This is a genomic window from Ewingella sp. CoE-038-23 (genome assembly GCF_040419245.1).
Taxonomy (GTDB): Bacteria; Pseudomonadota; Gammaproteobacteria; order Enterobacterales; family Enterobacteriaceae; genus Ewingella; species Ewingella allii.
On sequence record NZ_JAZHOH010000001.1, the window covers coordinates 2299935 to 2357605 of the forward strand.

The 57671-nt window shown below is 50.7% G+C and carries 51 protein-coding genes and 2 tRNA genes (2 of these 53 cut by a window edge); 38 read left to right on the plus strand and 15 right to left on the minus strand.

Features of this window, described 5'->3' with window-relative positions:
• From V2154_RS10800 to V2154_RS10815, 4 genes are all read right to left on the minus strand, one after another.
• Positions 1-380 carry the 5' portion of a TorD/DmsD family molecular chaperone gene (locus V2154_RS10800; RefSeq protein WP_353502248.1) on the minus strand. It extends 205 nt beyond the left edge of the window, so 380 of the gene's 585 nt are visible here — the first part of the coding sequence; the start codon lies at positions 378-380; its stop codon lies off the left edge, out of view.
• Between the two features lie 57 nt (positions 381-437).
• Positions 438-1178, minus strand: coding sequence for a phosphatase (locus tag V2154_RS10805; protein WP_353502249.1), 741 nt, complete (start codon positions 1176-1178; stop codon positions 438-440).
• A gap of 92 nt (positions 1179-1270) precedes the next feature.
• A complete protein-coding gene (gene ghrA / locus V2154_RS10810; RefSeq protein WP_353503978.1) occupies positions 1271-2212 on the minus strand; it encodes a glyoxylate/hydroxypyruvate reductase GhrA in 942 nt (313 codons plus the stop codon).
• A 132-nt stretch (positions 2213-2344) separates the two neighbouring features.
• Positions 2345-3826 (minus strand): peptide MFS transporter, encoded by a 1482-nt coding sequence (locus V2154_RS10815; protein ID WP_353502250.1) that lies wholly within the window; start codon positions 3824-3826, stop codon positions 2345-2347.
• Positions 3827-4229: 403 nt separating this feature from the next.
• On the opposite strand from V2154_RS10815, the gene V2154_RS10820 reads away from it, so the two are divergent.
• Positions 4230-4319: transfer RNA gene (locus tag V2154_RS10820), tRNA-Ser, on the plus strand.
• Between the two features lie 439 nt (positions 4320-4758).
• A tRNA-Ser gene (locus V2154_RS10825) sits at positions 4759-4848 on the plus strand.
• Positions 4849-5164: 316 nt separating this feature from the next.
• Here the strand turns inward: V2154_RS10825 and V2154_RS10830 are convergent.
• Positions 5165-6259, minus strand: a complete 1095-nt coding sequence (locus V2154_RS10830) for a GGDEF domain-containing protein (protein WP_353502251.1) — start codon at positions 6257-6259, stop codon at positions 5165-5167.
• Between the two features lie 273 nt (positions 6260-6532).
• Between V2154_RS10830 and dauA the strand changes: the two genes are divergently transcribed.
• Positions 6533-8224, plus strand: coding sequence for a C4-dicarboxylic acid transporter DauA (dauA, locus tag V2154_RS10835; protein WP_353502252.1), 1692 nt, complete (start codon positions 6533-6535; stop codon positions 8222-8224).
• A 94-nt stretch (positions 8225-8318) separates the two neighbouring features.
• On the opposite strand, the gene kdsA is transcribed toward dauA, so the two are convergent.
• From kdsA to hemA, 6 genes are all read right to left on the minus strand, one after another.
• Entirely contained in the window at positions 8319-9173 is an 855-nt protein-coding gene (gene kdsA, locus V2154_RS10840; protein WP_034790806.1) for a 3-deoxy-8-phosphooctulonate synthase, read from the minus strand.
• 92 nt (positions 9174-9265) lie between these two features.
• The gene (sirB1, locus tag V2154_RS10845; protein WP_353502253.1) at positions 9266-10075 is read right to left on the minus strand and encodes an invasion regulator SirB1; all 810 of its coding nucleotides are present in this window, start codon (positions 10073-10075) and stop codon (positions 9266-9268) included.
• Between the two features lie 2 nt (positions 10076-10077).
• Positions 10078-10470: a SirB2 family protein gene (locus V2154_RS10850; protein WP_353502254.1), complete on the minus strand. Its 393-nt coding sequence runs from the start codon at positions 10468-10470 to the stop codon at positions 10078-10080.
• Between the two features lie 54 nt (positions 10471-10524).
• Entirely contained in the window at positions 10525-11361 is an 837-nt protein-coding gene (gene prmC, locus V2154_RS10855; RefSeq protein WP_353502255.1) for a peptide chain release factor N(5)-glutamine methyltransferase, read from the minus strand.
• Positions 11361-12443, minus strand: coding sequence for a peptide chain release factor 1 (gene prfA, locus V2154_RS10860; protein ID WP_353502256.1), 1083 nt, complete (start codon positions 12441-12443; stop codon positions 11361-11363). Before prfA ends, prmC begins: the two co-directional genes overlap by 1 nt.
• 31 nt (positions 12444-12474) lie before the next feature.
• The gene (hemA, locus tag V2154_RS10865; protein ID WP_353502257.1) at positions 12475-13737 is read right to left on the minus strand and encodes a glutamyl-tRNA reductase; all 1263 of its coding nucleotides are present in this window, start codon (positions 13735-13737) and stop codon (positions 12475-12477) included.
• A 330-nt stretch (positions 13738-14067) separates the two neighbouring features.
• On the opposite strand from hemA, the gene lolB reads away from it, so the two are divergent.
• The 3 genes from lolB to prs all read left to right on the plus strand — a co-directional run bounded on the left by lolB (position 14068) and on the right by prs (position 16696).
• Positions 14068-14691 (plus strand): lipoprotein insertase outer membrane protein LolB, encoded by a 624-nt coding sequence (gene lolB, locus V2154_RS10870; protein ID WP_353502258.1) that lies wholly within the window; start codon positions 14068-14070, stop codon positions 14689-14691.
• Position 14692: 1 nt separating this feature from the next.
• Positions 14693-15553: a 4-(cytidine 5'-diphospho)-2-C-methyl-D-erythritol kinase gene (gene ispE / locus V2154_RS10875; protein ID WP_353502259.1), complete on the plus strand. Its 861-nt coding sequence runs from the start codon at positions 14693-14695 to the stop codon at positions 15551-15553.
• A gap of 195 nt (positions 15554-15748) precedes the next feature.
• Entirely contained in the window at positions 15749-16696 is a 948-nt protein-coding gene (gene prs, locus V2154_RS10880) for a ribose-phosphate diphosphokinase (protein ID WP_034790822.1), read from the plus strand.
• A 122-nt stretch (positions 16697-16818) separates the two neighbouring features.
• On the opposite strand, the gene ychH is transcribed toward prs, so the two are convergent.
• Positions 16819-17091, minus strand: coding sequence for a stress-induced protein YchH (gene ychH, locus V2154_RS10885; RefSeq protein ID WP_353502260.1), 273 nt, complete (start codon positions 17089-17091; stop codon positions 16819-16821).
• 290 nt (positions 17092-17381) lie between these two features.
• On the opposite strand from ychH, the gene pth reads away from it, so the two are divergent.
• Positions 17382-17972, plus strand: a complete 591-nt coding sequence (pth, locus tag V2154_RS10890) for an aminoacyl-tRNA hydrolase (RefSeq protein ID WP_353502261.1) — start codon at positions 17382-17384, stop codon at positions 17970-17972.
• A 74-nt stretch (positions 17973-18046) separates the two neighbouring features.
• On the opposite strand, the gene V2154_RS10895 is transcribed toward pth, so the two are convergent.
• Complete coding sequence (locus V2154_RS10895) at positions 18047-19528, minus strand: SulP family inorganic anion transporter (RefSeq protein ID WP_353502262.1); 1482 nt, start codon at positions 19526-19528, stop codon at positions 18047-18049.
• Positions 19529-19921: 393 nt separating this feature from the next.
• On the opposite strand from V2154_RS10895, the gene ychF reads away from it, so the two are divergent.
• Positions 19922-21013, plus strand: a complete 1092-nt coding sequence (gene ychF, locus V2154_RS10900) for a redox-regulated ATPase YchF (RefSeq protein WP_353502263.1) — start codon at positions 19922-19924, stop codon at positions 21011-21013.
• 157 nt (positions 21014-21170) lie between these two features.
• Positions 21171-21518: an HNH nuclease YajD gene (gene yajD / locus V2154_RS10905; protein ID WP_353502264.1), complete on the plus strand. Its 348-nt coding sequence runs from the start codon at positions 21171-21173 to the stop codon at positions 21516-21518.
• 56 nt (positions 21519-21574) lie between these two features.
• On the opposite strand, the gene V2154_RS10910 is transcribed toward yajD, so the two are convergent.
• Together V2154_RS10910 and V2154_RS10915 are read right to left on the minus strand one after the other, a co-directional pair.
• Entirely contained in the window at positions 21575-22162 is a 588-nt protein-coding gene (locus V2154_RS10910) for a hypothetical protein (protein WP_353502265.1), read from the minus strand.
• Between the two features lie 97 nt (positions 22163-22259).
• Positions 22260-23069: a DeoR family transcriptional regulator gene (locus V2154_RS10915; RefSeq protein ID WP_353503979.1), complete on the minus strand. Its 810-nt coding sequence runs from the start codon at positions 23067-23069 to the stop codon at positions 22260-22262.
• A 250-nt stretch (positions 23070-23319) separates the two neighbouring features.
• On the opposite strand from V2154_RS10915, the gene kbaZ reads away from it, so the two are divergent.
• The 29 genes from kbaZ to V2154_RS11060 form a co-directional block, all read left to right on the plus strand.
• On the plus strand, positions 23320-24612 hold the full coding sequence (gene kbaZ / locus V2154_RS10920; RefSeq protein ID WP_353502266.1) for a tagatose-bisphosphate aldolase subunit KbaZ: 1293 nt from the start codon (positions 23320-23322) through the stop codon (positions 24610-24612).
• Positions 24613-24636: 24 nt separating this feature from the next.
• The gene (gene agaV, locus V2154_RS10925) at positions 24637-25110 is read left to right on the plus strand and encodes a PTS N-acetylgalactosamine transporter subunit IIB (RefSeq protein ID WP_353502267.1); all 474 of its coding nucleotides are present in this window, start codon (positions 24637-24639) and stop codon (positions 25108-25110) included.
• 10 nt (positions 25111-25120) lie between these two features.
• Positions 25121-25903, plus strand: coding sequence for a PTS N-acetylgalactosamine transporter subunit IIC (gene agaW / locus V2154_RS10930; protein WP_353502268.1), 783 nt, complete (start codon positions 25121-25123; stop codon positions 25901-25903).
• On the plus strand, positions 25893-26768 hold the full coding sequence (gene agaE, locus V2154_RS10935) for a PTS N-acetylgalactosamine transporter subunit IID (RefSeq protein WP_353502269.1): 876 nt from the start codon (positions 25893-25895) through the stop codon (positions 26766-26768). The genes agaW and agaE overlap by 11 nt, the downstream gene beginning before the upstream one ends.
• Positions 26769-26783: 15 nt before the next feature.
• Positions 26784-27218: a PTS galactosamine/N-acetylgalactosamine transporter subunit IIA gene (gene agaF, locus V2154_RS10940; RefSeq protein WP_353502270.1), complete on the plus strand. Its 435-nt coding sequence runs from the start codon at positions 26784-26786 to the stop codon at positions 27216-27218.
• The gene (gene nagA / locus V2154_RS10945; RefSeq protein ID WP_353502271.1) at positions 27215-28348 is read left to right on the plus strand and encodes an N-acetylglucosamine-6-phosphate deacetylase; all 1134 of its coding nucleotides are present in this window, start codon (positions 27215-27217) and stop codon (positions 28346-28348) included. Before agaF ends, nagA begins: the two co-directional genes overlap by 4 nt.
• A 300-nt stretch (positions 28349-28648) precedes the next feature.
• Entirely contained in the window at positions 28649-29803 is a 1155-nt protein-coding gene (locus V2154_RS10950; RefSeq protein ID WP_353502272.1) for an SIS domain-containing protein, read from the plus strand.
• 12 nt (positions 29804-29815) lie between these two features.
• A complete protein-coding gene (gene kbaY / locus V2154_RS10955) occupies positions 29816-30694 on the plus strand; it encodes a tagatose-bisphosphate aldolase subunit KbaY (protein ID WP_353502273.1) in 879 nt (292 codons plus the stop codon).
• 91 nt (positions 30695-30785) lie between these two features.
• Positions 30786-32678, plus strand: coding sequence for an alpha-amylase family protein (locus V2154_RS10960; protein WP_353502274.1), 1893 nt, complete (start codon positions 30786-30788; stop codon positions 32676-32678).
• 673 nt (positions 32679-33351) lie between these two features.
• Positions 33352-33849, plus strand: coding sequence for a type VI secretion system contractile sheath small subunit (tssB, locus tag V2154_RS10965; protein ID WP_353502275.1), 498 nt, complete (start codon positions 33352-33354; stop codon positions 33847-33849).
• Between the two features lie 29 nt (positions 33850-33878).
• Positions 33879-35426 (plus strand): type VI secretion system contractile sheath large subunit, encoded by a 1548-nt coding sequence (gene tssC, locus V2154_RS10970; RefSeq protein WP_353502276.1) that lies wholly within the window; start codon positions 33879-33881, stop codon positions 35424-35426.
• Between the two features lie 14 nt (positions 35427-35440).
• On the plus strand, positions 35441-36793 hold the full coding sequence (gene tssK, locus V2154_RS10975; protein ID WP_353502277.1) for a type VI secretion system baseplate subunit TssK: 1353 nt from the start codon (positions 35441-35443) through the stop codon (positions 36791-36793).
• A complete protein-coding gene (tssL, locus tag V2154_RS10980; RefSeq protein ID WP_353502278.1) occupies positions 36790-37479 on the plus strand; it encodes a type VI secretion system protein TssL, short form in 690 nt (229 codons plus the stop codon). Before tssK ends, tssL begins: the two co-directional genes overlap by 4 nt.
• Positions 37476-39194, plus strand: a complete 1719-nt coding sequence (locus tag V2154_RS10985; RefSeq protein WP_353502279.1) for an OmpA family protein — start codon at positions 37476-37478, stop codon at positions 39192-39194. Before tssL ends, V2154_RS10985 begins: the two co-directional genes overlap by 4 nt.
• A 2-nt stretch (positions 39195-39196) precedes the next feature.
• On the plus strand, positions 39197-39688 hold the full coding sequence (locus V2154_RS10990) for an Hcp family type VI secretion system effector (RefSeq protein WP_034790858.1): 492 nt from the start codon (positions 39197-39199) through the stop codon (positions 39686-39688).
• A gap of 298 nt (positions 39689-39986) precedes the next feature.
• Positions 39987-42638 (plus strand): type VI secretion system ATPase TssH, encoded by a 2652-nt coding sequence (gene tssH, locus V2154_RS10995; protein ID WP_353502280.1) that lies wholly within the window; start codon positions 39987-39989, stop codon positions 42636-42638.
• Positions 42635-45142 (plus strand): type VI secretion system Vgr family protein, encoded by a 2508-nt coding sequence (locus V2154_RS11000; RefSeq protein WP_353502281.1) that lies wholly within the window; start codon positions 42635-42637, stop codon positions 45140-45142. The genes tssH and V2154_RS11000 overlap by 4 nt, the downstream gene beginning before the upstream one ends.
• Before the next feature lie 13 nt (positions 45143-45155).
• The gene (locus V2154_RS11005) at positions 45156-46364 is read left to right on the plus strand and encodes a hypothetical protein (protein WP_353502282.1); all 1209 of its coding nucleotides are present in this window, start codon (positions 45156-45158) and stop codon (positions 46362-46364) included.
• Position 46365: 1 nt separating this feature from the next.
• Entirely contained in the window at positions 46366-46755 is a 390-nt protein-coding gene (locus V2154_RS11010; protein WP_353502283.1) for a hypothetical protein, read from the plus strand.
• Between the two features lie 444 nt (positions 46756-47199).
• Positions 47200-48087, plus strand: a complete 888-nt coding sequence (locus tag V2154_RS11015) for a type VI secretion protein ImpA (protein ID WP_353502284.1) — start codon at positions 47200-47202, stop codon at positions 48085-48087.
• 356 nt (positions 48088-48443) lie between these two features.
• A complete protein-coding gene (locus V2154_RS11020; protein ID WP_353502285.1) occupies positions 48444-49055 on the plus strand; it encodes a hypothetical protein in 612 nt (203 codons plus the stop codon).
• 180 nt (positions 49056-49235) lie between these two features.
• On the plus strand, positions 49236-49811 hold the full coding sequence (locus V2154_RS11025; protein WP_353502286.1) for a hypothetical protein: 576 nt from the start codon (positions 49236-49238) through the stop codon (positions 49809-49811).
• Positions 49812-49879: 68 nt separating this feature from the next.
• The gene (locus tag V2154_RS11030; RefSeq protein ID WP_353502287.1) at positions 49880-52297 is read left to right on the plus strand and encodes a type VI secretion system Vgr family protein; all 2418 of its coding nucleotides are present in this window, start codon (positions 49880-49882) and stop codon (positions 52295-52297) included.
• Complete coding sequence (locus tag V2154_RS11035) at positions 52290-53963, plus strand: LysM peptidoglycan-binding domain-containing protein (RefSeq protein ID WP_353502288.1); 1674 nt, start codon at positions 52290-52292, stop codon at positions 53961-53963. Before V2154_RS11030 ends, V2154_RS11035 begins: the two co-directional genes overlap by 8 nt.
• A 6-nt stretch (positions 53964-53969) precedes the next feature.
• On the plus strand, positions 53970-54497 hold the full coding sequence (locus V2154_RS11040) for a hypothetical protein (protein WP_353502289.1): 528 nt from the start codon (positions 53970-53972) through the stop codon (positions 54495-54497).
• An 83-nt stretch (positions 54498-54580) separates the two neighbouring features.
• Entirely contained in the window at positions 54581-54925 is a 345-nt protein-coding gene (locus V2154_RS11045; protein ID WP_353502290.1) for a hypothetical protein, read from the plus strand.
• Complete coding sequence (locus tag V2154_RS11050; RefSeq protein WP_353502291.1) at positions 54912-55745, plus strand: hypothetical protein; 834 nt, start codon at positions 54912-54914, stop codon at positions 55743-55745. Before V2154_RS11045 ends, V2154_RS11050 begins: the two co-directional genes overlap by 14 nt.
• Positions 55746-55879: 134 nt before the next feature.
• Positions 55880-56362, plus strand: a complete 483-nt coding sequence (locus tag V2154_RS11055) for a hypothetical protein (RefSeq protein ID WP_353502292.1) — start codon at positions 55880-55882, stop codon at positions 56360-56362.
• Between the two features lie 794 nt (positions 56363-57156).
• Positions 57157-57671, plus strand: the 5' portion of a protein-coding gene (locus V2154_RS11060; protein WP_353502293.1) for a hypothetical protein. The gene runs 124 nt beyond the window's last position; 515 of the gene's 639 nt are visible here — the first part of the coding sequence; the start codon lies at positions 57157-57159; its stop codon lies off the right edge, out of view.

The window sequence follows — 57671 nt, forward strand, 5'->3', positions numbered from 1 at the left end:
TCCTCGGCAGACTGGTCTTCCAGCCAAGACGCGGCCAGCAGCATAGAGCCGAAGCTGTCTGCCGGGTTCTCGCCCAAAGGCATGCCGCGCTGTTGTAGGAAAGCACGCACGTCCTGCTCGGTCGCGCCATCAACATAGTCGCTGCGATAAGGCGACACCGCGCGGTTTTCACCGACAAAAAGGTGGTCGTACTCGGCGGCCAGCGCCTGTGGATCCGCGCTTTCATGCAGACGGGCCAGCAAGGCATCCTGCTCCAGCGGCCAGTGCTCTTGCAGCTTGCCCTTTTGAATCAAATCAAACAGCGGAGCCAGCACCGGGTCTTGCGGCGAGCGGTTAAACAACGAGCCGAGTACGCGGCAAACAATCGAAAATTCATTCATAGCGGCAACCTGTTAAGCCAAAGGAAAAAATGAAAGCGAGCAAAGGGCGTGACAATGTCACAGATCCTTTAATTCAGCAATGGGCTGACGACCGCGCGCTTCGAGAAAATCGAGGAAACGGCGCGGGCTGACATTAAGGATACGATCTTCTGGGAAATCCACCTCACGCAGAATTCGCTCACACTGTTCAAAGCCGCCCAGCGAGTAGGCAATGTGCGAGTCTGAACCCAGCGCCAGCCAGCCGCCCGCCTCTTTCACCGCCTGCGCGATGGCGCGACAGTTTGGCTCGCTGCCTGCCCGCGAGTGGGTAAAGGAGGAGTTATTCAGCTCCAGCGCCACATTGTATTTCGCGGCGGCGGCGGCAATCGCCGGGATGTCCACCGGATAGCGCGGATTGCCCGGATGGCTAATGATGTGCACTTCGCCACCCGCCATGGCGGCAATCATCGCCGCCGTGTGAGTCTCTTTGTCAGAAGGCGGCATCACCGGCTCGTGGAAACCGGCGATGATGACGTCAATGGCGGTCAGCATCGGGCCGGTGCAGTCGATGTCACCCTCAATATTTTTAATGTTGGATTCAATGCCGCGCAGAATGCCGACGCCGTTCACCAGTCGCGGCCACACATGCATATTCATAAAGTGCCAGTAGTGCGGCGCATCGGCCATGTCCGGGCCGTGGTCGGTGATCGCAAACAGCTTGATGCCCTTTTCTGTGGCTTCATCAATATAGTCATGCAGGGTGCTGTAAGCATGGGTGCTGGCAACGGTATGCATGTGTAAATCAACGGGATACGGCATGTAAACTCCTCACAATGAACCATCAGGGCGGCGATGTTCGCCATGATGGTGTAACAGGTAGCGGGCGGTTTGAGTCGGATGCGCGACGGCCATCAGTATCCGCGCTGCAAATCCACCAGCCCGGTCGGCGTTCGCCCTTCCTCAAGCGCCAATATATTGGCCACGATATTGTCCATCGCCTGTTCGGGTAAGGTGTTGGCGGCGATGTGAGGCGTGATGCTAACACGCGGATGTGACCAAAATGGGTGCATGCCCGGCAACGGCTCCTCGACAAACACGTCGAGGGTGGCGGCGGCAATTTGGCCGGCGTCGAGGGCGCGCAGCAGATCACCTTCTACCAGATGCATTCCGCGAGCAATATTAATCAAATATGCCTGCGGGCGTAACGTGGCAAACAGGTTTTTATTCAAGATGCCGACGGTCTGTGGCGTGTTCGGCAGCAGGTTGATCAACAGTTTGCAGCCGGTGGTGAATTCATCCAGCTGGTCATCCCCCGCGAAGCTCTGCACTCCGACGATGTTTTTCGGGCTGCGGCTCCAGCTGCGCACTTGGAAGTTCATCTCTACCAGCTTCTCGGCCACGCTTTGGCCCAACACCCCCGCGCCCAGAATACCGATAGTGAAGTTCTGATGCTCATGGGGAGCCAGCGGACGCCACTGCTTTTGCTGCTGGAACAGCTGGTATTCGTCCATTCGGCGGAAATAGCGCAGCACGGCGGCCAGCGTGTACTCCTGCATTTGCAGCGACATGCCGGTATCTTCCAAACGCAGCAGCGGCACGCCCGCAGGCAGTGTGCCCGGATTACGCTGCTCTTGCATCAGTATGGCATCCACACCGGCACCGAGGGCAAAAATGCCTTTTAGCTGGGTGCGCGGAGCCAGCATTTCATGAGGGGGTTGCCAGACCAGGGCGTAGTCTGCGGGTTGGTCGTCACCACGGTGCCAGGCGCGAACCTTAGCTTGTGGCAGTCTGTTACTTATTCCGTCAATCCATTGTTTCGAATCAAATGTAGGGTGGTAAAAAATTATATTCATCATGGTTGCCTCCTAAGCCCTGATAGATTTCCCCGAATATCATCAGGATGCAACCCATAGAGACAAAAAAGAACAGGCCCCGATATTCGGAGCCTGTTGGCATCAATTGATTTGATGAATAACTACTGCAAATTACGCCGGAACGCGTTGGATCAGGCGGCGTAGCAGTGGGATCAGCACGATGAGCACCACGCCGGTGGCGACAGAGCCCCAACCCAGCACGCTAAACACCGAGCTGTAACCCGGGTTGGTCAGCGCCGCCGTGCTGCCGGTGTTTTCAGGCATTAGCCCAGAGACGTAACTTGCCAGCACCGAGGCCACGCCGGTCACCATCATCCAGCAGCCCATCATCACGCCCTGATAGCGCGCCGGAGCCAGTTTGCCAATCATCGCGTAGCCGATTGGCGAGATAAGCAGCTCGCCGATACTTTGCAGAACGTAGCTAATCACAATCCATTTAAAGGCCACCAGGCCGTCACCGCCCGCCAGACTAATTCCCCACGGCAGAACCAGCATCCCCAGACCGATACAGAACAGAGAAGCGGAGAATTGCAGCGGAATGTCGAGGTTCCAGCCGCGCTGGCGCAGCTTTTTGAACCACAGCGCCATCAATGGGCCGCCGACCACAATCACCACGGTATTGATGTCTTGGATCCACTGAGGTGCGACTTGGAAACCATACACATTCAGGTTGATATTGTTCTCAGAGAACAGCATCAGGCCCATAGGCGCCAGTTGGTAAAGCGTCCAGAACACCAGCGAGCCGAGAGCCAGAATCAGGTAAGCCTTCATGCGGCGGCGTTCATCATGTTCGCGATGACGGAAAGTCAGCAAGGCCATGGCGGCAAAGATGATAATGCCCAGCACCACCACGAAGTAGCTGCTGAACTCGGCATGAGTCAGCAACACGCGGATAATCGGCACCAGCACCACCAGCACGGCCAAGCCAATCACCATGCGGCGCATAAACACGCTGCGGCTCGCTTCGCGCAGCGGCGTGCTGATGTCGGCCAGAATTCGCCAGTAATAAAGCGTGACGATAATCGCCAGCACGTTGCCCAAGGTGGCGAACAGGAACAGCGACTTATAGTTTTCAGTCAGCTGGTAGTAACCCGCCACGGCGAAACCAATGAAGAAGCCAAGGTTCATCCCGGCGTAGTTCCACAGGAAGGCGGATTCACGGCGGTCATCTTCTGGCGCAAAGCGCTGAGTCAGCATCATGTTCAGGCAGGTAACGTTCAGCCCGCTGCCGGTGAGGAACATGGCCAGCCCCCAATACAGCCCTTCTACCCCTTCCATGGCGATAAGGCCACAGCCGAAGACTTGCAGCACCATGCCCAGCACGAACAGGTTACGGTTACTCAGGTAGCGCCCGCCGAGGTAGCCGCCAAACATGTGCAGACCATAGTTAAATGCGCCGAACACGCCCATGATGGCGTTGGCATTGCCTTCGCTAAAGCCAAGGCGTTTTGTGGCGTACAGCACCAGCGTGGAATACAGCACGGCAAAGCCGAGTGTGGCAAAGGTCTGGATGAAGAATAAAGCCCCTGAGCCTGCCGGTATCTTCGACCGGTGCGGCTGCTGCGGCGACGCCGCGTGTTCGAACTGACTCAAATTTGACCCCGTCTTACAAAAAATGTACTGAATGTACTGATAGAAGTTAGATCTGCCAGAACCCTCATACAGCTGGTTTTTATATGGCAATAACCCGATAGGGCCGTTGTTATACTCCCGTCACCGCGTTTTTTCCCAACATAATTTTGTTATTTACTTGGTGTTAAAATCGTTTGCCTGATAATTGTTCTGCTACGAAGCATAGCTAATGACCCATCGCGCATCATAAGCAAGATTAATAATTGGGCTTTTGCGGCCGCTTAAGGGTACTTTTGCTCTGTAAATCAGCAAATTGCTCTAACTTTGAGTAAACGATCGCTTTCCTGCAAAAGAGTGTTGACGCTGAGGGTGCTTTTCCCTACATTAGCGCCGGTCAGCAGCGCTACGGCGTGGAATGACTTACGGTGAGGTGTCTGAGTGGCTGAAGGAGCACGCCTGGAAAGTGTGTATACGCTAACGCGTATCGAGGGTTCGAACCCCTCTCTCACCGCCAAATAAAAGCAAAAGGGGCTTGGATGAAAATCCAAGCCCCTTTTGCTTTTATTCGTTGGGAGCGGCCCGGTGAGAACCCTATGTTCGACAAATTGGCAGGATAGCCAATTTGCACAGCCGCAGGCTGCCCGCAGGGCGAGGGCCATGGACGGCCCGAGTGCACCCCTGAGCACCGATCTTACAGCGTACTCTCCCCTCCGTTTGGCAGGATAGCCAATTTGCACAGCCGCAGGCTGCCCGTAGGGCGAGGGCCATGGACGGCCCGAGTGCACCCCTGAGCACCGATCATCTAGCGTACTCTCCCCCTCTTTTGCCTTTGCACCGCCCACATTGCCCACGTCTTAACCATCCAAACCTAATCCGGCAAATTATGCTTGACCCTTTGACCTGCTCTCCCTATAGTAGCGCCCCGTTGCACCGCACAGCGATGTAACGACTACGGTGAGGTGTCTGAGTGGCTGAAGGAGCACGCCTGGAAAGTGTGTATACGCTAACGCGTATCGAGGGTTCGAACCCCTCTCTCACCGCCAAATAAATGAAAAAGGGCCCTGATGAAAATCAGGGCCCTTTTTCATTTATTCAGCTGAGGGCGGCTCGGTGAAAACCCTTCGGTTCGACAAACTGGCAGGATAGCCAGTTTGCACAGCCGAAGGCTGCCCGCAGGGCGAGGGCCATGGACGGCCCGAGTGCACCCCTTAGCACCGAGCTTTCAGCGTACTCTCCCCTGCAGTTTTGCTGCACAGCCAATTTGCACAGCCGAAGGCTGCCCGCAGGGCGAGGGCCATGGACGGCCCGAGTGCACCCCTGATCACCTTGGCTATAGCGTAATCACCCGCCGTTTGCTTTTCAAACCTCCCTATCCCCCAATTGCGCCAACTGCAAAATAGAGCTGGCGACCACCTGATTCTTCCCCTGATGCTTGGCTTTATACAGGGCTTCATCCGCCAGTTTTATGGCTTTGCGAATTTGCATCCCCGGCAGATACAGTGACACGCCGAGCGAGGCGGTGACCTTCAGCGGACTGCCATCTTCCAGCATCATCAGATTAAGCTCGATTTCCTGACGTAGCCGCTCGGCGATTGCCAGTACCGCCTCGGGCTGATAGGCGGCGGTGATCACCAAAAACTCTTCGCCACCGTAGCGTCCGGCAAAATCTTTGCTGCGGGTGACATTGCGCAGCACGCGCCCGACTTCACTCAGCACCCGGTCGCCAATCAAATGACCATGGGTATCATTCACCCGCTTAAAATTATCAATATCAATGATGATCAGCCCACAGCTTTGGCGACGGCTCTGTTGAACCGAGAGCCGATAATCCAGACTGGCGCGGTTGCTGATTTGTGTCAGAGGGTCGGTGGCGGCCTTCACCCGAATGGCGAACACCTTTTTCATGTAGATTTCTTTAAAATTCAGGGCGTGATAGCACAGGATCATGCAGCTCGCGGTGACCAGTTGATAAAGCACCAGCGTCGCCCACGGCACCACCGAACCATAAAGGCTCGATACCAACGCAATTCGTCCCAGCCCCACCAGCAGCAAAGTGATATAAAACACCCGATGCTGGCGCTTGCGCCATACGCGGAATAAAAACAGTCCGAGCATAATGCAGCCAATCAGCAGATTATTGAGCGAATAGCCGCCGTTAAGCGCAAACAGCAAGAGATAGCACGACAGCCCGCTGAGCCAGCCACCAAAAAAGGTCACCAAAATCATCGGCAGCATTTCGAAGCTGTAATAGACATTATCGTTGAGGATCAGCCGATCCTGGGAAAGAAATAGCGCCGCGACGCCGGCCATCAGGCCAAAAACGATGCGTTTCCAGATGTCGCCGTAGGAAGTGAAAGGCTCACTGCGGCTGAGGATAAAATAGCCGACGGATAGCGTGGCGTAAGTGACGCAAACGTCAGCATATAATTTCCCTAAGGAGGTAAAATCGGGCATTGGGAATCACGCTTCCTGAATAATAAACCCAGAGAAATAAGGACTTATCTTGAATATAGATGAACTCTTAGTTTGCTGATATCCCCGTACCGAAATTATGTCGATAGCGGCACTTTTCTCACAAAAATCGGCGGATACTATCCAGCTTGTCACCCGTCTTGTCCTTGATTTGCATCTATAACTGTTACAGAAAAAGAGCGTATCTTTACTGCTTAGCCGATGACGGGGTTGTTTCCCGCCTTAATATCCTCATCGCCATGGACGCCCGCTGTTATGCATACTTCTGCCAATCGCCCTCTTCGCCTGTTTAGCGCCTTAAAAGACGCCTGCGTTAACGAGAAATACACTGCCCAGCGTCTGCTCAAGGATGCTATTGCCGGGGTCACCGTCGGCATCATCGCCATCCCGCTGGCTATGGCGCTGGCTATCGGCAGCGGCGTACCGCCGCAAAACGGCCTTTATACCGCCGCCGTCGCCGGGATCATCATTGCCATCTGCGGCGGCTCGCGGTTTAGCGTCTCGGGGCCGACGGCGGCCTTCGTGGTGATCCTCTACCCGGTTTCCCAACAATATGGCTTATCCGGCCTGCTGCTGGCGACATTAATGTCCGGGCTGATGCTGGTGCTAATGGGCGTGTTACGCCTTGGGCGGCTGATAGAATATATTCCGCTGCCGGTGACGCTCGGATTTACTTCAGGGATTGGTATCACCATCGCCACCATGCAGATTAAGGACTTTTTCGGTTTGAGCGTGGATGCCATGCCGGAACACTATCTCAGCAAGCTGCTGGTGCTGGTTCAGGCCTTACCAAGCTTTGATATAGGCGACGCCGCGATTGGCGTCGTGACGCTGGCGGTACTGATTTTCTGGCCGAAGCTTGGCTTGAAGTTGCCCGGCCATCTCCCGGCCCTGCTGGCGGGCTGCGCCGTGATGGCGATATTTATGCAAACCGGCCATTCAGTGGCGACCATCGGCTCGCGCTTCCACTACCTGCTTCCCGACGGCTCGCAGGGCAGCGGCATTCCGGCAATTTTGCCGCAATTTACCCTGCCTTGGGCAGCCACCGGCGGCGGCTCAGGTTTTAGCCTCGACTTAGTACAGGCACTTCTGCCCGCCGCGTTTTCTATGGCGATGCTGGGGGCAATTGAATCCCTGCTGTGCGCGGTAGTGCTCGACGGCATGACCGGCAAAAAGCATCATTCCAACAATGAGCTGATCGGTCAGGGGATTGGCAACATCGTGACGCCGTTTTTTGGCGGCATTACCGCCACGGCGGCGATTGCCCGCTCCGCCGCCAACGTGCGCGCCGGAGCGACCTCTCCGGTGTCTGCCGTCATTCACTCGCTGTTGGTGCTTCTGGCGCTACTGATGCTCGCTCCGCTGCTCTCATGGCTGCCGCTGGCGGCCATGGCGGCGCTGCTGCTAATGGTGGCGTGGAACATGAGCGAAGCCCATAAAGTGGTCAACCTGCTGCGTCGCGCGCCCAAAGACGACATTCTGGTGATGCTGACCTGCATGAGCCTCACCGTGCTGTTCGACATGGTGATCGCCATTACAGCGGGGATTGTGCTGGCATCGCTGCTGTTTATGCGCCGCATCGCCAAGATGACCCGCCTGAGCGAAGTGGCCGGAGATTTCGCCGCCGATGAGGCCGTCTGGCGAGTCAACGGCCCGCTGTTCTTTGCCGCCGCCGAGCGAGTGTTTGGCGAGCTTTCAGCCCGCACCTCGCAGGCCAAACGCATTATTCTGGTATGGGACCGCGTGGCAATCCTCGACGCGGGCGGGCTGAGCGCCCTGCAACACTTCATTGACGAGTTGCCGGAGAACGTCGAGCTGGTGATAACCGATATTCCCTTCCAGCCTTTGAAAACGCTGGCGCGCGCGGGCGTCAAACCTATCGAGCAGCGTTTAAGTTTCTACAGCACGCTGGCCGATGCTCAGGCCGCGAGCCAGCCAGATATTTAGAATGCATCAAGGCTGAAAAGCAAAAAGGCGCCCTGTTTGCAGAGGCGCCTTTTTTATCTGGTGTCTGGCAATAAGCTCGCCGTACTACAGAATCTTACTTGCTGGTATCCAGAGCCGGGAAGCTTTTCACCAGATCATCAATGGCTTTCATCTGAACTAGGAACGGCTCCAATTTAGCCAATGGCAGCGCAGACGGGCCGTCACACTTGGCGTTAGCCGGATCTTCATGAGCTTCAATGAACAGACCGGCCAGACCTACTGCCATGCCAGCACGCGCCAGTTCTGCTACCTGAGCACGACGGCCGCCAGAGGCTGCGCCGAACGGGTCGCGAGTTTGCAGGGCGTGAGTCACGTCGAAAATCACCGGATGGCCGCCAGTGGCGTTGATCATCACGTTGATACCCAGCATGTCGACCACCAAGTTGTCATAACCAAAGTTACTGCCGCGGTCGCACAGAATCACCTGATCGTTGCCGCCTTCTTTGAACTTCTCAACGATATTGCCCATCTGGCCCGGGCTGACGAACTGTGGCTTTTTCACGTTAATCACGGCGCCGGTCTTCGCCATAGCTTCAACCAGGTCAGTTTGGCGAGCCAAGAAGGCTGGCAGTTGGATCACGTCAACCACTTCAGAAACCGGCTGTGCCTGCCAGCTTTCGTGGACGTCGGTGATGATTTTCACGCCGAAGGCTTGCTTCAGGTCTTGGAAAATCTTCATCCCTTCGTCCAGACCTGGGCCACGGTAAGAATGAATAGATGAGCGGTTGGCTTTATCAAAAGAGGCTTTGAACACGTAAGGGATGCCCAGTTTCTGGGTCACGGTCACGTAGTGTTCGCAGACGCGCATCGCCATATCGCGGGATTCCAGCACGTTCATACCGCCGAACAGTACAAATGGCAGGTCATTGGCGACGTTGATATCTTTAATGCTAACCACTTTTTGTTTCATGCTTTGGCCTTATTGATTGTCTATCAGGGGCAGTTGTACAGGTAATGCACTGTATTTAAATGCCTATTTAATTTTCTGCGGCTAATTCTAACTCAGTGCAAGGTAACTTGCTTGTGCTCAATCGCGTGGATTTGCACTTTAATCACTTCGGAAATCGGGTCTTCAGGACACTGCTCGACGAAGTAATTCAAATCAGAGAGCGCGACATGATTGCAATCCAAATGGGCGTAGATCAAACCGCGGTCACGAATTTCGTAAGGATCATCTGGATCGAACTCCAGCAGGGTTTCGCTGGCGCGCAGGGCCATCTCCATCTGCTTCTCTTCCATCAGCGCGGCTTTTAGCGTGTCGAGCATTCTTCGGACGATGACGTTATTTTCCGCCTCTTCCAAATCATCATCTTCAATCTCGGCGGTGACGCCCAGATTGCCCTTCAGCCAGACATGCAGAATATGTTCGCTCAGCGTGTCGCCGTTAATCGGGTTAATCAGCCACATCTCTTCGTCGAGCCAGTCGGCACGCATAATCAGCTGAGTCGGGAAAATCACCGGCATCAGCGGCAAGTCCAACTGGTGGGCGATGTGCAGGAAAATAACCCCGAGCGAAACTGGCGTGCCCTGGCGCGAAGCTAGTACTTTGTCGAGCCAGATGGCGTCTGACAGGCGATAGATGCCCCCCGCGCCGCCAAAGCCCCAGGTGCGATAAAACAACTCAATTAACACTTCAAGCTGCTGATCCTGATTGAGATCTTCCGGGATAGCCCGGCGAGCCTCCTCAACCAGCGACTGTAACTGGCGACTGACGTCATCCGCGTTGAAATCATAGCGGATGGCCTGAGTGACCAGAATGACACCGGCGCTGAGCGGCGCGGCGTTAAATTCGAAATCAGCAATGGTACTCATAGTTATCCCAATAGCAGCGGTATTTGTGTCAAGGCGAGCTTAACGATCAAGGCTAAGCATCCTATTGCCAGAATAAACGCAATCCACCGAGTGGTTTGCCGACGTGGCCGTTTACTGAGTGCAACAAACCCCAATGCGATATAGATGATAACGCCAAAAAGCTTTTCAGTCAGCCAAGGAGTCTGCGGGCTGAATGGATAAAGTCGGGCAATGATCAGCAGCGCAATGCCGCTCACCAGCAAAAGCGTATCCACCGCGTGAGGCGTGATTTTCACCCAACGCTGTTGCAGCATAGCAGAACCTGTCGATTTCCAAAAAAAGCGCAATACAAACAGAAAAATACTCACTATGACGGTGGCAATATGCAGGTATTTAAAAGCCATAAAAGCAGACATTTTACTTCCTTGTGTATTAAGGGTTACGGGCAGGCAATGAAGCAGCAAGAGCCATTACGCTCCCTGCCACTGCCCGAGACTGACGCGGTCATTGCCGCCGTAATCTTTCACCGTGGCGACCTGATGGTAGCCCGCCTGACGAAACAGCTGTTGGACGTCTTTCGCCTGCTGCCAGCCGTGCTCCAATAATAGCCAGCCGCCGGCTAATAAATGCTGCGGCGCTTGCTCAATGAGAGTCTGTAAGTCGGCAAGTCCGGCGTTGTCCGCCACCAGCGCACTGGCAGGTTCGAAGCGCACATCGCCTTCAGCCAGGTGTGGGTCGGCAGAATCAATATAAGGAGGGTTACTGACGATGACGGCAAACTGCTGGCCCGCGACGGGAGCAAACCAGCTGCCCTGCACGAAATTGGCATTGGCGAGCGCCAGCTTTTGCGCATTATGCTGGGCCAACTTGACGGCTTCGGGCTGTAAATCAACGCCGATGAGCTGGCAATCCGGGCGTTCGCTGGCAATCGCCAAGGCCACGGCTCCGGTGCCGGTTCCCAAATCCAACACCTTTTGCGGCGAAGGCGGCAAACGCAGCAATGCCTGTTCAACCAGACATTCAGTATCGGGGCGGGGGATGAGCGTGGCGGGTGAAACAGAGAGAGGCAAAGACCAAAACTCACGCTCGCCGACCAGATAGGCCACCGGCTCGCCCTGCTCACGTCGCGCCAGCAGAGCCTCTAACTGTTCAAGTTCGCTGGCCGTCAGCGGCGTTTCGCCAAAGGCCATAATAAAAGTACGCGACCGGCCGGTGACGAACCCGAGCAGAATTTCTGCATCGCGCTTGGGGCTTTCACCCGCCGACAGGCGACGGGTGGCGTCATGCAACCAATGTTGAAAATCCATTATTCCTGCTCGGACAACGCAGCAAGCTGGTCTGCCTGATACTCCTGCACAATCGGCTGGATCAGCGCGTCCAGCTTGCCTTCCATCACTTCATCCAGACGGTAAATCGTCAGGTTGATGCGGTGGTCGGTCACGCGGCCCTGCGGGAAGTTATAGGTGCGGTTACGATCGGAGCGGTCGCCGCTGCCCAGCAGGTTGCGGCGGGTTGACGCCTCTTCTGCGTGGCGTTTAGCCATTTCAGCCGCGCGAATACGCGCGCCCAGCACCGACATCGCCTTGGCTTTGTTCTTATGCTGTGAACGCTCATCCTGACACTCAACCACGATGCCAGTTGGCAAGTGGGTGATACGAATGGCCGAGTCGGTGGTGTTAACGTGCTGACCACCCGCGCCCGAGGAGCGGAAGGTATCAATTTTCAAATCACCGGCGTTAATTTCTGGCAATTCGGCCTCTGGAATTTCTGGCATCACGGCGACGGTACAGGCCGAGGTGTGAATACGCCCCTGCGACTCGGTTTCCGGCACGCGCTGCACGCGGTGGCCGCCAGACTCAAACTTCAGCTGGCCGTAGGCACCCTCGCCTGACACCTTGGCGATCACTTCTTTGAAGCCGCCGTGCTCACCTTCGTTAGCGCTGACGATTTCAACGCGCCAGCGGCGAGTTTCGGCGTAACGGCTGTACATGCGGAACAGATCACCGGCGAAAATTGCCGCCTCGTCGCCGCCGGTTCCGGCGCGAATTTCAAGGAAGCAGCTGCGTTCGTCATCGGGATCTTTTGGCAGCAGCAGCAATTGCAGCTTCTGCTCTAACTCTTCCAGCGTGGCTTTGCAGGTTTTGATTTCATCCTGCGCCATTTCGCGCATCTCTGGGTCATCGAGCATCTCTTCGGCCGCGGCCAAATCTTCCTGCGCCTGACGCCAGGTCAGAAAACAGGCAGAGACATCGCTCAACTGAGCATATTCGCGGGAGAGGTTGCGGAATTTTTCTTGGTCGGCAATAACAGTAGCGTCGCCGAGCATCGCCTGCACTTCTTCATGGCGCTCTTGTAACACTTCCAGTTTGGCAACAATAGAAGGCTTCATGCGTGGTGTTTAACCCTGTAATAAATAGGAACTATTGCTGATCCAGCCCGAGGCTGTCGCGTAAAATTTGCAAGCGCTCGACATCGCCATCGCTGGCGGCCTGCTGCAGGGAACGGGTGGGTGCGTGAATAAGACGGTTAGTCAGTTTGTGTGCTAATTCGTGAATAACGGCAGAAACATCTGCTCCCTGAGCAATGGCAGCCAGCGCTTTGGCTTCTGCTTCGGCACGGACGAGATCCGCACGGGAACGGTAATCACGAATAATTTCCACCGCGCCCTGCGATCGCAGCCACGCCATGAAATTAGAACTTTCTTGCTCAACGATAGATTCCGCCTGCACGGCGGCGGCCTTACGTTGAGCCATATTGTTTTGAATAATGCTGTGCAGATCATCAACGCTATAAAGGTAGGCGTTGGCGAGTTTGCCCACTTCAGGCTCGATATCACGCGGCACGGCGATATCTACCATCAGCATCGGCTGGTTGCGGCGAGCTTTCAGCGCGCGTTCCACCATGCCTTTACCGATGATCGGCAGCGGGCTGGCGGTGGAGCTGATAATAATGTCGGCATCGGCCAGACGCGCGTCAATATCTTGCAGCGTGATCACTTCAGCGCCCACTTCGCTTGCCAGCACCTGTGCCCGTTCGCGGGTACGGTTAGCAATCATCATGTGGCGAACTTTGTGCTCACGCAGATGGCGCGCCACCAGCTCGATAGTTTCCCCCGCGCCCACCAGCAATACGCTGACGTCAGACAAGGATTCGAAAATCTGCCGAGCCAGAGTACAAGCTGCGAAAGCCACGGAAACCGCGCTGGCACCTATATCGGTTTCAGTGCGTACGCGCTTGGCGACGGAGAAGGATTTTTGGAACAGGCGCTCAAGTTCACCCGAAACCGCCTGCCCGTGTTGGGACTCGGCGAAGGCTTTTTTCACCTGACCGAGAATTTGCGGCTCGCCGACGACCAGCGAATCAAGGCCGCTGGCCACGCGCATAAGATGACTGACGGCGGCGTTATCCTGATGCCAATAAAGGCTTTTACGCACTTCATCGGCACTGAGATGGTGATAATCACATAACCATTTAACCAACTGTTCCTGAAGATTTTCCTGCTGTTCCACGCTGAGATAAAGCTCAGTTCGGTTACAGGTGGACAACACGACACCGCCCTGCACCAGGGGTTGCTGGAGCAGACTAGAGAGCGCCTGTTCAATGGTCTCGGGAGAAAAAGTTACCCGTTCACGCAAAGAAACCGGTGCGGTTTTGTGATTGATACCTAATGCAAGCAGGGTCATAAGGAAGCGTTTTTCGAGTAATACTTATGTTGGTATGGGTTTACGTCTGTGGCGCATTCTACAAGATGAGCCGGATCAATAAAAGCAAAGCAGCATTATCCGTTAAAGTTGTTGAAGCAACAGACGATTTCGATGACTTCGAGCTTACTGGATCTCCTCACTGCGTACTTCAATATCAATGATAGCCATGATCTATCAAGGGCTACTCTTTTTTCTTGAAACAATTGCGGCCTTTCTCAGTGGCTAACGTGCTCGACGTCAGTATGCTAAACTGACCATCGCCGAATTTGCCCAGGCATTTTGCCTCAGCACCCAAGGATTTAATCTGTTATGCCAATGCGTAAAGCTCATTTAGTTCGTCTTCTTCCTCTTGCAAGCCTGGTGCTTGCCGCCTGTTCCATCAATGCTCCTAAGGGTCCGGCGACCAGTCCGACTTCCCCTCAGTGGCGTGAGCATGAGGCGCAAATCAAGCAATTAGAGCACTATCAAACGCGTGGCTCCTTCGCCTATATCTCGGATAAACAAAAAGTTTATGCCCGCTTCTTCTGGCAGCAATACACGCGTGACAACTACCGCCTGTTGTTGACCAACCCACTTGGCAGCACCGAGATGGAGCTGAAAGTCCAAAGCGGCGTCGCCCAGTTGACTAATAATGAAGGCAAGAAGTACACCAGTAATAATCCTGATGAGATGATTCAGAAGCTGACCGGCATGTCGATTCCGCTGGCTAACCTGCGTCTGTGGATGCTGGGCCTGCCGGGCGATGAGAGTGATTTCACCCTCGACAGCCAGTACCGCCTGTCCAAAGTTAACTACAGCCAACACGGCCAGCAAGGCACCGTGGTGTATCAGAGCTACAGCGACGATATGATCCCATCATTGCCGAATCGCCTGGAACTGACCGAAGGCGACCAGCGCATCAAATTGAAAATGGACAGCTGGACCTTAAACTGAGATGACGCAATTGTGGCCTTCTCCGGCTAAACTCAATTTATTCCTTTATATCACCGGCCAGCGCGCCAACGGTTATCACGAACTGCAAACCCTGTTTCAGTTTGTCGATTATGGCGACAGCCTCTCTTTCGTGCCGCGCAACGACGGGCGAATTGTCCTCACTACCCCCGTCGAGGGCGTCGCGGACGAAGATAATTTGGTGGTTCGCGCCGCGCGTTTGTTACAACGTCACGCAAACTGCTCGCTTGGCGCGGACATTTCGCTCATCAAACGCATCCCGATGGGCGGCGGACTGGGCGGGGGTTCCTCTAATGCCGCGACGGTATTGGTAGCACTGAATGCCCTGTGGGAGTGCGGCCTGTCAGATGAACAACTGGCCGCGTTAGGCGTCACCTTAGGCGCAGATGTTCCGGTGTTCGTGATGGGCCATGCCGCCTTTGCCGAAGGCATTGGCGAGATACTGCAACCCGTCGCGCCTGAGGAAAAATGGTATTTAGTGGCCCACCCGGGCGTGCATATCCCGACCCCGATGATTTTTGGCGATCCTGAGTTAACCCGCGACACGCCAAAACGGCCGATAAATGTGCTTTTAAGCACAGCGTGGACAAATGATTGCCAACCGATTGCGATAAAACGTTTTTGCGAGGTTGAACAGCTTGTTTCTTGGCTGTTAGAATACGCGCCGTCACGTATGACGGGCACGGGTGCTTGCGTTTTCGCCGAATTTGCGACCGAGCATGAAGCCCGTCAGGTTTTGAATCAGATTCCATCGTCGGTCACCGGGTTTGTAGCTAAGGGCGTCAACGTCTCTCCCCTGCACCGTTTCCGCGAAGAATGGCTGAGAGCAGCAGGCAAAGCGTAGAGCGTCACGGTCCCGTTTCCCGTGTCTGTTCTTTGCCAGCCTCTCACTCTGTAACAGAGCCAAGATTTCCGTAGTATTGGTTGTAAAGATGTACCGAAGTATTTTTTCTCGTAAGCATAATGCTGTGGCATCGCTCACCGCCCGGTGGTGCCATAAGCCAATGTCTTCCCTGGACGCAAGCCTGAGGTTCTTCTCGTGCCTGATATGAAGCTTTTTGCTGGTAACGCCACCCCGGAACTAGCACAACGTATTGCCAACCGTTTATACACCAGCCTTGGTGACGCCGCCGTCAGTCGTTTTAGCGACGGTGAAGTAAGTGTGCAAATCAACGAAAATGTACGTGGCGGAGATATTTTCATTATCCAGTCCACCTGCGCACCTACTAACGATAACCTGATGGAACTGGTCGTGATGGTTGATGCCTTACGCCGCGCTTCCGCCGGCCGTATCACTGCGGTCATCCCTTATTTTGGTTATGCACGTCAAGATCGCCGGGTGCGTTCAGCCCGTGTGCCAATCACCGCCAAAGTGGTTGCAGACTTCCTTTCTAGCGTCGGTGTTGACCGCGTTCTTACCGTAGATTTACACGCCGAACAGATCCAGGGCTTCTTCGACGTACCGGTTGATAACGTGTTCGGTAGCCCGATTCTGCTGGAAGATATGCTGCAACAGAATCTGGAAAACCCAATCGTGGTTTCCCCAGATATTGGTGGTGTTGTCCGTGCTCGCGCCGTGGCAAAACTGCTCAACGACACTGACATGGCTATCATCGACAAACGCCGCCCACGCGCTAACGTTTCTCAGGTGATGCACATCATCGGTGACGTTGCTGGCCGTGACTGCGTGCTGGTTGACGACATGATCGACACCGGCGGCACGCTGTGTAAAGCCGCTGAAGCCTTGAAAGAGCGCGGTGCTAAGCGCGTTTTCGCTTATGCCACGCACCCAATCTTCTCTGGCAATGCCGTCGAGAACATCAAGAACTCCGTGATTGATGAAGTGATTGTCTGTGACACCATTCCGCTGTCTCCAGAAATTCGCGCACTGAAGAAAGTTCGTACTCTGACTCTATCAGGTATGCTGGCTGAAGCGATTCGTCGCATCAGCAACGAAGAGTCTATCTCTGCGATGTTCGAACATTAATCTGGTTCCCTTCTGCTTGCGGAAGGGGCTGATTAGCGAGCATAAAAAACCCGTTATTGTTCGCGCAATAACGGGTTTTTCTTTAGCCGATCGTAAAACTATAGGTTGTTAATCGCCTATTGTTAAGAATGACGATGATTCTTGCGGCAGCGAGCATCATAATGACGAACCCAAAAATAACGGTCGGCAACGCGTTCACGGCCACCGATTCGCGCCCCTGCTAGCCATAAAATCGCACCAATAAAGATGCTGGCTATTGCGCCATGGGCTAAAAATTGCGGTAAATTCAGACTCGGCATCTGATTCAGAATGGAGTATCCAACCCCGCCGACCATAGTGACCAGACCAAGCCCCATCAGCACGTTACCTAATACTGTTGCGGTTTTACGTTTCATATGTCACCTCCAGTAATCCATCAATTGAACAGGTCTATTTCTGTTTTCCTAGCTCAAAGTGTAGTCGTCGGGTGGGTTTTACTTTGCGGCAACGATCACAGACAGAGAACATAGCATGACAAATCTTTACGTTTTGTTGTCACTTTCATTTGAAGGGTGAATGGTTTTCTTGCTCAACTATTCACCTTTAAAATCATTATCCTGAAATTCCCCTCCGCAGGTTTGGCACAACTGCCTCACGCGGGTAAACTAACGCCCTGATCGTCACCTCATGAAGAAGCGAAACCAACGTGAGCAGCATTAAATTAATTGTGGGTCTGGCCAACCCTGGCGCCGAATACGCCCAAACGCGGCACAACGCCGGAGCCTGGTATGTGGACCTGTTGGCGCGCCAGCATAATCAGCAGCTTAAAGAAGAGAGTAAGTTCTACGGCTACACCGCGCGTTTGTCGCTGGCGGGCCAGGATGTTCGTCTTTTAGTGCCGACGACCTTTATGAATCTCAGCGGCAAGGCCGTGCTGGCGATGGCGAATTTTTATCGCGTCGAGCCGAATGAGATTTTGGTAGCCCACGACGAGTTAGACATCCCGCCGGGCTTGGCGAAAATCAAACTGGGCGGCGGCAACGGCGGCCACAACGGCCTGAAAGATATTCAGAGCAAGCTGGGGAACAACCCTAATTTCTATCGCCTGCGCATTGGTATTGGTCATCCGGGCGATAAAAATAAGGTGGTGGGATTTGTTCTCGGCAAGCCCCCGGCCAGCGAGCAGAAGCTGATTGATGACGCCATCGACGAGTCGCTACGCTGTACCGAGATGCTAATGAAAGAAGGTTTAGAGAAAACCATCCAGCGTCTGCACAGTTTTAAAGCCCAGCCGTAACTCAGTTAAAACTCTATTAAAAGCAAAAAGGCGCGAAATTCGCGCCTTTTCTTATTCAGATTGCCTGACTGCCTTCACAGATTGTCTTCCGCGACGTAATACTGCGGGTCATCCAGCTCGTGGCTACAGAACGGACCAGCCTTTTTCAGCAGGCTCACGCAGTCATCACTGAGGTGGCGCAGCCGAATCGACTTGCCCGCCTCGAGATAGCGCGCGGTCAGTTTATCAATCGCCTCAACGCCGCTGGAGTCCATCACTCGCGTTGCGGCAAAGTCCAACACTACGTTTTGCGGATCGTTCATCGGCTCAAATAACTCGCCAAAGCTGGCCGAGGAGCCAAAGAACAGTGGCCCTTCAAGCTTATAAATCGCCAGATCGCCCTTGGTTTTATGTTCACGAATGCGGATACGCGCCTGCTGCCAGGCGAAGACCAGCGCGGAGATAATTACTCCACTGATCACCGCCACGGCCAGATCGGTGAAAATAGTGATTAAGGTAACAATCACCATCACCAGCGCGTCGGCCTTTGGCATGCGTCGCAGCCTGCGCAGCGAACTCCACTCAAAGGTGTTGTAACACACTACCAACATGATCCCTGCCAGCGCCGCTACCGGCAACAGACCGATGTAACCCGACAGGCTAATCACAAATAAAATCAGCAAAATAGCCCCGACCACGCCTGAAATGCGCCCGCGCCCGCCCGAGGTAAAGTTGATAATTGACTGTCCAATCATCGCGCAACCGGCGAAGCAGCCAAAAAGCCCGCAAATGGTGTTTCCCGCGCCCTGCGCGATGCTTTCGCGATTGCCATTACCCTTCTTATTCCCCATTTCGTCCAGCACGGTCATGGTCAGCAGGGATTCAATCAGGCCGACCAGCGCGATCACCACCGCGTAAGGCAGCACCACCTTCAGCATCTCAAGGTTAAACGGCGCAACCGGCAGGCTGAAGTGAGGCAAAGCGCCGGAGATATCCGCCAAATCTCCGACTCGCAGCGTATGCAGATTAAAGCCAATCGCCACCGCCGCCACCACTATCAGGGCGGCCAGCGAAGAAGGAATAACGCGGGTCAGTTTTGGGAAGAGCACCACCACCAGAATCGCCAGCAGCACCAGCCCGTACATCAGCGGCCCCTGCCCGGCAATCATGTGCAGTTGCGCCAGCATGATGACGATCGCCAGACCGTTCACAAAGCCGTGAATAGCCGGAAGAGGCACCAGACGGATAAATTTCCCCAAACGGAAAACGCCGATCAGGATCTGAATTATCCCGGCAAATATCGTCGCCCACAGCACGTAGCCCATGCCGTGCTGTGCCGCGAGGCTCATCAACACCACCACAATCGAGCCCGCCGCGCCGGAGACCATGCCCGGCTTGCCGCCAAATAGCGCCGTGACTAAGCCAATAATGAAAGCCGTGTGCAAGCCGACAATGGGTGACAGACCGGCCACCAGCGAAAAACCTACGGCTTCGGGGATCATCGAAACCGCGACAACAAATCCCGCCAGAACTTCATTCTTGACGTCAGAAATCCTGAAATCTTTCAGGTTAAACATGATGTTATTCACTTTTTATCAATAGAAACCATTTCTCGCAGACGGAGAAACGCGTGCCGCAGAAGGCTTCACACAGTGGCAAAGCGCGGCAAAAAGCACGGTGAAAACCGTTTACGGAAGGGAAAAACTCAAGGTGGCGTAGGCAAGAAAGACATCTGGCGCGTTTCCGGTCGGTTAAAACATTGTGATCAGTATCTAAAATGATCGGAATACTGGCAAGATTTTTAATCTCAAATACAGGTTAGAGTCTGAGATAAGTGAAGGCGCCAACGCAGAGACGGTGCGAAGGATGCCGGAGATCGGCATTCTGTGTATAATGGCGGGCATAACGGTCATTACATCGTGCGATTAAAGTTAATTGCTTGATAATTAAGATATTAAGGTGATAACAACATGGGATTCAAATGCGGTATCGTGGGCCTGCCGAACGTCGGTAAATCTACATTGTTCAACGCGCTGACTAAAGCGGGCATCGAGGCGGCGAACTTCCCGTTCTGCACTATCGAGCCTAACACTGGCGTGGTGCCAATGCCTGATTCACGTCTTGACCAACTAGCTGAGATCGTAAAACCGCAGCGCATTCTGCCTACTACCATGGAATTCGTTGATATCGCCGGTCTGGTGAAAGGCGCGTCTAAAGGTGAAGGCCTGGGTAACCAGTTCCTGACCAACATCCGTGAAACCGAAGCTATCGGCCACGTTGTGCGCTGTTTCGAGAATGACAACATCATTCACGTGAACAACAAAGTCGACCCGGCGGAAGACATTGATGTCATCAACACTGAGCTGGCCCTGTCCGACCTCGACACCTGTGAGCGTGCGATCCACCGCGTGCAGAAACGTGCTAAAGGCGGCGATAAAGACGCAAAAGCCGAACTGGCTGCGCTGGAAAAATGCCTGCCACAGCTTTCCGAAGCTGGCATGCTGCGTGCGCTAGATCTGACTGACGAAGATAAAGCGGCGATCCGCTACCTGAGCTTCCTGACGCTAAAACCAACTATGTATATCGCTAACGTTAACGAAGACGGTTTTGAAAATAACCCGTACCTCGACACCGTTCGCAAAATCGCCGCTGCTGAAGGCTCTGTCGTAGTGGCAGTCTGCGCCGCGGTTGAATCTGATATCGCCGAGTTGGACGACGCTGATCGTGATGAGTTCATGGCCGAGCTGGGTCTGGAAGAGCCGGGCCTGAACCGCGTGATCCGCGCCGGTTATGAGCTGCTGAACCTGCAAACTTACTTCACCGCAGGCGTGAAAGAAGTCCGCGCATGGACCATCCCTGTCGGCGCCACTGCCCCACAGGCAGCCGGTAAAATCCACACCGACTTCGAGAAAGGCTTTATCCGCGCCCAAACCATCGCTTTCGAAGACTTCATCACCTACAAAGGTGAACAAGGCGCGAAAGAAGCCGGCAAAATGCGTTCAGAAGGTAAAGAGTACATCGTGAAAGATGGCGACGTGATGAACTTCTTGTTTAACGTCTAAGCCAAAATTCGGGTTGTAGAGACTATAAGTTGTGTTAAAGAAACCCCATGCAGATGCGTGGGGTTTTTGTTTGGAGGCATGACAGATGACCTTCCACCCCATTAAAGGATATATTGAGGCAATAATCTAACTCCCTCACTTCGTAACGGACACCACCATGGCACTGATCCCCAAAAATTACTCGCGGTTGGAAAGCGGCTATCGCGAGAAAGCGTTAAAAATCTATCCGTGGGTTTGTGGGCGCTGCTCGCGTGAGTTTGTTTATTCCAACCTGCGCGAATTAACGGTTCACCATATCGATCACGACCACACCAATAACCCGGCGGATGGCAGTAACTGGGAGTTGTTGTGTTTGTACTGCCATGACCATGAGCACTCAAAATACACCGAGGCGGACCAGTACGGCACAACCGTCGTCGCGGGCGAAGACGCGCAGGACGATGTTGAAGCGGCGACCTATAATCCCTTCGCAGATTTAAAGTCGCTGCTGAATAAGAAGAAGTAATTATGTAGATGTCAGCTTATGGCGCATAAGCTGACATCACAGCATGCCGAAGGATATTAGCCCGCTTTTTCGAGGCTACGCTTTACGGCCTTGAGCGTCCTTTGGCGGATCCAGCCACTTCCTGCTCTTATCGCCAGCCAGTACAAAGCCATTTTTAAGTAGGTCGCTCTGTCAGAGCAATGGATGAAGGTTTCTGTACAGAGTGCATATTTATCAGTCGCTATCTCTTGTAATTGATACCGCAGTAACAATTTTGCGTTACCAGGCTTAAGTGCTGCGCAATACGCACGAGTGTCCTGAATATCCTCAAGACCAAAATCGCTACGCCAAAATTGGCCTCTTAAGCCATAACAAAGTTCAGTTGTGGATTTTTCAAGCAATGTAAAATTACTCAGTCCGAACTGATGAATACTGTCTCTAGACTCACCCAAACGTAATCTTTGTGGCAGTTGTCGCACCGACATCAAGGTTCTAATGATGAAGTCCTGCTGGATATCATAATCAGCCACCGCCGATAATATTTTTTCCGGGTAGAGAGTGGTGATAGTTGCTTGATGTCTCTCATAGAACTGAAAGTTCGGCATATATATAGGTACATTTAGCCAGCCGGTTAGAACTTTCTTAGTAACAAATCCCAGCACCAATCTACTTACTCCCTTAAAAAACCTAATCCCGAATGATGGTTATTGCGCTCCAATAACTTTATTGGCTAGGGTCAATCGGAAGAAATCGACCCAGCAACTACCCCTCAACCACCATCACTTCAACCCCGGCTTTTCGCAGTCCGCTCAAACTCTCTTCTGGAATGCCGCTATCAGTAATAACCGTATGAATACGTTGAGTATCAATAATCTTGTGCAGGCTGGAGCGGTTAAATTTGCTGGAGTCGGTGACCACAATAATGTGCTCCGCGACTTCACACATCCGGCGATTCAAACGCGCTTCGTCTTCATTATGGGTACTGACTCCGCGCTCGAGGCTTATGGCGTCGACGCCGAGAAAAAGGATATCGAAGTGGTAATTTTGCAGCGACTGGTCGGCCTGTTCACCATAGAAAGAGAGAGACTGGCGGCGTAGGTGCCCGCCGGTCATCAGCACGTCCACCCCTTCGGCTTCCACCAGCGCGTTGGCCACATTCATGCCATTGGTCATGGCAATCACCTCTTTATGATTACGCATATGGCGCGCAATTTCATAGGTGGTGGTGCCTGAGTCAAGAATGACGCGGTGGCCCGGCTTAATAAGATTGGCGGCAACCCGCGCAATGCTGCGCTTTAAAGAAGTATTAAGGGAGCTTTTATCTTCCACCGTCGGCTCAATCCCCGGCGTGTTGGCGTCGCAAACCAGCGCACCGCCGTAGGCTCGCACGGCGATGCCCTGCTTTTCCAGAAAGGCTAAATCGTTGCGGATAGTGACCGTGGAAACATTAAAAAATGCCGACAAATCATTAACCTGAACACTACCCTGTTGACGAAGACGCTGAATAATCTGCTCACGCCTTTCACTGGTCCCTGTTACCCGTTTTTCCATTGCCGAATCGGTATTGCTCATCATTAATCCTTTCTCGCGGCCTTTCGTTTCATTTCGCTTTACCTATTAACGCCTTTCTTTTGCTGAAATGCAAGCCTTTGCACGACGCCAAATCGGTGGAACAACGGATAAAAAAACCTTTCACTACGTTTCTTTTGCGAAACAGATCGCATTTCCATTATCTTTCGTTTTGTTTTTATTGGTCGTTAGAGCAATATTCAGCGAAATGAACTGAAAGAAAAATAACCATTACCCCCTTATGGAGTGGAAAGTGAAACATTTAACCGAGTTTGTGGCTGACCATAAGCAGGATAAAGGATGCGGCATCTTTGCCGTCTGTTCCGCGCACCCATTAGTGCTTGAAGCGGCAATACGTCACGCCAGGGAAACACAATCGCTCTTATTAATAGAAGCCACCTCCAATCAAGTGGATCAGTTTGGCGGCTACACGGGCATGACCCCGGTAGACTTTCGTCACTTCGTTGAGCAAATGGCCGATGAGCACCACTTGCCGCGCCAACAGTTGATATTAGGTGGCGACCATTTGGGGCCAAATCGCTGGCAAACTGCGCCTGCCGCAGAAGCTATGGCGCATGCTGAAGAGCTGATTCGCCATTATGTTGCCGCGGGTTTTAAAAAAATCCATCTGGATTGCAGCATGTCCTGTGCCGATGACCCGGTGCCATTAACCGATGAGATCGTGGCTGAGCGTGCCGCACGACTTGCGCGAATTGCCGAGCAGACCAGCAAGAAAACATGGGGTTCCTCTGATCTGGTGTATGTCATTGGGACAGAAGTGCCGGTTCCGGGGGGCGCGCACGAAACGCTGTCGGCACTCACCGTGACCTCACCACAAGCAGCAAAAGCCACGCTGCAAGCTCATCGCCATGCTTTTGAACAACAGGGGCTGAACGAAATTTGGCCACGGATTATTGGGCTGGTCGTGCAGCCCGGCGTGGAATTCGATCATGCTCATATTATTGATTATCAACCTGAAAAATCTCTTGCTCTGAGTCAGACTATCGAAGAATTTGACACCATGGTCTTCGAAGCGCACTCCACCGATTATCAAACACCACTCGCCCTACGGCAGCTTGTTCAACATCACTTCGCTATTTTGAAAGTCGGCCCGGCGCTCACTTTTGCATTGCGCGAAGCCCTCTTTTCGCTGGCCGCCATCGAGCATGAACTTCGCCCTTCTCACCAGTGTTCAGGGCTGAGAGATGTCTTAGAAAGCGTGATGCAACAGCACCCGCAGCACTGGGAACAGCATTACCACGGCAATAACGATGAGCGCCGTCTGGCGCGCGGGTACAGCTATTCCGACCGCGTTCGCTACTACTGGCCGGATCACGACATTGACGAGGCTTATTCCCGTTTGGTGACGCATCTGGCGGATCAATCTATTCCACTGCCACTGATTAGCCAGTACCTACCCCTGCAATACAGCAGGGTTCGTGAAGGCCGACTGGCAGCAACACCGCATGAACTGATTATTGACCACATTCAGGATGTACTGCGTCAGTACCATGCTGCCTGCATGAGCACTTCGTCATCCCAATAACACAATGATAATAAGGAAGAAAAAATGCCAAACATTGTTTTAAGTCGTATTGATGAGCGTCTGATCCACGGCCAGGTGGGTGTTCAGTGGGTCGGGTTTGCCGGGGCGAATCTGGTGTTAGTAGCCAATGATGAAGTGGCCGAAGATGAAGTTCAGCAGAATTTAATGGAAATGGTGTTGGCGGAGGGCATCGCCGTGCGTTTTTGGCCGCTGCAAAAGGTTATAGACAATATTCATCGCGCCAACGATCGGCAGAAAATCTTACTGGTCTGTAAAAATCCCACCGACTTTCTGACCCTCGCCAACGGCAATGTGCCGGTGACGCGCATCAACGTGGGCAATATGCACTATGCCGAAGGCAAGCAACAAATCGCGAAAACCGTCTCCGTCGACGATCAGGACATTGCCGCTTTTAATGGCCTGAAAAAAGCCGGTGTGGAATGTTTTGTTCAGGGCGTACCTACCGAGCCAGCACAGGATCTATACAAACTCCTTTGAGGTATTTTCTATGGAAATTAGCTTATTACAGGCACTAGCGTTAGGGATCCTGGCCTTTATTGCGGGATTGGATATGTTCAATGGCCTGACGCATATGCATCGTCCGGTAGTCCTTGGCCCCCTGGTCGGCCTGATTATGGGTGACCTTCACGCGGGAATATTGACCGGCGGTACGCTGGAATTGGTATGGATGGGGCTTGCGCCGCTGGCCGGTGCCCAGCCGCCGAATGTGATTATCGGCACAATTGTCGGCACCGCTTTTGCTATCACCGCCAGAGTGAAGCCTGAAGTAGCCGTCGGCGTGGCCGTTCCCTTTGCCGTGGCGGTGCAAATGGGCATTACCTTCTTGTTCTCCATTATGTCTGGCGTGATGGCGCGCTGCGACCGCATGGCGGCCAACGCGGACACCAAAGGCATCGAAAGAGTTAACTATCTGGCGTTACTGGCACTGGGGGCTTTCTATTTTCTCTGCGCCTTCCTGCCTATCTACTTCGGCGCGGATCACGCAAAAGCGGCCATTGATGTCTTACCGGCGCGCCTGATTGACGGCCTTGGCGTGGCGGGCGGCATTATGCCAGCCATCGGCTTTGCCGTGCTGCTGAAAATCATGATGAAAAACGTCTACATCCCCTATTTCATTCTTGGATTTGTTGCTGCCGCTTGGCTAAAACTGCCGGTACTGGCGATTGCTGCTGCCGCACTCGCCATGGCAATCATCGATTTTATGCGCAAAGACTCAGCCCCACTGCAGCCTTCCAGCTCTAAACAAGAGGAATTCGAAGATGGTATCTAATACTCAGGTTTTGCCAGGGATCAGCACCAGTGAGAAAACCGTGACGTCTGGCAGTGACAATATCTATGAAGATCAAACTATTGGCACCGAGCTGACTAAAAAAGACATTAACCGCGTGGCGTGGCGCTCCATGCTGCTGCAAGCCTCCTTTAACTATGAGCGTATGCAGGCTTCAGGCTGGCTATATGGGCTGCTGCCCGCCTTGAAAAAGATCCACACCAATAAAAATGATCTGGCGCGAGCCATGAAAGGCCATATGGGGTTCTTCAACACCCACCCTTTCCTGGTGACATTTGTCATCGGCATCATTCTAGCGATGGAGCGTTCCAAGCAGGATGTGAACAGCATTCAGAGCACTAAAATTGCTGTTGGCGCGCCACTGGGCGGCATTGGCGATGCCATGTTCTGGCTCACGTTACTGCCAATTTGCGGCGGGATTGGGGCCAGCCTGGCGCTGCAAGGCTCGATTCTCGGTGCGGTGGTGTTTTTGGTGATGTTTAACGTCGTTCATCTCGGGCTGCGTTTCGGGCTGGCTCACTATGCCTATCGCATGGGGGTTGCCGCCATTCCGGTAATCAAGGCCAATACGCTAAAAGTGGGCCGCGCCGCCTCTATCGTTGGGATGACGGTGATTGGCGCGCTAGTGGCAACCTATGTTCGTTTAGCCACCACGCTGGAGATCAATGCCGGTGACGCGGTAGTTAAACTGCAAACCGACGTTATCGACAAACTAATGCCAGCGTTTCTGCCCCTGCTATATACCCTGACGATGTATTGGCTGGTACGCCGTGGCTGGAGCCCGCTGCGCCTGATCGGGCTGACCGTGGTGTTGGGCATCGTCGGCAAATTTGGTCACTTCCTGTAAGCAAGAGGACGCAACATGTTAAGCATTATTCTTACGGGTCACGGCGGGTTCGCCACCGGGCTTGAGAAAGCCATGAAGCAAATTCTTGGCGAACAGCCACAAATCATGGCAATCGATTTCCCCGAAAGCTCGTCAACCGCCCTGCTGACCTCCGAGTTTGAACAGGCGCTGAGCCTGCTAGATGAGAGTGAGGGGCTGGTTTTTCTGACCGATTTACTGGGCGGGACGCCTTTTCGCGTGGCATCGACATTAGCCATGCAGAAACCCGAGCGGGAAGTGATCACCGGCGTGAATCTACAGCTTCTGCTGGAAATGGTACTGGAGCGCGAGGGATTGAGCAGTCAGGAATTCCGCCTTCTGGCCCTTGAATGTGGTCATCGGGGGCTAACCAGCTTAGTGGATGAGCTGGGCCGTCATCGTGAGGCCGTACCCATAGAGGAAGGGATATGAGCACGCTATTGCGCGCGCACCGAGTGCTCACTGAACAAGGCTGGCTGCAAGACCACCAGTTACGGCTCAACGGCAACAAGATTATCGCCATTGAGCCAATCCCTGCAGGTGTTCCAAAGCGCGATGCCGAGCTGCTATGTCCGGCCTACATAGATATCCATGTTCACGGGGGCGATGGCGTTGACGTCATGGATGACGCTCCCGAGGTGTTGGACCAGCTGGCGATGTTTAAAGCGCGTCAGGGCGTCGGCGGCTGGTTGCCGACTACCGTCACGGCGAAGCTTGATGAGATAACGAGCGCACTGCGACGCATTGCCCTGCGCTATCACCAGGGTGGGAAAGGCGCGACGGTGCTGGGAAGTTATCTGGAAGGGCCTTACTTCACGCCGCAGAACAAGGGGGCGCATGCCCCAGAGCTATTCCGCGAACTGAGCATCGCCGAGCTAGATGGCCTGATTAATGTGTCGCAAAACACCCTGCGCGTGGTGGCTCTGGCACCTGAAAAACCCGAGGCGATCGCGGTCATTCAGCACCTTAAAAGTCAGGGAATCCGAGTAATGCTCGGCCACAGTGCGGCAAGCTATGAAGAGACAGTCCGGGCCTTTGACGCCGGAGCCGATGGGCTGGTGCACTGCTTTAACGGCATGACGGGGCTTCATCACCGTGATCCGGGTATGGTTGGCGCGGGGTTAACGGATAAGCGAGCCTGGCTGGAGTTAATTGCCGATGGTCACCATGTTCATCCCGCGGCGATGGCCCTTTGCTGTGACTGCGCCGCGCCTCGAGTGGTGCTGATCACTGACGCCATGCGCGCTGCTGGCATGCCCGACGGCGAGTATTCAATTTGCGGGCAACCCGTTACTCTACAGCAAGGCATGGTGCGCACGGCTGCGGGCGGGCTTGCAGGAAGCACCCTGTCGCTGGATGCCGGGGTGCGCAATCTGGTCAATAACCTCGCGATATCAGAGGCGGATGCCATTCATATGGCGTCACTGCATCCGGCCAAAATGCTCGGCCTTGAACAGAGTTACGGTTCACTCTCAGAGGGGAAAATGGCCAACATCATCGCGCTAGACTCACAGCTTAGGGTGCAAAAAATATGGGTTGATGGTCAGTCTGTCGAGATCTAATCCTTTCACTGCACAACACTTTGGTTTGTGACCCCCGTGGTCACAGACCTTTCCTTTCCTTTCGACTGTTGCAAGTCCACTTCCTCAAGAAATAGCCTTATTCATATAAAACAATCAGTTGAATAAATTCATTCCATCTTTAGATCACAGTTTTAGTTTTATTTCCTTTCTTTCGTTGATCTTTCACTTTCTTTTGTATAGATTCCATTTAACCACAAAACAAGCCAAATGAAACGAAACGAAAGATAGCCATGCATGATTTGTATTGGCTCACTGAAAGGTACGACTAAGGACTAAGTGATGAGCGAAACCGAATTTGCCAGTATTTCAGGTACGGCAACCTGGACCGAAAAAGAGATCCGCCAGCAACCGGGATGCTGGATCCAATCCTTAAAAAACATTGAAAGCCAACGCCGCGAGATAGAGACTTTTCTCAGCCCTCTGCTGCAAAAATCTGATCTGCATATCGTCCTGACCGGCGCGGGAACCTCGGCATTTATCGGCGATATTATTGCGCCTTGGCTTGCGCGCCAGACGGGTAAAAATTTCGTCGCCGTGCCGACCACCGATCTCGTGACTAACCCTGCTGATTATTTATCCTCCCATCGCCCGACGCTGCTGGTCTCTTTTGCCCGCTCGGGCAACAGTCCGGAGAGCGTCGCGGCAGTGGATTTAGCCAATCAGCTGGTCGGCCAGTGCCACCATTTGGTTATTACCTGCAATGAAGCGGGCAGCCTGTATCAAAATGCTGTCAGCAGTGACAACTCGCTAGCCCTGCTGATGCCTGCGGAAACGCACGATCGCGGGTTCGCCATGACCAGCAGCATCAGCACCATGATGGCCAGCTGTCTGGCAGTTTTTGTACCTGAAATCATCAACAGCCCGAGTTTTCAGGACGTGGCGACGCGCTGCGAACAGATCATCGATTCTCAAGGTGACTTCAGCGAGCCGGTATTTGGCAGCTTGCCATTCAAACGCATTGTTTATCTCGGCAGCGGCGGCTTGCAAGGCGTGGCGCGGGAATCCGCCTTAAAAGTGCTGGAGCTGACGGCGGGAAAACTGGCGGCATTTTATGACTCGCCGACAGGTTTTCGCCACGGACCAAAATCCTTGGTCAATGATGAAACCCTGGTCGTGCTGTTTGTGTCGAGCCATCCCTACACCCGCCAATACGATCTCGACTTGCTCAACGAGCTGCGCCGCGACCAGCAGGCGATGCGCGTGGTGGCAATCTCGGCCACCAGCAGCCCTGAAATCGTTGCCGGGCCACACATCTTGTTACCCGCCTCCCGAGATTTTATCGATATCGAACAGGCTTTCTGTTTCCTGATGTACACCCAAATTTTCGCTCTCGGTGAATCAATCAAAGCGGGTATTACCCCTGACACCCCTTCCGCCAGCGGCACGGTTAATCGCGTGGTGAAAGGCGTCATTATTCATCCATGGAAAGGCTGAGAGGATCACCACATGAGCATTATTTCGACCAAATATCTTTTACAGGACGCTCAGGCGCGGCGTTATGCCGTTCCCGCTTTTAATATCCATAACGCAGAAACCATTCAGGCGATCCTCGAAGTCTGCAAAGAGATGCAGTCTCCGGTGATCCTTGCCGGTACGCCGGGCACCTTTAAACATATCGCTTTTGAAGAGATTTACGCCCTGTGTGAAGCCTATTCTGCCAGCTACGGCATGCCACTGGCTCTGCATCTCGACCACCATGAGTCACTGGAAGATATTACCCGCAAGGTCAATGCCGGGGTGCGCAGCGCGATGATTGACGGCAGCCACTTCCCGTTTGCTGAGAACGCCCGTCTGGTGAGAAGCGTGGTGGATTTTTGCCATCGCCACGATTGTAGCGTTGAGGCTGAATTAGGCCGACTAGGCGGCGTTGAAGATGACATGGACGTCGACGAAGAGAGCGCTTTTCTCACTGACCCACAGGAAGCCCGCCGATTTGTCGAGTTAACCGGCATTGATAGCCTTGCCGTCGCCATTGGTACGGCACACGGCTTATACACCAAGCGGCCAAAAATTGATTTCCAGCGTTTGGGGGAAATTAGCGAAACGGTGGACATTCCGTTGGTTTTGCATGGCGCGAGCGATGTGCCTGACGACTATGTGCGCCGCGCCATTGAGTTGGGCGTTTGCAAAGTGAATGTCGCCACCGAGCTGAAAATTGCCTTTGCGGCGGCGGTTAAAAAATGGTTTGGCGACAACCCCGAAGGCAACGACCCGCGCTATTACATGCGCGTTGGCATGGACGCCATGAAAGACGTGGTGCGCAGCAAAGTCACGGTCTGCGGCTCGGCGAATAAGCTCATCCCTGAAGCCGTTGCGTCACATTAAATCTCTTATATAGGTTACCCTGTCACTTATCGGGTAGCCTTTTCCATCTCAGCACCCATCCCTTTTTTACTCTGAGATATCAGGACATCCTATGAAAACCCTCATAAAAAGTTCTCTCTTATTATTGCTGATCAGCAATGGCGCTCTCGCCTCCGAGTACCAGTTAAACAACGATAACTTGGCTTTCTCTTTTGACGACGCCCACTCAGCCGTGATGTTAAAAGATAAGCTTTCGGGCCACCAGCTAGCGCCTATTGAATTGTTTTTCCTGACATTACCTGATGAAAAGGTGATTCACGCTGCCGATTTTAAAATTAAGAGCGTGCAGAAAAAAGATGACGCGATCCTCATTGATTATGAGCACCAAGACTTCAGCGTCAGCGTCGCGTTGCATAGCCTGAAAGGCAAATACGCCAGCATTGACTACAGTATTCAGGCCAAAGACCAGCCGCAGAAAGTAGCGAAAATCACCTTCTTCCCAACCAAAGGGCAGGCTCAGGCTCCTTATGTTAATGGCGCCATCAGTAGCTCGCCGATCATTGCGGACAGCTTTTTCATTCTGCCGGAAAAACCTATCGTTAATACCTATGCCTATGAAACCACAACCAATTTAAACGTTGAGCTGAAAACGCCGATTGGCACGGATACCCCTGTCACCTTCACCACCTACTTTGGGACTTTTGAAGAAAGCAATCAGCTGCGCCGCAGCTTCAACCAGTTCATTAACGCCGTGCGGGCGCGCCCTTATCAACCCTATCTGCACTATAACAGCTGGATGGATATCGGCTTCTTCACCACCTATACCGAACAAGAGGTGCTGAATCGCATGGACACCTACGCCGACGAGCTGATTAAAAAGCGCGGCGTGAAGCTGGATGGTTTTTTACTGGATGACGGCTGGGACGATCGCACAGGGAAATGGCTGTTTGGCCCGGCATTCAGCAAAGGGTTTGGCGCGGTGAAGGAGAAAGCCGATAGCCTGCACACTTCGGTCGGGCTGTGGCTCTCACCCTGGGGGGGCTATAACAAGCCGCGCGACATCCGCGTTTCGCATGCCAAAGAAAATGGTTTTGAAACCGTCGATGGCAAGTTCGCCCTTTCTGGCCCTAATTACTTCCGCAATTTTAATGAACAAATCATCAAACTTATTAAAAATGAGCACATTACCTCTTTCAAACTAGACGGCATGGGCAACGCCAACTCGTATATACCAGGCAGTCAGTTCGCCTCTGACTTTGATGCCTCAATCGAGTTGATTAAAAATATGCGCCAGGCCAATCCTGATCTATTTATCAACCTGACTACCGGCACCGACGCCAGCCCGTCATGGCTGTTCTACGCCGACTCTATCTGGCGTCAGGGGGATGACATCAATGTGTTTGGCAAAGGCTCGCCGGTTCAACAGTGGATGACTTATCGCGATGCCGAAACCTATCGCTCCATCGTGCGCAAAGGCCCGCTGTTCCCAATAAACTCATTGATGTATCACGGGATTGTCAGCGCGGAGCACGCCTATTTTGGACTGGAGAAAGTGCAGACCGACGGTGACTTTGCCGATCAGGTGTGGAGCTATTTTGCGACAGGGACCCAGCTGCAAGAGCTGTACATCACGCCGTCAATGTTAAACAGCAATAAGTGGGACACGCTGGCAGCGGCGGCAAAATGGTCACGCAATAACAGTGACGTGCTGGTCGATACCCACTGGATTGGCGGCGATCCGACTGCATTGGAGGTCTACGGCTGGGCATCATGGAGCAAAAAGAAAGCCATTTTGGGCCTGCGCAATCCGTCGGATAAAGCACAAAGTTACTATCTGGACCTCAGTAAAAGCTTTGAAATCCCCAGCGGCGAGGCCAACCAATTCACCCTTAAAAATGTGTATGGCAGCAACACCAGCCTGCCTGCCAATTACCGCCAGCCTGTTGTCGTGACCTTAAAACCGTTACAAACCCTGGTCATCGAAGCCATCCCCGTCACCCAGTAAAAATTACCCGCCACATTCCGGCCTGATACCCCAACAATCAGGCCGGACTCCCTATCCTTAACCTCCTCTGCCGACAGCTATCCCAAAAACAGGTTATAACTATTATTGGCTTACGTGACATTCTACGGCCGTTATTTTTACTTTCGACTATTAATTCTTTGGTTTTTATTATCAGCAAAATCACAATTAACTGATGAATTAAACTTTATATACGAAAAGTCTTAAGCTGAAATGCGAAAGAATAATCCTACAGACTTGAAAGATTATTCCTACACCACAGAAAAATCTTAAAGAAAACTCTTAGAAACGCCTCCTAAATGTTAAATAATAAAAATAAAAACCTCTCAGACGCATCAATTTTCCGCCCCCTAGACCCCACAAAAAGAAAACCCATAAAAGCATTATAAAACAACAATATAAAGTAAAAGAAACCCTTTTAAATTTACTTATGCATTTAATTAAAACAACCAAAAAGCTATTAGTTAGCATGTGGAAGCATTGATTAATTCAAAGTATTCAATATTATTAACCAGTAGATTCCCTATTTTTTAACTCATAGGTAATGAGTGAATCTTGACGTAACTCCGTTAGTGGCCTTGCAGGAAGCAAAGCTCTTCGTTTCTGCTTGTCGCCAAAAAAAATCACACCCCGATCACAAGCAGGGAAAATAACCATGTCTAATAGCTTTCAAAATGAAATACCTAAAGCTCGCGTTAATATAAAGCTAGATCTCCATACCGGCGGCGCGCAGAAGAAAGTCGAACTGCCATTAAAGCTGGTGGTAATGGGCGATTACAGTAACGGGAAAGAGAATCGTCCGTTATCTGAACGCGAAAAAATCAATATCAACAAAAACAACTTCAATAGCGTACTGGCCGAATATGGCCCTTCGCTCAACCTGACCGTGGAAAACACGCTGGCAGGCGATCGCAGCGAAGAGAGCGTTAAGCTCTCGTTTGGCGATATGAAAGACTTCGAGCCTGAACAAGTTGCCCGTCAAATCCCCCAACTTCGCGCCATGCTGGCAATGCGTAATTTATTGCGCGACCTCAAATCTAATCTGCTAGACAACGCCACTTTCCGCAAAGAGCTCGAAACCATCCTTAAGGATGAAACCTTGAGCAATGACTTGCGCAACGAGCTGGCCGCGCTGGCCCCTAAAGACGCTTAACCCTTCCTGAATCGGACCAACCTGAGATTATGCTTATGTCTGCAAATACAGAAAATACTCATGAAAGCCGCACAACCGTGCTGGAACATTCCGACGCAGGAAGTGTTTACGCGTCCCTATTTGACAAAATCAACCTGACGCCAGTCTCCTCGTTGGGCGACGTCAACCTCTTCCAGGACAATCAGGCGATGTCTGATGTCACCACCGACGAGCGCGTGACCGCCGCTGTGCAAGTGTTCCTGCAACGCCTAAAGGCATCCGGGCAGAAAGTTGAGCGTCTGGATAAAACGCTGCTCGACGGCCATATCGCGATGCTCGACGAGCAGATCAGCCGTCAGTTGGACGTGGTCATGCACCATCCTGACTTCCAGCGCGTGGAGTCCGGCTGGCGTGGCCTGAAGTTCCTGATTGATCGCACCGACTTCCGCCAAAATGTCAAAATCGAACTGTTGGATGTCTCCAAAGAAGACCTGCGCCAAGACTTCGAAGACTGCCCGGAAATCATTCAAAGCGGCCTGTATCACCACACCTATATTCAAGAATATGACACGCCGGGCGGCGAGCCGATTGGCTCTATCATCTCTAACTATGAGTTTGACGCCAGTGCGCAAGACGTGGCCCTGCTGCGTAACATTTCTAAAGTATCAGCCTCGGCGCATATGCCATTTGTAGGCTCCGTCGGCCCGAAATTCTTCCTGAAAGACTCCATGGAAGAGGTCGCGGCAATCAAAGACATTGGTAACTACTTCGACCGCGCCGAGTACATCAAGTGGAAATCCTTCCGCGACTCCGATGACTCCCGCTACATCGGCCTGACCATGCCGCGCGTACTGGGTCGTCTGCCTTATGGCCCAGACACCGTGCCGGTTCGCAGCTTCAACTATGTGGAAGAAGTCAAAGGCCCCGACCACGAGAAATACCTGTGGACCAACGCCTCTTTTGCTTTTGCCGCCAATATGGTGAAAAGCTTTATTAAGAACGGCTGGTGCGTGCAGATCCGTGGCCCGCAGGCCGGTGGCGCAGTAACCGACTTGCCAATCCACTTGTACGACTTGGGTACCGGCAATCAGGTGAAAATCCCGTCAGAGGTGATGATCCCTGAAACCCGCGAGTTTGAGTTCGCCAATCTGGGGTTCATTCCGCTCTCTTACTACAAAAATCGCGACTACTCCTGCTTCTTCTCGGCTAACTCCACGCAGAAGCCGGCTCTGTATGACACCGCTGACGCCACGGCCAACAGTCGTATCAACGCCCGCCTGCCTTACATCTTCCTGCTGTCTCGCATCGCGCATTACCTGAAGTTGATCCAGCGCGAGAATATCGGCACCACCAAAGACCGCCGCTTGTTAGAGCTGGAATTGAATACTTGGGTGCGTTCGCTGGTAACTGAAATGACCGATCCGGGCGACGACCTGCAGGCCTCTCACCCCCTGCGCGACGCAAAAGTGACCGTCGAAGATATCGAGGACAACCCTGGCTTCTTCCGCGTGAAACTCTACGCCGTTCCGCACTTCCAGGTGGAAGGCATGGACGTCAACTTGTCGTTGGTTTCTCAGATGCCTAAAGCGAAAGCTTGAAGCCCGGAGGCAGGATGAAAATTGAACGTCCGCTATGGACACGCGGAATTCTGGTTTCTCCACAGCAATTTCAACAACAGGCCTCTCTGGAGGCCTGGACTAACGAATGCATTGCGCAAATGGGCGTTTTGCATCCGTGGGGAGTGCTGCATGCCAGTTTCGAGCAGGACGCGCTGGCCCAAGGCCGCCTAAAAGCTGAACGCTTACACGTCCGCTTTCAGGATGGCACTTTGGTGGATACCGGCAGTGCTGATTTGCTGCCATCGACCTTAACGCTTGCCGCCAACCTGCCAGCGCAGGCCAATGAAGCGACCGTCATGCTGGCGATACCTCAAACCTATGCCAATGGGGGTAACTGTCTGCAACCTGACGAGTTGGCGGAACGCCCGGTGCGTTATCGCCAGGCTTGGCGGGATGTGCAAAATCATTATGGCGACGATAAAAAGCAGATCGCCGTCATGACGCATGAACTCTCCCTGCGTCTAAGCACGCAGGAGAACGGGGATTATCAGACCTGCCCGGTTGCCCTTCTGCGCCGTGACCAGCAAGGTCGCTGGACTCAGGACAAGAGCTTTATTCCGCCGTTGCTCAGCCTGCAAGCGAGCCACTGGTGTAGTGAGCAATTGGAAATATTGATGGTGCAGCTTCGTGCGCGCCTGCAACGGCTGATGGGCATGCGTCGCGAAAGCAATGCCCGCATGGCTGACTTCGCGGTGGCCGACGTTTCCCTGTTCTGGCTACTCAACGCCCTTAACAGTGCTGAACCCGTGCTGGGAAATTTCCAGCGCTACCCGCAAGTTCATCCGGAGCGTTTATATCAGGAGCTGGCAAGGCTGGCTGGCAGCTTGCTGACATTCTCTTTAGAGCATGACAGCACGGCTATTCCCGTTTACCAGCACGACCGCCTAACTGCCGTTTTCCCGCCGCTTTTCGCATTACTGAATATCTTGCTCGAGGCAAGCCTGCCTTCGCGCCTGGTGGCTGTTGAACTGGTTCACGATGCGCGGATTAACCAGTGGCGCGCTGATTTACATGACCCACGGCTGCGCGAAGAGGTGGATTTCTATCTCTCCGTTCGCTCCACGCTCTCGTCGGCTCAGTTACAAACGCAGTTCCCACAGCTGTGCAAAGTCGGCGCGCCTGATGATGTCGGGAATGTGGTCAACGTGGCATTGAACGGCATTCCGCTGCGAGCACTGACTCACGTCCCTGCCGCCATACCACTGCGCCTCGAAAACCAATATTTCTCTCTTGATCTCAACCATCCGGCGGCGAAACAGATGATGGATGCCGGGGCCTGCGTGTTCTATGTGCCGGGCACTTTAGGTGAGATCCAGCTTGAACTCTTTGCGGTGTTACGCGCATGAATCAATCCTTAAAAGTATCAACTCACTCCCTTGATATCGATGCGCTGCTCGCTAATACCTGGCTGCAAATCATCAGCCTGCGTCAGGGAATGACCTGCAGCGAAGGTGAAGGTCGCGCTTTTTGGCAGCGCTGCGTAGATGATATCGAGCATGTTCAGCAGGCGCTGAAGGCCGCCCATATCAGTGAGCCAAGCTGCCAGCACATCATGTATGCCCAGTGCGCGGTGCTGGATGAGACAGTAAAAGGCCGTAGCACCCATGATGATATCTATTTCGTATGGTGTAACTCTCCCCTGCAGGCGCATTTCTTCAAAACTTTGGATGCAGGAAGCCAGCTTTACGAGCGCGTCAGGCAGGTGTTGCGAGAACCGGCGCCGGATTCAGCCGTTTTAATCTGTTTTCATCGCGTGCTGATGCTAGGTTTTCAAGGGGGTCTAGGCCCACAGGCGGGTGTCGAGCGCCAGCAATTGGTCGACCAACTCTCTGCTCGAGTTCCCGCCTTTAACTCTGCACCAACCAATCCCGTGCTGGCGATCGCCCCGTCGCGTCACCGCATTGGGTTATGGCTACGTTATTGGCCGTTACGCCTTGGCTTAGCTGCGCTATTAGTGGCGCTACTGTGGTTAGGTCTTGATCACTGGCTGTCAGGGCTACTGTCGACCTTGTTACCGGGGTCAGTGCGATGAGTAAGATCTGGCAACGAGGATTGTGGTTATGGGCGGGGATCTTAGCCGGAATAATATGTCTGGTCTTTCTGCCTTTTTCACCGACCGTTCGCTGGGTCAGTTTTGCGCTGGTCATGGTGATATGCCTGACCGGCCTCTGGCTGGCAGGACGTAAATCCCTGCTCGAATTGGAAGCGATAAACCTCGACAGCCTGCCGCCGGAAAGCTATCGCCTGCCGGTGGTACTGGTTTGCGGCGATGCGCTACCTGCGCTGTTTGGTGCCGACACTATTCATCAATCGGCGCAGGGCTGCTGGCTTCGCGTCAATGAGATCTCAGCGCTTCGGCAATTCGCGCAGAAATTGTTGGAACAGCGTCCTGAGTGGGCCAGACAACTGAGCGTCATGTTCTCCGTCAATCCACAGCAGCAGGGGGATGAACAAACACTTTCCACCCATTTATTCGAGCTTCGCTGGCAGCTGGTGCAACTTCGTCGAGACAGTCGTTGCGCTGTGCCGCTGGTGGCTTACAGCACGGTGGCAAGCAGTCTGGCTGAAACGCCAGTTTGGCTGTCACAACAGCAGTCGCAGCCCGCGACAGTCTGGCCAAGCGTCACGATGCCGGAAACCCTAAGCGATTGGCAATTTACTCAAGATAATGAGGAACGAGCCGTTCGTCTCAAACAAGCCGTGATGTTCTTTAAGCACGATGAATGGCTAAAAGAAAAAGTCTTACCTGCTTTTGTACAACGCAATGATGACGTCAGCTGCGTACAACCCCAGCAGGTAATTCTGCATCAAGTCGCCAGTTTGCCAGACCTCGAGCCAACTTCTCTGTGGTTGCGCTGGCTATCCTCACTGACAGCGCTGAACAAAGTATCTGGCTGGCAGCCCGCACCCGAGGCTGAACCAAGCCGCCTGCCTTTCCCAGATTTTCTCTTTTCCACTCTTCCTCTGGGCTATGGCAAATCAGCCTGCCAACGCGTGCTGCGCAAAGGTTTCACCCTACTCGTCTTGGCTGCGGTCGTGGCGCTGTGCTGTAGCGCATGGCACAACCGGCAACTGCTGCATCGCGTGGCTTTCGATATCCGTCATTACGAAAGCATTGATATGCACAACTACGCCCCGAAAGCCAAAGCCGTGGCCGCCCTGCGCGACGATGCCGCCCAGCTTGATGACTGGTTCCGTAACGGCGAGCCGCTTCGCCTTGGGTTAGGGCTGTATCAAGGGGAGCGTCTGCGCTTACCTCTGCTAACCGCCATCAAAAGCTATCTGCCTCCGCCGCCACCGCCAAAGGTCGTGGAAACTGCCCCGAAAACCGTGCGGCTCGACGCCCTGTCGCTGTTTGATACCGGTAAATATCAGCTCAAAGCCAACAGCACGAAACTGCTGGTTAATGCGCTGATTGGCATCAAAGCCAAGCCCGGCTGGCTCATCGTGGTGGCAGGACATACCGACATCACCGGCGACGCACGCGCCAACCAGATCCTATCACTCAAACGCGCCGAAGCCTTACGCGACTGGATGCTCTCAACCAGCGATGTCTCGCCAACCTGCTTTGCCGTTCAGGGTTACGGTGCGACACGCCCGATTGCAACAAATGACACAGCAGAAGGCCGAGCAGCCAATCGCCGTGTCGAAATTAGTCTGGTGCCGCAGGCGAATGCATGTCAGGCAACAGCATCTCAATCCACTTCAGGATCTGAAGTGGCTACAACACCAAGCAAGGAGAACTAACCATGGCAATTCCCGTTTACTTATGGCTGAAAGACGACGGCGGCGCGGACATTAAAGGTGCCGTTGATGTGAAAGATCGCGAAGGCAGCATCGAAGTCGTGGCTCAGGAGCATAACGTTTACATCCCGACAGACAACAACACCGGCAAACTGACTGGGACCCGCATTCATACCCCGTTCCTGTTCACCAAGGAAATCGACTCCTCCAGCCCGTATCTCTACAAAGCGGTGACCACCGGCCAGACGCTGAAATCTGCCGAATTCAAATGGTATCGCATCAACGATGCAGGTCAGGAAGTGGAGTATTTCAACACCAAGCTTGAGAACGTCAAGCTGGTCAAAGTCGCGCCGAAAATGCACGACATCAAAGACGCCTCTTTCGAGAAACACAACCACCTCGAAGAGATTGAGCTGCGTTACGAAAAAATCACTTGGACTTACAAAGACGGCAACATCATTCATTCCGATTCATGGAATGAGCGTACCACCGCCTAGTTACCCGTCATTCTTCGCGTCGCTGGTGCGTTGGCTGCGTTCACTCGCCTCGGTCACATAGATATCTATTCTACCGGGGACTTGCGAACTTGCCGCCTTCCCGCGACACGAATTATTTAGGGTAACACCCCAAGCAGGCGGTTCGCCGTCTGCTGTTTTGTCGTTTTCAAAACTGCTTATTGAGAGTCAGTGGCAGTTTCGCAAACAACAAACAATTCGAACATCGACCTAATGGGCCTGGGTTCCTGCAAAGGAAGGCTATGGGCGGTAGCGTACCCAAAACACAAGGAATTTCAGCATGGAACATCAATCAGCCACCCTCCTTCGTCGCCTCAATCCTTACTGTGCTCAGGCACTGGAGGCCGCCGCTACGCTGTGCCAGACCCGCGCCCACGCTGAGATAACGTTAGAACACTGGCTACTAAAATTACTGGAATTGGGCGAAGGCGACATCACCGTGCTGGCCCGCCGCTATGAGTGGGATATGGACAGCCTGTGGCAGAGCCTGCTGGCGCACCTTGATACCCTGCCACGCTCGGTGCATGCTCGCCCGGTGTTATCGGACTCGCTGACCGAGCTGATGCAGAGCGCCTGGCTGAATGCATCCCTGCAAGACGGCGATGACCGCATTCGCAGTATTCACCTGCTCGAAGCCCTTAATATGCACCCTCATTTGCTGCGTTGTGACGGAGCCTGGCCGCTGTTTAGCCTGAGCACGGCCCATATATCTCGCCTCAAGCCCTTGTTGAATGTCCAGTCCGAAGAGCGCCCTGAGTTGCAGCAGCAGGCCAGTCTCAATATGCCTACTTCGTCGCTGAATGAGCCAGCCCGTCAACCCGGCGCTGACGCCCTTTCCGGTCAGACATTGAGTGAAGCGCTACAGGCCGCGCTGGATAAATTCACGCTAGACGTGACGGCTAAAGCCAAGGCTGGACAGATCGACCCGATCTTTGGCCGTGACACCGAGATCCGCCAGATGATCGACATCCTCTCGCGCCGCCGTAAAAACAACCCGATTCTAGTGGGCGAGCCGGGCGTGGGGAAAACCGCCTTGGTGGAAGGTCTGGCATTACGCATTAGTGAGGGTAATGTGCCGGACAGCCTGAAAACCGTCAGCCTGCGCACCTTAGATCTCGGCCTGCTTCAGGCCGGAGCCGGCGTGAAAGGCGAGTTTGAGCAGCGTTTGAAAAACGTGATTGAAGCCGTTCAGCAGTCGCCAACCCCCGTTTTACTGTTTATCGATGAGGCTCACACCATCATCGGCGCAGGCAATCAGGCCGGTGGTGCAGATGCCGCTAACCTGCTTAAACCGGCTCTGGCGCGCGGCGAACTGCGCACTATCGCGGCGACCACCTGGTCTGAGTACAAACAGTATTTTGAGCGCGATGCCGCGCTAGAACGCCGCTTCCAGATGGTCAAAGTCGACGAGCCGGATGACGCCAAAGCCAGCCTGATGCTACGCGGTCTCAAAGGCCGTTACGCCCAGCACCACGGCGTGCACATTCTTGACGCCGCGATCACCGCCGCCGTCACTCTTTCGCGCCGCTTCCTGACTGGCCGCCAACTGCCGGACAAAGCCGTTGACCTGCTCGATACCGCCGGTGCCCGTGTTCGCATGAGCATCGACACGCTGCCGGAGGCTTTGATGGAGATCAATGCCGAACTGGCGGCACTGGCGGTCGAACAACAGGCTATTGAGCAGGATCTGTTGCTGATCCCGGATACCGCGTCGACCCGCCTGCACGACATTGAACAGCGCCGCGAACAGCTTTCCTTCGAGCAGCAAAAACTCGATCAGCAGTATAAAGAAGAGCAGCGCCTGACCCAGCTGATTGTCGAAGCCCGTCGGGAGATTGCCGACGTGGCCCAACTGGCAGCCTTGCAGCAAGAGCTCAGTTTGGTTCAAGGCAACGCTCCGCTGCTCTCTCTCGACGTCGATGCCCGCACCGTCGCCACCGTCATTGCCGACTGGACCGGCGTGCCGCTGAGCAGCCTGTTAAAAGATGAACAAACTGACCTGCTGCAGCTGGAGAAACATCTCGCCACGCGGGTGGTGGGGCAAGATGCCGCCTTGGTGGATATGGCGCAGCGCCTGCGCGCCGCTAAAACCGGCCTGACGTCAGAAAACGGCCCGCTCGGCGTCTTTCTGCTGGTCGGCCCAAGCGGCGTGGGGAAAACCGAGACCGCGCTGGCGCTGGCCGACACCCTGTTTGGCGGTGAAAAATCGCTGATCACTATCAATATGTCCGAGTATCAAGAAGCCCACACGGTTTCCCAGCTCAAGGGCTCACCTCCGGGCTACGTGGGCTACGGCCAGGGCGGCATTTTGACCGAGGCCGTGCGCAAACGCCCGTACAGCGTAGTGCTGCTCGACGAAGTGGAAAAGGCCCACCGCGACGTGATTAACCTGTTCTATCAGGTGTTTGATCGTGGCTTTATGCGCGACGGAGAAGGCCGTGAGATTGATTTTCGCAACAGCGTGATCTTAATGACCGCCAACCTCGGCAGTGACCACCTGATGCAACTGCTGGATGAACAGCCGCAGGCCACGCATGGCGAGATGCACGAGCTGCTGCGCCCTATCCTGCGCGATCATTTCCAGCCTGCCCTGCTGGCCCGCTTCCAAACGCTGATTTATCGCCCGCTGGATGCAGAAGCGCTCAGAAAAATCGTCGAGATGAAACTGGCTCAGGTCGCAAAACGCCTCAACCGACATTACGGCCTGAAATGCGTCATCCAAGAGAGCCTTTACGACCAGCTAGTCGCCGCCTGTCTACTGCCGGACACCGGCGCGCGCAACATCGATAGCCTGCTCAACCAGCAAATTCTGCCGGTACTGAGTCAACAACTTCTCAGCCGTATGAGCGAACAGCAGCGCACAACGTCGCTGACGCTGGGCTGGGATGATGAGGATGGGATTTTGTTGGAGTTTGAAGGAGCAGAGAGATGAGTACCACGTCTAAGACACCCTTTTTCGACCACAGCCACCATAAGCTCGCCGTGCGCGACTGCGACGCGCCGATTGACGTGGAAGGCTTTGTTGGCAACGAGAGCCTGAGCCTGCCGTTCAGCTATGACATCACGTTCACCAGCGGCGACCAAAACATTGACCCGGCCACCCTGCTGATGAAGGACGCCTCGCTGACCCTGCAGGCCCCCGTGATGGAGGCCTTCGGCGTGGCGGTGCAGCAGCCGCAGCGGGTTATTCAGGGCGTGGTCACCGGCTTCAAACGCCTCTCTTCCTCTCGCGACGAGAGCCGCTACGCCCTCTGCCTGCAGCCGAGGCTGGCCCTGCTGTCGCGCAGCCACCAGAACCGCATTTATCAGGATATCTCCGTGCCCGGCATCGTGGAGAAAATCCTGCGCGAGCGCCACGCCATGCGCGGGCAGGACTTCGTCTTCACGCTGGTAAAAGCGTATCCGCGACGCGAGCAGGTGATGCAGTACGGCGAGGACGACCTGGCCTTTATCTCGCGCCTGCTGGCCGAGGTGGGTATTTGGTTCCGCTTCACCGCCGACCCCAAGCTCAACATCGACGTGGTGGAGTTTTATGACGACCAGCGCCACTACGCGACCGGCCCGACCCTGCACGCCGTGCCGCCCTCCGGCATGCACGACGTCGGCGTCGAGTCGGCGTGGGATTTGGCCAGCGCCTATCGGGTGGTGGAAAAATCCGTGAGCACCGGGGATTACAACTACCGCACCGCCAACGCCGACCTGGCCTCGGCGGCGGACGTCACCCGCGGCGACACCACCACCTACGGCGAGGCTTATCACTACGCCGACAACTACCTGGCAGCGGGCTCCGAAGGCCGTGACCCCGAGCCGGAGAGCGGCGCGTTCTACGCCCGCCTGCGCCACGAGCGCTACCTTAACCAACAGGCGCGGTTCTCCGGCGTCGCCAACGCCGCTGCCCTGACGCCGGGTCAGGAGCTAAAGGTCATCGGCAACACTATTCCGTCCCCGTTCGCCAAAGGCGTGATAGTGACCCACACCCGCAGCAGCGCCCCGCGGGATAAAAGTTTTGAAGTGGCGTTTGAAGCCATTCCTTACTCGGAGGATTACTGCTTCCGCCCGACGCCCGTTAGCAAGCCGGCGATGGCCGGCACCCTGCCCGCCCGCGTCACCAGCACCACGACCAACGACACCTACGGGCATATCGACAAGGACGGGCGGTATCGCGTCAACATGCTGTTTGACCGCGACGCCTGGGAGCAGGGTTACGAGAGCCTGTGGGTCCGCCAGGCGCGGCCTTACGCCGGTGACACCTACGGCATGCACCTGCCGCTGCTGGCGGGCACCGAGGTGGCTATCGCTTTTGAAAATGGCAACCCAGACCGGCCGTACATCGCGCACGTCCTGCACGACTCGGCGCACGGCGACCACGTCACCATTCGCAACTACCGCCGCAACGTGCTGCGCACCCCGTCCAATAACAAGCTGCGCCTCGACGACGAGCGCGGCAAGGAGCACATCAAGCTCAGCACCGAGTACGGCGGCAAAAGCCAGCTTAACCTCGGCCATCTGGTCGACGCCGACAAGCAGCCGCGCGGCGAAGGCTTCGAGCTGCGCACCGACAGCTTCGGTGCGATCCGCGCCGAGAAAGGCATTTTCATCAGCGCCGACGGGCAGCCCAAGGCCCAGGGGAAGGCGCTGGAGATGCAGTCGGCAATGGATTTGCTGAACAGTGCTCACGAGCAGATGAACTCAATCTCTTCTGATGCTCAGGCTTCAACGGCCAGCCCTTCTGACCTGCAGGCTCAAATCAATCTTTTGCATCAAAACCTTAAAGAATTAAAGCAATCCGTTCTTTTGCTAAGTGCCCCCAAAGGTATTGCCCTGAGCAGCGGCGAGCACCTGCAAATAAGTGCCAGCGACAACCTAATTGCCACAGCGGGTAAAAATGCCGATGTCAGCGTCGCCAAGAACTTCTTTCTCGGCGTGGGCAATACTCTGAGTATTTTTGTCAGAAAACTGGGGATGAAGTTAATTGCTAATCAAGGCCCTATCACCGTTCAGGCACAGAATGACCTGATGGAATTACTGGCCCGTAAGGCAATCACCATCACCAGCACCGAAGATGAAATTAAGATCACGGCGAAGAGAAGGATCACGCTGAACGCTGGCGGGAGTTATATCACCCTCGATGAGAACCGGATTGAATCCGGCACCGCGGGAGAATATCTGACTAAGGCCGGGAATTATGGGAGGAAGGAGCAGGCGCAACAAATTGTTGCTATGCCAGTATTTCAGAAAATATCTGCAGATGAACATAGCCATAACATACGGTTTCTTTGCATAGATGATCTTGGTAACCCGCTAAAAAAAATACCATACACGGCATACTTCAAAAATGGAAAAAGTCAAAAAGGAATTACAGATGCAGAAGGCTTTACCGAATCCTTCAAGGCAGACGAAGAATATAATGTATCCATACACTTGCAATTAAAATAAACAGGCGGGGAAAATGGCTCAGTATTACGTCTATACGCAAATAAAGTCGAACGTAGATTCAGCACTACTTTATTACGAGATGCAAGCCCATAGAACAGGCAGAGATGGTACTAAATTGGTTGTACTCGATACGGGTATTCAACCTTTACAGAGTGACTATAAAACTCAGAGACATGAAACTATAGATACCACTGAAAGCAAGTCTGCCTTATTCATACTTGAAATTATGCTTTATAGAAAACTTGGCGAGCAATTTATCCCGTTGCTTAGTAAGCAAGAAAGCTCTATATACTCTTTAGGGCAATTTTCAAGCGATAAGGTCATCAATGCTAATTCAAAAGAAAATATTGTATACATGGAGACAACCCAGAAAACCAAAGAAGCTAAAGATGGAGAAACAAACACCTATACTCTGAAGATATCTACCAAGGAAAGAGTTTTTATTGCACCTGAACATCCTATTGGTGATGGTTTGGACCCCTTCTCATGGGAAAATATTATGGATCAGCTTGAAAAGAGAGTTAGAAGAAAAACTCTTCCAAATCAAGATAGGACGAGTTTATGTGGCCCGGCGGCTTTTTTCTACTGTCTATTGAAAGATCGCCCAGACCTATATAAACAAATGGCAATCGAGTTATGGGAAACGGGGAATGCAAAGTTAGGAGCATTGTCAATTAAACCAAGTCATAATTGTCGAAGACCTAAGGGAATATTTAATGAAAGAGGGCAATTAAATGTAAGTGGCTTAGATTGGATAACTTTAGCATCTCTTAGAGATTCAGAAAATTCTATTTTCGACTATCAGTCAGTAGACGATCAATTTTCAGGAATTACATTATGGAGTGGATTAGAGTCATGGTTTACTAAAACAGGATATAAGAAAGTATTCGACAATATCAGTTTAAGCAATTGCAGCATACAAGATATTTTAGATCTTAATAAATACAATGATGGCTCACACCATATTGTTACTCTTATATCTGCAGGGATGTTATTACAAACGGAGGGAGACACCTCATTCAAAAATCACTGGGTCGTATGGGAAGGAAAACCTACCCTTCTAGGTGATGAAGAACTATCAAAAATGACAAATATAGATGCTTGCATTGATTTAAGGCTTTTTTCATGGGGAGAAGTGCATGATTACCTCAAGCCCAATATAACCTTAAAAGAATTTCTAAAACATACTTTCGGAGGAATGGTTTTTAAAATCATTAATTAACATGATTAATAAAAATATCATAACATTTTTTCTATTAATCCCAATATTAATGGGGTGCCGTAGCAGTATATCATACGAACCTAATGGAGATTATCTTCCTTCAGCAAAATTCAAACAATCATATTATTCTGAAGTAAATATTTTGGGTGGCCCTGTTATTGGGCGACTTGTTACCTATAAAATAACCCCCATCAATAGTGGGTTAAATGCCTTTCCAGGAGAGTATATTAGCAGAGGAGGTGATAAAATTTCCGACTACAACATTGTAATAATAAAAGGGGTACCTATTTCAACTTCCGACATTGAAATTGAGATATACGGAAGCACTTACGGAACAAATCACCCTGGAAAGGAGTTCAATAAAACTTATAAAATAAAAGTAGTCAATTAAACTATAGCTAATCTTTTTTACGGTTATAGAAAATAATATATAGCATAAAAACCTTATTAGAATTGAAATGCAAAAACACCGCGCCATATTATTTCTATTAGAAATAAACATAGACTATGCTAGCGCAGTCAAGGCATTTCAAGCAGATCAGAATGCTAATAAAAACACTTTCATTCCTGAATCATTTAATTTCCTACAATAGAGTTATTAATAATGGTACTAGTTACATTTTGCTTACAAACTCAAATTAATTAAATGCAGACTGTAGACCATTGAAAGAAAAAATCGTCCTTGATCCATCCCAGCTCAAAAGTGAATATACAGCAGGACGATTAAAAACAGGATGGAACTATCAAGATGTAGATAGCGATCCAATATCACCATATCTAGGTTTACCGAAACTAGAAAACAAAAATAACTGGTATACATCAGGAGGTAAATAATATGGCCGTCTTACACCCTCTAGAATGCTACCTATTAGAGCTATATAGTTCACCAGAACACTATGCCGCAACTCGGGATGCCATCATAAGCTGGATCAACGCCCATGAGACAGCTTTTAACCGTTATCAAAAAGAATTACCTGCCCGTCTACGTAAAGAACCACTCTGGAAACAAGGGGATGTTGTATGGGGGACTAGAGTATTACCTAATATACGCTCTGATAAAGATCGTTACAATAAAGCTTATGTTTTACGAACAATGAACGACCAAGAAGCTTTTAAAATTGGTCACACTATGAGTGGAAATACTCGCGGTATAAGTGAATTCTGGAATGGTTGGATGACAGAAACCGAATTAGCAGCAATTGACCGTATTGAATGCTTAGCGAGCTATTTAGATAAGATGTTAACACATACTACAAGCGGAAGTTGGTGGGAGGGGGATTTAACCTACCTTGGACAACGGGGACTTTATAAACTTACAGATCTACCAAAGCGCATTCCTCGTTACATACTTGATGAAAGTATCAGGATTGAAAAAAACGAATTGCCAAAGCAAATTGGGATTTATCTCCCTGACGTTGACTTTGCCCCTTCGCGACTTTTATACCCAAGCGTAGATCATGGTAGACCAGCTACTACAATACAAGGCACACGAAGAAGTGAATGGGTCAGTGAAACAACGGGTATACGAGATTATGATTGGGATGAAACGAGATATGCCGAAACAGGCTGGACACTCATTCGTCGTGTTGAAGGAGAATATATTAATGTGCCACCTGAAGGTTTTTTCCCTAAAGGCAAGCCTGAAGAGCTTTACTCTTGGCCTGAGCGGAAAAAAAACTTTATTAGTCATCATAACCAATATATCACGGTATGGTCCGGCTAGCTGTCCCCTCACGCAGGAAAGTGGTCTGTATTCACCCAGCAAGGTATTCAACACATTAATGTAAATCAAGGAAAAGCTTTACCCACTTGGACAAATGAACATGGCTCCCCACTGCGAGTGCAATGGACTCTAATAGAGCGGACTGATAACGGTTCTGTGTATAAATAAGATAATACTAAAAGGAATGTCTATTTCAACTTCCGACATTGAAATTGAGATGTGTGGAAGCACTTCCGGAAAAAAATTATGCTAAAAAATAATTCAATAAGGCCTATAAAATAAAAGTACGAATAATAATTAGTGCATAAGATAGCGTTACTGGCTACTATGGCCTAATGGAATCATTGAACAAGCAGATGAAAATTAAAACATTTAGAAGTTTATTCAACAGAAGTAAAAATAAAAAATCGAAAGATCTAAGAATTTTATTTCCCAAGGAGAACCACAAAACAATTATCGCCATTCCAAAACACCCCTTAGTCACACCATTAATAAAAGATAATATTTATGCGTATTTGACCTTTTTTTTAACAGATGATCATACAACACAGAGAATATTAAATATTATTAATAAACACTACTCTTCAAACTATTCATTGAACACCTCCGAAAACGTCATTGTTTCCTGTGAGTCAGATACAATTGCATTTAATATATATAAAAAATTTGAAGGAAGAGTTGTAAGAATAATTACGAACTCCGAAGATATTTTGAAAGTTATTTGGAGCATTAGCCCTACCCCCATTACGCCATGGGTTTCATTTCCTGAAATGGATCCCGAAAGCTTGGGGCAAATGCAAGGTGATTTTGAGTTTTATTGGGAATGGATGTGGCTTCCGTTTTGGGAATCGATAGATTTCACTGAACGAAAAGAATTTTTAAAAAGTGAACAGGCTCCATCAAACTGGGTCGATTTCTTCATTTATTACGAGGAGCAAATAAATAGTAAAATGAATGTTCTATACTAATGCAATGACGCTCCAATAGACTTATTAATAATAGTACTACTTGAATTTTGCATAATGCATTGTGAATTCAAATTAATCAAACGCCGACTGTAGAGCATTGAAAGAAAAAATGAAGCACAGCATAACCATTAATAATAATGATAGCCTCATCGCATTTCGGCGATATAAAGGTGATATGCAATGAAAATTATAATTATTTATATATCTATAGTTATCATAGCAACATTTTCTAGTGTTTATTTTTTAAAAATAAAACCTGACACGCAAAAATGCCTTTCTAAAAACACAGGGGAAATTAAAAACGATGACTTCAAATTATTTATAGATTCATTGTCGGAGAAACAAAATGGCACTTGGAAAGACACACCAAACAAATATGACATTTATTCCAATGATGTTGCAAAAAAGATCAACTCTTCTCCAGAAAAATACTTTCCTGATGCATTAAATATAATATCAAATAAAAGTTACGACCAAAGTCAAAAAATATACACTATTTTATTAATACAACACTTACCTATAAAAAAATACATGTGCCTTATGGATATAATAAACAATGAAGTAAGATCAAACAACATTGATAATGAAGTAGCCAAAGCGGCCATCCTCCCAGATTTAAACATCAGGGGGACTACAATATATTATTGGTGGCTACCTGATTGGAGAGATCGATTTAAAGAAAACTCAAAAAAAATCCTTGATAAAAGCACAATAGATGATGTGTTAAGCGGGCGATATAGTTTTTCCAATATTTAGGCAATTGGTTCCCAAAATCATCTCAGAGTTTTTAAATACCCCCTCTGTCAGCAAAGCAGGTCAATAAAATGAAAACCTCTGCACCCATACCCTTTTTCGACCACAGCCACCATAAGCTCGCCGTGCGCGACTGCGACGCGCCGATTGACGTGGAAGGCTTTGTTGGCAACGAGAGCCTGAGCCTGCCGTTCAGCTATGACATCACGTTCACCAGCGGCGACCAAAACATTGACCCTGCCGCCCTGCTGATGAAGGACGCCTCGCTGACCCTGCAGGCCCCCGTGATGGAGGCCTTCGGCGTGTCGGTGCAGCAGCCGCAGCGGGTCATTCAGGGCGTGGTCACCGGCTTCAAACGCCTCTCTGCCTCGCGCGACGAGAGCCGCTACGCCCTCTGCCTGCAGCCGAGGCTGGCTCTGCTGTCGCGCAGCCACCAGAACCGCATTTATCAGGATATCTCCGTGCCCGGCATCGTGGAGAAAATCCTGCGCGAGCGCCACGCCATGCGCGGGCAGGACTTCGTCTTCACGCTGGTAAAAGCGTATCCGCGACGCGAGCAGGTGATGCAGTACGGCGAGGACGACCTGGCCTTTATCTCGCGCCTGCTGGCCGAGGTGGGTATTTGGTTCCGCTTCACCGCCGACCCCAAGCTCAACATCGACGTGGTGGAGTTTTATGACGACCAGCGCCACTACGCGACCGGCCCGACCCTGCACGCCGTGCCGCCCTCCGGCATGCACGACGTCGGCGTCGAGTCGGCGTGGGATTTGGCCAGCGCCTATCAGGTGGTGGAAAAATCCGTCAGCACCGGGGATTACAACTACCGCACCGCCAACGCCGACCTGGCCTCGGCGGCGGACGTCACCCGCGGCGACACCACCACCTACGGCGAGGCCTATCACTACGCCGACAACTATCTGGCAGCGGGCTCCGAAGGCCGTGACCCCGAGCCGGAAAGCGGCGCGTTCTACGCCCGCCTGCGCCACGAGCGCTACCTTAACCAGCAGGCGCGGTTCTCCGGCGTCGCCAACGCCGCTGCCCTGACGCCGGGTAAGGAGCTAAAGGTCATCGGCAACACTATTCCGTCCCCGTTCACCAAAGGCGTGATAGTCACCCACACCCGCAGCAGCGCCGCGCGGGACAAAAGTTTTGAAGTGGCGTTTGAAGCTATTCCTTATTCGGAAGATTACTGCTTCCGCCCGACGCCCGTCAGCAAGCCGGTGATGGCCGGCACCCTGCCCGCCCGCGTCACCAGCACCACGACCAACGACACCTACGGGCATATCGACAAGGACGGGCGGTATCGCGTCAACATGCTGTTCGACCGCGACGCCTGGGAGCAAGGTTACGAGAGCCTGTGGGTCCGCCAGGCGCGGCCTTACGCCGGTGACACCTACGGCATGCACCTGCCGCTGCTGGCGGGCACCGAGGTGGCCATCGCCTTTGAAAATGGCAATCCAGACCGCCCCTATATCGCGCACGTCCTGCACGACTCGGCGCACGGCGACCACGTCACCATTCGCAACTACCGCCGCAACGTGCTGCGCACGCCGTCCAATAACAAGCTGCGCCTCGACGACGAGCGCGGCAAGGAGCACATCAAGCTCAGCACCGAGTACGGTGGCAAGAGCCAGCTCAACCTCGGCCATCTGGTCGACGCCGACAAGCAGCCGCGCGGCGAAGGCTTCGAGCTGCGCACCGACAGCTTCGGTGCGATCCGCGCCGAGAAAGGCATTTTCATCAGCGCCGACGGGCAGCCCAAGGCCCAGGGGAAGGCGCTGAAGATGCAGTCGGCGATGGATTTGCTTAACAGTGCGCACGAGCAGATGAACTCAATTTCTTCGGATGCTCAGGCTTCAACGGCCAACCCTTCTGACCTGCAGGCTCAAATCAATCTTTTGCAGCAAAACCTTAAAGAATTAAAGCAATCCGTTCTTTTGCTAAGTGCCCCCAAAGGTATTGCCCTGAACAGCGGCGAGCACCTGCAAATCAGTGCCAGCGACAACCTAATTGCCACCGCGGGTAAAAATGCCGACGTCAGCGTCGCCAAGAATTTCTTTCTCGGCGTGGGCAACACTCTGAGTATTTTTGTCAGAAAACTGGGGATGAAGTTAATTGCTAATCAGGGCCCTATCACCGTTCAGGCACAGAATGACCTGATGGAACTGCTGGCCCGTAAGGCAATCACTATCACCAGCACCGAAGATGAAATTAAGATCACGGCGAAGAAAAGGATCACGCTGAACGCTGGCGGCAGCTATATCACACTCGATGAGAACCGGATTGAATCTGGCACCGCGGGAGAATATCTGACTAAGGCTGGGCATTATGGGAGGTTGGAGAAAGCATCATACACTGTAGAAGTACCTGAACTACCCATCATATATCCGGGGTCTAATCAAATGTTCGCATCAGCTAAAGGAATTGATGGAACCCAAAGCAAGACACTTGTGTACAAGTCTTTTGAACAAGGAGAGCGAAATGGATAAGAAAAAGACTCCGCTTTTTGATAAACCACAGGATGAGCCAACAGAATATGATGGTTTATTAGGATGGACAACAAATTGGAAATGTTATTTAGATCCTAAAGAGAAACCTATTCCTTTAGATGAAGTAGAATCTTTGAATGCTTCTAAAGATTCAGTCATTATTAAAAGAGGTGATACAATTAGTCACATTGCAAAGGATAACAATTGCACTGTTAACGAAATAATCAGACTTAACAACATAAAAAAACCTCAACTTATATATCCTGGGCAGACATTAAGACTACCTACGATTGAATATGCTTATTCCGATCTTTCTCCGCCGGATACAAATAGTAAATGTGAACTTTCATTCACCTTCGAAGATCTGATAAACAAACCGATACCAAACCTTAAAATAAGAATAGAATCTGCTACTACAGTCATTTATGACTCGATTACAGATAGTATGGGTAAAATTGAAAAGTTAATTATTAATTCAGAAAAAGAAGTTAGAGTATTAGTATTAAACGCAGCGGGAAAAATAAAGGAAATTGCAAACTTCCCAACAACACCAGGTAAAACAGACATTATTTTATCCAGCCCTAAGGTGAGGATAAAAGGTCAAAGTGCGGCTATAAATGGTATGCCTGGTGATATTGATAAAGGCACAAACAAAATTAATACACTGAGTGTGGGCAGAGATAGCAAGGGAGCCCCTTCCTTACAGTTAAACCATATGTGTCCAAACAGTTATGATTTATCTTTAGGTAAAAATATTATTTATTACGAATACATTATTGCCGCAGCAAAAAGAAGCGGATTTATCCCACAAAGTATTGCTGCAATCATAAATGCTGAATCTGCAAAATACCCAGGGGGGGTATGGAGACAAGATTCGGTGTGTTTTAATTCAAGTAAAATAAATGCAGAAAAAAAGCGAAGAAAAGGATTGGGGCTGGAACCTGAAAATGATGTTTTCTATAAAAGTTCTGCAGCAGGGATGACACAGTTTCTAAACCTTACCTGGATAGGTGAGATCTTACGCAGTGAGACTTACCTCAATCAAAAAGCCATAGCCGCAGGTATAATCGCTGAAAAACCAAGCTTGGACAAACATGGTCGAGAAAGAGTACGTAGGGATGGAACACCAATTCTTGAAAATAAATTTCAAGTATCACCAAATGTTTGGAAGAACCTTTATGAAATAAAAAAAAGTAGTTATACCAGCGGTATTACACCATATCCATCTCTGGCCACACAAACCATCCAAAATTGGCTTAATCTCCGTTTTAAAGCGGAATATGCTATCATGGCGGCTGTAGACTACGGATTAAGCAATCTTGCATCCTTAAAAAAATCTGGTTTTAAAATTGATAGCCTTAATGATGCTGAAAAAGCCAAGATAATTTATCTAACTCACCATCTTGGTTTAACTGATGCAATACGTTTTATTCACAATTCAATAACTGAATCTTCAGCCAAGAAATTACTAATAGCTCAGATTGGTTCTGTCAAGGCAGCAACATATGCATCCGATAATGATAGTAGCTACATAAATGCACATAGACAATGGCTAAGCAGTTTTATAAATTTCAATATTGTCATTGAATTATATTACTGCCCAGAACTTAGCAAAGAAAAGACTAATGATGTTAATCTGTTTGATGTAATCAATAAACTAAAATGAGGCAATATGTTAAAATATCATTTATTAATTCTATTATTAGCAATCACTACATTTAATACAAAAGCGGAATTAAGCTGTAAATTGGACACAGTTGGCTGTGAAACCATAGAAGGCAAGTTAACATCAACTGTTATCGAAAAAGATATTGTAGGGCTATATTTGAATAATGAATTAATTACAACCATAAAATCTAGTGATATAAATGAAGCATTTTCATACTATGATCTTGCTCATAAAAAAGGAAAATCAAAACTAATTGAAAAATTGCTAATTTCCTATAACTCCACAGATTGTGTTTCGGAGAATGTAAAATTTCGCTGTCAGAAATTTAGGGTGATCGATCTGCTTCGTAAAAACATATTATCCAATTCATTTTACCCACCCGTATTAAACTCCATGCTGATAAATATTACATGGGGGGGAGAAAAATCAAAAATGATGTTTGAAGACAAATCGGAATTCACTTATGAAGATGGCAAAGTGACTATGTCAAATGGTGGCGTAATGGCCGAGCAAAAAAAGATTAAAAAATGAAAATAATAGATAATTCCAATATGAGAATTTTTTTACAGGAAATAAAACTCACAAAGTAAGAAGAAAAATAAAGAGCAACACACTTGTATCGCGGGTGGTTATCCGTAAAAGATTTCGACAAATATTGGTGGGATGACCCAGCATATAAGAATAAAAAATCCGCGGCCATGAAGAAAAGACCTCCCAAAATTGATTCGCCTCAGAGGGTAACGGAAAACTCATACAACTGCATTGACACTGGCGCTTTCTTCATTGCGTGTTTTAAATCTAAAGTACTTAAAATTATGGATGAGGACAGCTCAGAGGTTTCAGACGACAACAATATCATAGAGAAGGTGACAAAAAGAATAAACGGTGGTGACAAAGGAATTGCTGAAAGGAAAATAGCCACTAAAAAAGCTAAAGAGGTGATTGATGATCAGATTTAAAAAAAATTTTTTCTTGTGGATAGTACTTGTTGCTATAACTACAAATTGTTGGGCCGCATATTATAACTCCGTAGAATTTGATGATATCATTGTGAGGTTGAATAAGGATAAAGTCGGCTACATTACGGTTCATAATAAAACATCTGGTATAGATCATTCTTGTGAAATCGCTAATTGGGATAATTCAATGCTAACTGGGGCCGGGGAAATATCATTAACAAGCGATCATGTGGGAGTACTTATAGCGTCCGGTAATAAATATCTTGAAACTGAAGACGTGAAGAATTGTAACGGAAATGCTATTAGTGTTTATTCTACTCCGTATTTTGATCAAGAAATATCCACCATTATAGACATGAACTTTGAAAAGAAGTTGGTTCTAGCGTTGGTGGTAGTTGATGCTCACTTCAGATCATACCAAGCGATAGTTTCTAATTTTAATGGAACAAAAAATATTTTTTCAGATAAGGGATTTTGGAGTGACTCCGTAAAAAATACTGATGACACATTTTCTCAGGGCAACACTATTTATTTAGGAAAAATATCGCCAAATGGCAGATTTGTTTCGCCTAACGATTTAGATTGTTCTATTGATTCATTCCCTGGAGTATGGGATATAGCAACAAGAAAGAAAGTGATTTTCCCTTCGGATAAAGATGCATCAGTGATTGATAGTAAATGCCGGGAACTGTTTTCTGGGAAACAATCCCTAAATGAATTAGGTGGCAAACTTGCTCCCAAAAAAATAACATTTAATTTATTAAAAATTCTTTTAAATATTTATATTGCATTAAGTGCATCCTCAACGACTCTTGCTTAAGAAAAATAAAACCCAGAAAATCCCCACAACAACTTAATATACTTTAGCAACGTAATAAGCAATGGCATCAACTATCTTTTAAAAACAGGCACCAATCAACTCAGAATGTATATTCTATTGTTGGAGATGAATAAGTGAAAAAAATCATAATCTTTTTTCTGTTTTCCTTTACAACTCCTTGCTTTAGCGAAGAGCATCCTAAATCAACATCTCTAGACGAGGCCACAATAAATATCCCTGAGAAATGGAATGTCAAAAAAAACAACAACTGTTTAATCATTAAGGCGGAACATGTATATGCATCCGATTACCTTAAACTATGCAGAAATGTATCGAATGAAGAAAGTGATTACTTTACCCTGAATGATGACGGAAAATGGGAGGCAATAACTGACGGCATTCCAGTTTTAGCAAATATAAACACCAGCTCAAAATTTACTGGAATGAGTGCTGTAATTTCATGTAAGTATCAAGATGATGTTGGATACCATTCTGAACAGTGTTTTCAGGCGGAAATAAAATTACCAAAAAAGGTAAATTTCATATTTACTGGTAGAGGCAACCCATCTTTATTTAGCTATTACAATAAAGTATATCTATCATCCATAATAAAATAACACGCAATTTATCACCTGTGAATATTCACATTCCGCGTGGTAATTAGATGATACATTCAAAAATCATTATATTTATTTCTTCCCTTGTGTCTTTTTTCGCATTCTCATCAAATACAATAGAATTCAACATATCTAAAAAATACAATGCGGAGATAACAACGGTAGGGCAAGAAGGAGACTATAAAGTAAAATATAAAATATTCGAAAAAACCAGATTAATACAAGAAAAAATCATTCATGTCGACTCAGAAAGAAAAATAAACATGTTGATTGATGGTTTTAATTTTGACGGAAAGAAAGATTTTTCTATCTGGCACATGGACTAAGGCATGAGAACATATAAAATATTCAGAATATTTATTTTACAGATAAAAAACATGACTTTAATGAGATACATTCACCTTGTGGTGATAATTATATTGATGTCAGAGTTGATAACCAAAAAAAGAATTAATTAGCTCATATTTCGACGACAATCAAGTTAAAAAATGCATCACTGTTAAAAGAAATATAATGATAAAATAATTACAGCACATACATCAATTTAGTAAATTTCATATCTGACTGTTCTATCTAAAAATAATTTTAGCCACAAATAATGTATACTTAGCTAACAATGGCTAAATATAAAGTCAACTATCTCTTGTTGGTAGCACTTGCTGCTATGACATCCAATTCTTGGGGGGCATATCATAAGTTCGTAGATATTGATGATGTAAAAATTAGATCGTATAAGAAAAAGGCGGGTTGGCGATCTACTCATACCATACAAAAATAAATATAGGTTAATATTTATGAAAATAACATGGGTATTTATTTTTATGTTTTTTAGCTCATTTTCATCAACTGCGACTGCACTTAGTAAAGATAAATCATCGTCAGTGATTAGGAGTTTATCTTTAAAGTCCAATGCTGATACCTCAGCATCATCAAGTTTTGATGCTTGCAACGTGCACTTTAAAGATTATATTTTCCTTACTCTTTCAGATGATGAATATTACCAAAAAAAAAACCCTATTTCAGAATGGTACTGCTTGTATTCTGGAGAAGCCTTTGAGACTGGATATAATACTCAGCATACTAATGATAATGGCATTGATGAAAGTAGCACTGACAACAAAATTATATATGATTACAAAAGCAAAGACTGGAAGTCTGTGCCAGATGGTAATTACAAAAGAAACGGTGAAGCTAATCACCTAGAGTTAATTAAAATAAAGAGTAAAAACTCTCATGGATTCATGACTATAGATAGGATGAAGAAACTCAAAGATGGCAGTAATGTTGAAGGATTTTACTTTTGTTTAAT

Bases quoted from the DNA above. Each gene is read 5' to 3' on its own strand.
- V2154_RS11005 (WP_353502282.1), top strand. From the start codon at position 45,156: ATGGCTCAGTATTACGTCTATACGCAAATAAAGTCGAACGTAGATTCA.
- ychH (WP_353502260.1), bottom strand. From the start codon at position 17,091: ATGAAACGTAAAACCGCAACAGTATTAGGTAACGTGCTGATGGGGCTT.
- V2154_RS10985 (WP_353502279.1), top strand. From the start codon at position 37,476: ATGAGTAAGATCTGGCAACGAGGATTGTGGTTATGGGCGGGGATCTTA.
- V2154_RS11010 (WP_353502283.1), top strand. From the start codon at position 46,366: ATGATTAATAAAAATATCATAACATTTTTTCTATTAATCCCAATATTA.
- V2154_RS11020 (WP_353502285.1), top strand. From the start codon at position 48,444: ATGAAAATTAAAACATTTAGAAGTTTATTCAACAGAAGTAAAAATAAA.
- V2154_RS10805 (WP_353502249.1), bottom strand. From the start codon at position 1,178: ATGCCGTATCCCGTTGATTTACACATGCATACCGTTGCCAGCACCCAT.
- tssL (WP_353502278.1), top strand. From the start codon at position 36,790: ATGAATCAATCCTTAAAAGTATCAACTCACTCCCTTGATATCGATGCG.
- tssC (WP_353502276.1), top strand. From the start codon at position 33,879: ATGCTTATGTCTGCAAATACAGAAAATACTCATGAAAGCCGCACAACC.
- tssH (WP_353502280.1), top strand. From the start codon at position 39,987: ATGGAACATCAATCAGCCACCCTCCTTCGTCGCCTCAATCCTTACTGT.
- tssK (WP_353502277.1), top strand. From the start codon at position 35,441: ATGAAAATTGAACGTCCGCTATGGACACGCGGAATTCTGGTTTCTCCA.
- ghrA (WP_353503978.1), bottom strand. From the start codon at position 2,212: ATGAATATAATTTTTTACCACCCTACATTTGATTCGAAACAATGGATT.
- V2154_RS11015 (WP_353502284.1), top strand. From the start codon at position 47,200: ATGGCCGTCTTACACCCTCTAGAATGCTACCTATTAGAGCTATATAGT.
- prmC (WP_353502255.1), bottom strand. From the start codon at position 11,361: ATGGATTTTCAACATTGGTTGCATGACGCCACCCGTCGCCTGTCGGCG.
- V2154_RS11050 (WP_353502291.1), top strand. From the start codon at position 54,912: ATGATCAGATTTAAAAAAAATTTTTTCTTGTGGATAGTACTTGTTGCT.
- V2154_RS10960 (WP_353502274.1), top strand. From the start codon at position 30,786: ATGAAAACCCTCATAAAAAGTTCTCTCTTATTATTGCTGATCAGCAAT.
- V2154_RS10915 (WP_353503979.1), bottom strand. From the start codon at position 23,069: ATGAGCAATACCGATTCGGCAATGGAAAAACGGGTAACAGGGACCAGT.
- dauA (WP_353502252.1), top strand. From the start codon at position 6,533: ATGCATACTTCTGCCAATCGCCCTCTTCGCCTGTTTAGCGCCTTAAAA.
- ychF (WP_353502263.1), top strand. From the start codon at position 19,922: ATGGGATTCAAATGCGGTATCGTGGGCCTGCCGAACGTCGGTAAATCT.
- V2154_RS11030 (WP_353502287.1), top strand. From the start codon at position 49,880: ATGAAAACCTCTGCACCCATACCCTTTTTCGACCACAGCCACCATAAG.
- tssB (WP_353502275.1), top strand. From the start codon at position 33,352: ATGTCTAATAGCTTTCAAAATGAAATACCTAAAGCTCGCGTTAATATA.
- V2154_RS11025 (WP_353502286.1), top strand. From the start codon at position 49,236: ATGAAAATTATAATTATTTATATATCTATAGTTATCATAGCAACATTT.
- ispE (WP_353502259.1), top strand. From the start codon at position 14,693: ATGACGCAATTGTGGCCTTCTCCGGCTAAACTCAATTTATTCCTTTAT.
- V2154_RS10950 (WP_353502272.1), top strand. From the start codon at position 28,649: ATGAGCGAAACCGAATTTGCCAGTATTTCAGGTACGGCAACCTGGACC.
- hemA (WP_353502257.1), bottom strand. From the start codon at position 13,737: ATGACCCTGCTTGCATTAGGTATCAATCACAAAACCGCACCGGTTTCT.
- V2154_RS11035 (WP_353502288.1), top strand. From the start codon at position 52,290: ATGGATAAGAAAAAGACTCCGCTTTTTGATAAACCACAGGATGAGCCA.
- yajD (WP_353502264.1), top strand. From the start codon at position 21,171: ATGGCACTGATCCCCAAAAATTACTCGCGGTTGGAAAGCGGCTATCGC.
- V2154_RS10990 (WP_034790858.1), top strand. From the start codon at position 39,197: ATGGCAATTCCCGTTTACTTATGGCTGAAAGACGACGGCGGCGCGGAC.
- V2154_RS10830 (WP_353502251.1), bottom strand. From the start codon at position 6,259: ATGCCCGATTTTACCTCCTTAGGGAAATTATATGCTGACGTTTGCGTC.
- sirB1 (WP_353502253.1), bottom strand. From the start codon at position 10,075: ATGAGTACCATTGCTGATTTCGAATTTAACGCCGCGCCGCTCAGCGCC.
- agaF (WP_353502270.1), top strand. From the start codon at position 26,784: ATGTTAAGCATTATTCTTACGGGTCACGGCGGGTTCGCCACCGGGCTT.
- kdsA (WP_034790806.1), bottom strand. From the start codon at position 9,173: ATGAAACAAAAAGTGGTTAGCATTAAAGATATCAACGTCGCCAATGAC.
- agaW (WP_353502268.1), top strand. From the start codon at position 25,121: ATGGAAATTAGCTTATTACAGGCACTAGCGTTAGGGATCCTGGCCTTT.
- prfA (WP_353502256.1), bottom strand. From the start codon at position 12,443: ATGAAGCCTTCTATTGTTGCCAAACTGGAAGTGTTACAAGAGCGCCAT.
- agaV (WP_353502267.1), top strand. From the start codon at position 24,637: ATGCCAAACATTGTTTTAAGTCGTATTGATGAGCGTCTGATCCACGGC.
- V2154_RS10850 (WP_353502254.1), bottom strand. From the start codon at position 10,470: ATGTCTGCTTTTATGGCTTTTAAATACCTGCATATTGCCACCGTCATA.
- V2154_RS10895 (WP_353502262.1), bottom strand. From the start codon at position 19,528: ATGTTTAACCTGAAAGATTTCAGGATTTCTGACGTCAAGAATGAAGTT.
- agaE (WP_353502269.1), top strand. From the start codon at position 25,893: ATGGTATCTAATACTCAGGTTTTGCCAGGGATCAGCACCAGTGAGAAA.
- kbaY (WP_353502273.1), top strand. From the start codon at position 29,816: ATGAGCATTATTTCGACCAAATATCTTTTACAGGACGCTCAGGCGCGG.
- V2154_RS11000 (WP_353502281.1), top strand. From the start codon at position 42,635: ATGAGTACCACGTCTAAGACACCCTTTTTCGACCACAGCCACCATAAG.
- V2154_RS11040 (WP_353502289.1), top strand. From the start codon at position 53,970: ATGTTAAAATATCATTTATTAATTCTATTATTAGCAATCACTACATTT.
- lolB (WP_353502258.1), top strand. From the start codon at position 14,068: ATGCCAATGCGTAAAGCTCATTTAGTTCGTCTTCTTCCTCTTGCAAGC.
- nagA (WP_353502271.1), top strand. From the start codon at position 27,215: ATGAGCACGCTATTGCGCGCGCACCGAGTGCTCACTGAACAAGGCTGG.